The organism is Fischerella muscicola PCC 7414 (assembly GCF_000317205.1).
Taxonomy (GTDB): Bacteria; Cyanobacteriota; Cyanobacteriia; order Cyanobacteriales; family Nostocaceae; genus Fischerella; species Fischerella muscicola.
The window spans coordinates 1-57,671 of record NZ_AJLK01000087.1; the positions used below are offsets into that span (position 1 = coordinate 1).

The 57,671-nt window shown below is 40.4% G+C and carries 50 protein-coding genes and 1 pseudogene (1 of these 51 running past the window's edge); 15 read left to right on the top strand and 36 right to left on the bottom strand.

The genetic code is table 11. The features are described 5' to 3' along the window. Window positions 1-50: 50 nt before the first annotated feature. The 22 genes from UYI_RS0113120 to UYI_RS0113230 form a co-directional block, all read right to left on the bottom strand. Window positions 51-1,019 (bottom strand): glycosyltransferase family 2 protein, encoded by a 969-nt coding sequence (locus UYI_RS0113120; RefSeq protein WP_026085933.1) that lies wholly within the window; start codon window positions 1,017-1,019, stop codon window positions 51-53. After that, window positions 1,016-2,050 carry a glycosyltransferase family 2 protein gene (locus UYI_RS0113125; protein ID WP_016867116.1) on the bottom strand — a complete coding sequence of 345 codons (1,035 nt, stop codon included), beginning with the start codon at window positions 2,048-2,050 and terminating at the stop codon, window positions 1,016-1,018. Before UYI_RS0113125 ends, UYI_RS0113120 begins: the two co-directional genes overlap by 4 nt. A 331-nt stretch (window positions 2,051-2,381) precedes the next feature. Continuing rightward, window positions 2,382-3,536, bottom strand: a complete 1,155-nt coding sequence (locus UYI_RS0113130; RefSeq protein ID WP_016867117.1) for a glycosyltransferase family 4 protein — start codon at window positions 3,534-3,536, stop codon at window positions 2,382-2,384. Window positions 3,537-3,765: 229 nt separating this feature from the next. After that, the gene (locus UYI_RS0113135; RefSeq protein ID WP_016867118.1) at window positions 3,766-4,650 is read right to left on the bottom strand and encodes a glycosyltransferase family 2 protein; all 885 of its coding nucleotides are present in this window, start codon (window positions 4,648-4,650) and stop codon (window positions 3,766-3,768) included. Between the two features lie 76 nt (window positions 4,651-4,726). Then, on the bottom strand, window positions 4,727-5,701 hold the full coding sequence (locus UYI_RS0113140; protein WP_016867119.1) for a glycosyltransferase family 2 protein: 975 nt from the start codon (window positions 5,699-5,701) through the stop codon (window positions 4,727-4,729). 20 nt (window positions 5,702-5,721) lie between these two features. Continuing rightward, window positions 5,722-6,732: a glycosyltransferase gene (locus UYI_RS0113145; RefSeq protein WP_016867120.1), complete on the bottom strand. Its 1,011-nt coding sequence runs from the start codon at window positions 6,730-6,732 to the stop codon at window positions 5,722-5,724. Window positions 6,733-6,871: 139 nt separating this feature from the next. After that, on the bottom strand, window positions 6,872-7,846 hold the full coding sequence (locus UYI_RS0113150) for a glycosyltransferase family 2 protein (RefSeq protein WP_016867121.1): 975 nt from the start codon (window positions 7,844-7,846) through the stop codon (window positions 6,872-6,874). 197 nt (window positions 7,847-8,043) lie between these two features. Beyond that, window positions 8,044-8,871 carry a class I SAM-dependent methyltransferase gene (locus UYI_RS0113155; protein ID WP_016867122.1) on the bottom strand — a complete coding sequence of 276 codons (828 nt, stop codon included), beginning with the start codon at window positions 8,869-8,871 and terminating at the stop codon, window positions 8,044-8,046. A gap of 41 nt (window positions 8,872-8,912) precedes the next feature. Further along, complete coding sequence (gene hepA / locus UYI_RS0113160) at window positions 8,913-10,760, bottom strand: heterocyst formation ABC transporter subunit HepA (protein ID WP_016867123.1); 1,848 nt, start codon at window positions 10,758-10,760, stop codon at window positions 8,913-8,915. Between the two features lie 186 nt (window positions 10,761-10,946). Next, window positions 10,947-11,696 (bottom strand): heterocyst development glycosyltransferase HepC, encoded by a 750-nt coding sequence (hepC, locus tag UYI_RS0113165; protein WP_016867124.1) that lies wholly within the window; start codon window positions 11,694-11,696, stop codon window positions 10,947-10,949. 1,052 nt (window positions 11,697-12,748) lie between these two features. Further along, complete coding sequence (locus UYI_RS0113170; protein ID WP_016867125.1) at window positions 12,749-14,980, bottom strand: GumC family protein; 2,232 nt, start codon at window positions 14,978-14,980, stop codon at window positions 12,749-12,751. 24 nt (window positions 14,981-15,004) lie between these two features. Beyond that, a complete protein-coding gene (locus UYI_RS0113175; RefSeq protein ID WP_016867126.1) occupies window positions 15,005-16,105 on the bottom strand; it encodes a glycosyltransferase in 1,101 nt (366 codons plus the stop codon). 1,106 nt (window positions 16,106-17,211) lie between these two features. Beyond that, on the bottom strand, window positions 17,212-18,525 hold the full coding sequence (locus UYI_RS0113180; RefSeq protein ID WP_016867127.1) for an NAD(P)H-dependent oxidoreductase: 1,314 nt from the start codon (window positions 18,523-18,525) through the stop codon (window positions 17,212-17,214). Window positions 18,526-18,866: 341 nt separating this feature from the next. Further along, a complete protein-coding gene (gene rfbC, locus UYI_RS0113190; protein ID WP_016867129.1) occupies window positions 18,867-19,418 on the bottom strand; it encodes a dTDP-4-dehydrorhamnose 3,5-epimerase in 552 nt (183 codons plus the stop codon). Between the two features lie 104 nt (window positions 19,419-19,522). Continuing rightward, entirely contained in the window at window positions 19,523-19,879 is a 357-nt protein-coding gene (locus UYI_RS40000) for a hypothetical protein (RefSeq protein WP_326930418.1), read from the bottom strand. A 5-nt stretch (window positions 19,880-19,884) separates the two neighbouring features. Continuing rightward, window positions 19,885-20,460, bottom strand: coding sequence for a glycosyltransferase family 2 protein (locus tag UYI_RS40005; protein WP_326930419.1), 576 nt, complete (start codon window positions 20,458-20,460; stop codon window positions 19,885-19,887). A 170-nt stretch (window positions 20,461-20,630) separates the two neighbouring features. Continuing rightward, a complete protein-coding gene (locus UYI_RS0113200; RefSeq protein ID WP_016867130.1) occupies window positions 20,631-21,659 on the bottom strand; it encodes an NAD-dependent epimerase/dehydratase family protein in 1,029 nt (342 codons plus the stop codon). A 291-nt stretch (window positions 21,660-21,950) separates the two neighbouring features. After that, window positions 21,951-23,162: an L-2-hydroxyglutarate oxidase gene (lhgO, locus tag UYI_RS0113205; protein WP_016867131.1), complete on the bottom strand. Its 1,212-nt coding sequence runs from the start codon at window positions 23,160-23,162 to the stop codon at window positions 21,951-21,953. A 73-nt stretch (window positions 23,163-23,235) separates the two neighbouring features. Further along, complete coding sequence (gene rfbF / locus UYI_RS0113210) at window positions 23,236-24,009, bottom strand: glucose-1-phosphate cytidylyltransferase (RefSeq protein ID WP_016867132.1); 774 nt, start codon at window positions 24,007-24,009, stop codon at window positions 23,236-23,238. Window positions 24,010-24,491: 482 nt separating this feature from the next. Further along, window positions 24,492-26,672, bottom strand: a complete 2,181-nt coding sequence (locus tag UYI_RS0113220) for a tetratricopeptide repeat protein (RefSeq protein WP_016867134.1) — start codon at window positions 26,670-26,672, stop codon at window positions 24,492-24,494. A 53-nt stretch (window positions 26,673-26,725) separates the two neighbouring features. Beyond that, window positions 26,726-27,508, bottom strand: coding sequence for a PP2C family serine/threonine-protein phosphatase (locus UYI_RS0113225; RefSeq protein ID WP_026085934.1), 783 nt, complete (start codon window positions 27,506-27,508; stop codon window positions 26,726-26,728). Between the two features lie 48 nt (window positions 27,509-27,556). Further along, window positions 27,557-28,231: a vWA domain-containing protein gene (locus UYI_RS0113230; RefSeq protein ID WP_016867136.1), complete on the bottom strand. Its 675-nt coding sequence runs from the start codon at window positions 28,229-28,231 to the stop codon at window positions 27,557-27,559. A 608-nt stretch (window positions 28,232-28,839) separates the two neighbouring features. On the opposite strand from UYI_RS0113230, the gene UYI_RS0113235 reads away from it, so the two are divergent. Beyond that, a complete protein-coding gene (locus UYI_RS0113235; RefSeq protein WP_016867137.1) occupies window positions 28,840-30,231 on the top strand; it encodes a response regulator in 1,392 nt (463 codons plus the stop codon). Between the two features lie 231 nt (window positions 30,232-30,462). Here UYI_RS0113235 and UYI_RS0113240 read toward each other — a convergent pair whose 3' ends face one another. Further along, window positions 30,463-31,083 (bottom strand): DUF4142 domain-containing protein, encoded by a 621-nt coding sequence (locus UYI_RS0113240; protein WP_016867138.1) that lies wholly within the window; start codon window positions 31,081-31,083, stop codon window positions 30,463-30,465. 289 nt (window positions 31,084-31,372) lie between these two features. Between UYI_RS0113240 and pheT the strand changes: the two genes are divergently transcribed. From pheT to UYI_RS0113260, 4 genes are all read left to right on the top strand, one after another. Then, window positions 31,373-33,808 (top strand): phenylalanine--tRNA ligase subunit beta, encoded by a 2,436-nt coding sequence (pheT, locus tag UYI_RS0113245; RefSeq protein WP_016867139.1) that lies wholly within the window; start codon window positions 31,373-31,375, stop codon window positions 33,806-33,808. Between the two features lie 94 nt (window positions 33,809-33,902). Beyond that, on the top strand, window positions 33,903-34,058 hold the full coding sequence (locus UYI_RS38040) for a hypothetical protein (RefSeq protein ID WP_016867140.1): 156 nt from the start codon (window positions 33,903-33,905) through the stop codon (window positions 34,056-34,058). Next, window positions 34,055-34,324, top strand: coding sequence for a YciI family protein (locus tag UYI_RS0113255; protein ID WP_016867141.1), 270 nt, complete (start codon window positions 34,055-34,057; stop codon window positions 34,322-34,324). Before UYI_RS38040 ends, UYI_RS0113255 begins: the two co-directional genes overlap by 4 nt. A gap of 231 nt (window positions 34,325-34,555) precedes the next feature. After that, window positions 34,556-34,972, top strand: a complete 417-nt coding sequence (locus UYI_RS0113260) for a hypothetical protein (protein WP_016867142.1) — start codon at window positions 34,556-34,558, stop codon at window positions 34,970-34,972. A gap of 113 nt (window positions 34,973-35,085) precedes the next feature. Here UYI_RS0113260 and UYI_RS0113265 read toward each other — a convergent pair whose 3' ends face one another. The 9 genes from UYI_RS0113265 to UYI_RS0113305 form a co-directional block, all read right to left on the bottom strand. Beyond that, window positions 35,086-35,901 (bottom strand): DUF1838 domain-containing protein, encoded by an 816-nt coding sequence (locus UYI_RS0113265; RefSeq protein WP_016867143.1) that lies wholly within the window; start codon window positions 35,899-35,901, stop codon window positions 35,086-35,088. Window positions 35,902-36,168: 267 nt separating this feature from the next. Further along, the gene (locus UYI_RS0113270; protein ID WP_016867144.1) at window positions 36,169-37,032 is read right to left on the bottom strand and encodes a DNA adenine methylase; all 864 of its coding nucleotides are present in this window, start codon (window positions 37,030-37,032) and stop codon (window positions 36,169-36,171) included. Window positions 37,033-37,041: 9 nt separating this feature from the next. Beyond that, window positions 37,042-37,659, bottom strand: coding sequence for a phosphoribosylanthranilate isomerase (locus tag UYI_RS32550; protein ID WP_035138538.1), 618 nt, complete (start codon window positions 37,657-37,659; stop codon window positions 37,042-37,044). Between the two features lie 231 nt (window positions 37,660-37,890). After that, window positions 37,891-39,111 (bottom strand): AbrB family transcriptional regulator, encoded by a 1,221-nt coding sequence (locus tag UYI_RS0113280; RefSeq protein WP_016867146.1) that lies wholly within the window; start codon window positions 39,109-39,111, stop codon window positions 37,891-37,893. 682 nt (window positions 39,112-39,793) lie between these two features. Further along, window positions 39,794-40,672 carry an isocitrate lyase/PEP mutase family protein gene (locus UYI_RS0113285; protein WP_016867147.1) on the bottom strand — a complete coding sequence of 293 codons (879 nt, stop codon included), beginning with the start codon at window positions 40,670-40,672 and terminating at the stop codon, window positions 39,794-39,796. Window positions 40,673-40,765: 93 nt separating this feature from the next. Beyond that, window positions 40,766-42,136: a DICT sensory domain-containing protein gene (locus UYI_RS0113290; protein WP_016867148.1), complete on the bottom strand. Its 1,371-nt coding sequence runs from the start codon at window positions 42,134-42,136 to the stop codon at window positions 40,766-40,768. Between the two features lie 134 nt (window positions 42,137-42,270). Then, complete coding sequence (locus UYI_RS0113295) at window positions 42,271-43,770, bottom strand: UDP-N-acetylmuramoyl-L-alanyl-D-glutamate--2,6-diaminopimelate ligase (RefSeq protein ID WP_016867149.1); 1,500 nt, start codon at window positions 43,768-43,770, stop codon at window positions 42,271-42,273. Between the two features lie 175 nt (window positions 43,771-43,945). Then, window positions 43,946-44,251: a glutaredoxin family protein gene (locus UYI_RS0113300; protein WP_016867150.1), complete on the bottom strand. Its 306-nt coding sequence runs from the start codon at window positions 44,249-44,251 to the stop codon at window positions 43,946-43,948. Between the two features lie 219 nt (window positions 44,252-44,470). Next, window positions 44,471-45,220: a carbonic anhydrase gene (locus UYI_RS0113305; protein ID WP_016867151.1), complete on the bottom strand. Its 750-nt coding sequence runs from the start codon at window positions 45,218-45,220 to the stop codon at window positions 44,471-44,473. A 409-nt stretch (window positions 45,221-45,629) separates the two neighbouring features. Between UYI_RS0113305 and UYI_RS0113310 the strand changes: the two genes are divergently transcribed. Next, window positions 45,630-46,172 carry a CAP domain-containing protein gene (locus UYI_RS0113310; RefSeq protein WP_016867152.1) on the top strand — a complete coding sequence of 181 codons (543 nt, stop codon included), beginning with the start codon at window positions 45,630-45,632 and terminating at the stop codon, window positions 46,170-46,172. 131 nt (window positions 46,173-46,303) lie between these two features. Next, window positions 46,304-46,933, top strand: coding sequence for a ribonuclease H-like domain-containing protein (locus tag UYI_RS0113315; RefSeq protein WP_016867153.1), 630 nt, complete (start codon window positions 46,304-46,306; stop codon window positions 46,931-46,933). A gap of 72 nt (window positions 46,934-47,005) precedes the next feature. On the opposite strand, the gene UYI_RS0113320 is transcribed toward UYI_RS0113315, so the two are convergent. Continuing rightward, complete coding sequence (locus tag UYI_RS0113320) at window positions 47,006-47,461, bottom strand: rhodanese-like domain-containing protein (RefSeq protein WP_016867154.1); 456 nt, start codon at window positions 47,459-47,461, stop codon at window positions 47,006-47,008. A 435-nt stretch (window positions 47,462-47,896) separates the two neighbouring features. Here UYI_RS0113320 and UYI_RS0113325 point away from each other — a divergent pair, with 435 nt between their 5' ends. Then, complete coding sequence (locus tag UYI_RS0113325) at window positions 47,897-49,525, top strand: TAXI family TRAP transporter solute-binding subunit (protein WP_016867155.1); 1,629 nt, start codon at window positions 47,897-47,899, stop codon at window positions 49,523-49,525. Window positions 49,526-49,836: 311 nt separating this feature from the next. Here the strand turns inward: UYI_RS0113325 and UYI_RS0113330 are convergent, their stop codons facing one another. Both UYI_RS0113330 and pdxA read right to left on the bottom strand, forming a co-directional pair. Next, the gene (locus tag UYI_RS0113330; RefSeq protein ID WP_016867156.1) at window positions 49,837-50,349 is read right to left on the bottom strand and encodes a hypothetical protein; all 513 of its coding nucleotides are present in this window, start codon (window positions 50,347-50,349) and stop codon (window positions 49,837-49,839) included. A gap of 140 nt (window positions 50,350-50,489) precedes the next feature. After that, window positions 50,490-51,593, bottom strand: coding sequence for a 4-hydroxythreonine-4-phosphate dehydrogenase PdxA (gene pdxA / locus UYI_RS0113335; protein WP_016867157.1), 1,104 nt, complete (start codon window positions 51,591-51,593; stop codon window positions 50,490-50,492). A gap of 372 nt (window positions 51,594-51,965) precedes the next feature. Here pdxA and petM point away from each other — a divergent pair, with 372 nt between their 5' ends. The 3 genes and pseudogenes from petM (at window position 51,966) to UYI_RS0113350 (ending at window position 54,256) form a co-directional block, all read left to right on the top strand. Beyond that, window positions 51,966-52,073 (top strand): cytochrome b6-f complex subunit PetM, encoded by a 108-nt coding sequence (gene petM / locus UYI_RS0113340; protein WP_016867158.1) that lies wholly within the window; start codon window positions 51,966-51,968, stop codon window positions 52,071-52,073. 148 nt (window positions 52,074-52,221) lie between these two features. Continuing rightward, window positions 52,222-53,201, top strand: a pseudogene (locus UYI_RS32555) (SDR family oxidoreductase). A 137-nt stretch (window positions 53,202-53,338) separates the two neighbouring features. Continuing rightward, window positions 53,339-54,256 carry an NAD(+) kinase gene (locus UYI_RS0113350; RefSeq protein WP_016867159.1) on the top strand — a complete coding sequence of 306 codons (918 nt, stop codon included), beginning with the start codon at window positions 53,339-53,341 and terminating at the stop codon, window positions 54,254-54,256. Here the strand turns inward: UYI_RS0113350 and UYI_RS35775 are convergent. Continuing rightward, window positions 54,234-54,380: a hypothetical protein gene (locus UYI_RS35775; RefSeq protein WP_199332313.1), complete on the bottom strand. Its 147-nt coding sequence runs from the start codon at window positions 54,378-54,380 to the stop codon at window positions 54,234-54,236. The genes UYI_RS0113350 and UYI_RS35775 overlap by 23 nt on opposite strands. 271 nt (window positions 54,381-54,651) lie before the next feature. On the opposite strand from UYI_RS35775, the gene nblR reads away from it, so the two are divergent. From nblR to UYI_RS0113370, 4 genes are all read left to right on the top strand, one after another. After that, complete coding sequence (gene nblR, locus UYI_RS0113355; protein ID WP_016867160.1) at window positions 54,652-55,338, top strand: response regulator transcription factor NblR; 687 nt, start codon at window positions 54,652-54,654, stop codon at window positions 55,336-55,338. Between the two features lie 73 nt (window positions 55,339-55,411). Then, on the top strand, window positions 55,412-55,957 hold the full coding sequence (locus tag UYI_RS0113360) for a DUF192 domain-containing protein (RefSeq protein ID WP_026085936.1): 546 nt from the start codon (window positions 55,412-55,414) through the stop codon (window positions 55,955-55,957). 506 nt (window positions 55,958-56,463) lie between these two features. Continuing rightward, window positions 56,464-56,658 carry a DUF2949 domain-containing protein gene (locus UYI_RS0113365; RefSeq protein WP_016867162.1) on the top strand — a complete coding sequence of 65 codons (195 nt, stop codon included), beginning with the start codon at window positions 56,464-56,466 and terminating at the stop codon, window positions 56,656-56,658. 647 nt (window positions 56,659-57,305) lie between these two features. Next, window positions 57,306-57,671: the beginning of a GAF domain-containing sensor histidine kinase gene (locus UYI_RS0113370; protein WP_016867163.1), read on the top strand. 2,406 nt of this gene lie beyond the right edge of the window; 366 of the gene's 2,772 nt are visible here — the first part of the coding sequence; the start codon lies at window positions 57,306-57,308; its stop codon lies beyond the right edge, outside the window.

Below are 57,671 nucleotides of genomic sequence, written 5' to 3' on the forward strand. Positions count from 1 at the left end.
GGGGGTGAGGTTTTTTCAGGACTGCCTTCTTTGCCTTCTGCCTCCTGCTTTCATGAAGCTTGCTGGGTTTTGGCTGATGATGTGAAGCTGTGATGAGACAGCCAAGTCTGCCAAGCCTGGATGCGTCCTTGCATAGATGCCAGCCATTTCTGCCATGCTAAGGTTTTTTCCTTGGGCAAAAATCGCAATAACTGTAGCAAACCAAAAGCCGTACGTGTACCAACAAGTGTAGCCCAAAGCATAAATACTACTAGCCTCAAAGGTGGTAAGTATTCTAATAGGGCTAGGGTTTCATTGTGGACGGCGTTTTTCCAGGCAAGGTGATTAAAGTTATTGCGCTGGTCTTCATCAAAGCGCTGGGCTGGGTAGTGATCTACGGCTATCAGGGGATCGTAGATGAGTTTCCAGCCTTGACTCCGCAATGCTAGGCTAAATGCCAATTCAAAGTGTACCTGCGCTCCTGTACCAAGCATACGTTCATCAAAACGTAAACCAGCGATCGCATGACGACGATACGCCATATTCACACCTTTGAGTACGTCTACTTCTCGGGCTGCACCTATACCTTTATGATGGTCGCCAATTACACGTCCATACCACTGTAATTTCCCTACTACTTCTGACTCACCTTTGTAGATGAGTTTATCCCCTACGTACACCAAATCCCGGCCACCAACACCACCGATGTGAGTATCAGACAAAAAGTGGGCTTCTATCCGTGCCAACCAATCTGGATGGGGTGCAGCATCGTCATCGGTGATGGCGATCATATCTCCCTTGGCTGCATCTAAACCTACATTCATCGCGGCAACTACACCAGGGACTTTGACCGTTGCTGCTTCTAAGCTGAAGCCTTGGGGATGATAATCTTGGAGAAAAGACCAAGTATCAGTATCTGTGTCGCGCACCACTACCACAACTTGTTCGGGTTTACGAGTTTGTTGCTCTAGTGCTTTAAGACACCGCACCAAATCCTGGGGACGACGGTAGGTAGGAATCATGACGCTGATTGTCATCATGGGCTGACACCTGCGCTAACTTTTGCAGTACTCTTGAGCCAACTTAACCAGCCTTTGACCATACCTTTTAACTTTAACTCCATGTGATGTTGCCAATCAAACATCGGGCCAAGACCAAAGGAGCAAGCCAAAAGACGCAACCGTAATGCTGGCGAATCACCCAATTCTTTTAATAAAGTAATCAGTTCTGCTCGTTCTGCGGTGGTGAAGATCGGAGAAAAACAAGCAGCAGCATGAATCAATGCCATCTTTTGCCGACATTTATCAATAACTTTGGTATCCCAACCTCTTCTTTGAAAGGCAGGTATGAAGCTTTTGTTGTAAATCCAAACATAAGCTTGCAGTTGATCACCTTTGCGCTTGGGACGTATTTTTTGGGTATCTGTCCAGACGCGGTACTCAGCTAAGATATCATCCGAGTAGACATTGCCATAGCCAGCATCGGACATTCTCACCGCTAAATCATAGTCTTCGCTGTACTTGAGGTTGCCATCACCATAAAACCCTACTTCTCGCAAAGCTTGAGCTTTAAATATAAAAATGCTAGAAGCAGTCCGCAGACCCGAAACTGATGCTTGTAGTGCTTCATCCGCACTTTGAAACTCATGCTTTCTTGCTACTCTGCGGATGGCTCGTTTTTGTCCCCGTTCGTCAATTTCCTGAGTGGCGACATGACCCCAGCCAGCCTCTGGATATTTCTGCATCAGAGCTACTAAAGTCTCTACATAACGAGGTGCGATCGCGTCATCTGAATCGAGGCGGATTACATAATCGGTTTTGGGCTGACTCAAAACCCAATTACAGTTCGGGGTCATTCCCAGATTTTCTGAATGACGATGATATCGAATTTGTGGAAATTGCTGACATAGTTGTGCCATCACCTCTGGTGTATTGTCAGTGCTGGCGTTATCAGCAACCCAAACTTCTACATTTGGATAAGTTTGAGCTACAGCAGTTCCTACAGACTCTAGCAAATATTGGGCTTGGTTATAGGTGGGTATACAGATAGCAACTGATGGTAATTCTGGCATAGCAATATATTTTTATAAAGTAGGAATGTAGAAGTAAAAAGTAGAGAGGGTGAAAAAATTAATTACCCCTTTACTAAGTAAGTCGGTGGGAATAAACATAACTATATTACGAAAAATCAAGACACCTAAAACCCTTACCAATGACCAAGGACAAATGACGACCCCAACGAATTAGATTTATTTGTGCCGACCTACTTAGTTCATAATCAACTATTAAATCCTTAGTTTATTTTGTAGCTTTTGTGGTTCATTAATATATCTTTTTTGTTAGAAGGATATTAATGTATTATTCATGTTCATCAGTGCTATTTCCCACTACTTTTTTTGATCTTTAAATTGATTTAACTAACTCTTCAAATAAATCTACGTAACTCTTTGCCATCAACTGCCAACTATGTTGTTCAGCAATAGTCCGGGCTGCCTTACCCATTTGACTCCGCAAGGTGCGATCGCTCGTTAAAGATGACAGTGCCTGTATTAAAGCTTCGGTATTATTGGGGTCTGATAGTACAATGCCCGCTTCTGGCTGTACCAATTCTGCTGCACCTGTAGTCACGGCAGTAATTACAGGTAAACCGCAAGCCATAGCCTCAATCACTACTAGTCCAAAAGGATCATAGCGGGAAGGAAAGACCAGAAAATCTACTGCTCTCATCAACTCCGGGACATCACGGCAAAGTCCCAGAAAATGCACTCGCTCATTTAACCCCAGAGATGCCGCCAGTTGCAAATAGGGGCTGCCTTCAGTAATTCCCGCAACTGCCAAATGCAAATCTGGTACTTTGACCAAGGCATGTAAGACCGTATCCAAATTTTTACGAGGAATTCTAATATCCCCAGCAAACAGGGCTAAAGGTACATCTTGGGGGAGGTTCCATTTTTGGCGATCGCTTACTCCGGGTGAAAACTCTTGCAGATCAACGCCATTGACAATTACTTGCAAGCGTTCTGGTGGTACACCAATTTCCAACAAATCCTTGCCGACTTTATCAGAGACTGCTACAACTACCTGCGCTTGCTGGAAAGCTGATTTTTCCCAACGTGCATTCATCGCTGTGTATAGCCATTGGTAAAAATCGTATACAACTGAACGTGGATTTAATATATTCTTCACAGACTTAGGCATAGTTCCCATACTGGAGAATTTCAGCCAAGAACTATGCACAAAATGCACTGCATTCACATCAGCAGGAACCGTTGTAATCGCACCATTGGCTTTGACTAAATCAAACTCAGACCGATGTTGACGCAGCCAATTACCACTCCGCCAAGAGAAAATCATATTGCGAAGAATTTCTGTCGGCCAGCCTTTGACTGGAACACAAATCCATCTCACTTGGCTATGCTGCTGTAACTCTGAAGCCACTTCACTGGCTACTAGAGTAACATGATAACCCCGACGAATTGCGTCCCAGACAACTTCATAGTTGACCCGACCTTGACCATTACCTTTAACAACATTGTGGGTAACAATGCAAAGTTTCACGATGTTTAACTATCCTCTAAAATTGAGTTAGAAAAATATATCAATGCATCAATTTTTTCTTTATTTGAAACTCAGAAATATATTTAGGATTTTCCTTATGCCTTATGAGTTGAAAGTCACCTCACCCCAGCTACACCATCCCTCTCCTTACTAAGGAGAGGGGCAGGGGGTGAGGTTTTTCATCATGACGGTGAAATTTTGTTCATTGGGACTGCCTTCTTGATAATTTTCAAGTTCCAGATGGTAGTAATAATCTTTGAATATGAGAACGACGCACAATTTCTGGCCAAGCATGAATAGCTTTATGTTCTAACAAGTACTTTGACATTTGTAAAAAGTATATAAATAGAAAAGCTATTAATTTTAAAGGGTTGGGGAACAAATCTTTATAGCGTTTGATGCCAATATAAAGTCGAGCCGCTTCGACATGTAAATCATAATTGTTAATTCCACCAATACCAGCAGCAATCGTACCGCTTGCTAAAACGCTTTCTACTGGATTAATATCGGCCCTTAATTCTGGACAATATAAAATCTTATAACCACGCTTAATTGCTCGCAAAGCAAGTTCAGCATCTTCGTAACCAAAAAAGATATTTTCATCCCACTGTTCTTGGGTAAAAAATTGTCTGGGGAATAAAGTTGCGTGAATAACTACTGTTTGAGGAGCATCATGAGTGGGTAAAAAATGCCCTTGGAATGTGAGTCTAGCTGGAAAAAATTGGACGTATTCGTTTTTGCTAGTACCTGTTAAGATAGCTAGATTTTTCTCTTCTGTTGGCATTTGGGAATATCTTGCGATCGCCAAACTAAAAAAGTCTGGTTGTACCAAAATATCATCATCAACAAAAGCAACAAAGTCAGTTTCCGATTCTGGAATGGCATTCACTGCATTGTTGCGGTTGGCACAAACACCACGACGAGGCCCTTGGATATAAGTTGTACCTGGATATTTCTGCACAACTTGGTAATTTGCCTGTTGTACTTCAGGATCAGTAGAATCGTCAGAAACGACTACCATATGGGGTTTAATTTGAGAATTCCACAGTGCTTGTAGGCAAATATCCAATGATTCTGTGCGATTTCTAGTTGTGACGCAAGCGGAAACTCGCATTTATTTTTACCTCTATATATAATAAATAACTGGATGTTTTAGATATACAAATAGCCGAATATATTTCCGTATTATTTTAAAATTTAGCGGCTATTTTCGGAGGAGTAAAACTCAGCATCAATGCAGCTATAGTCCGTAAATTTAGCTGTTGACGCAAGGAACGCCAAAGATATGGACGTGCTTGTTTAGTTTGTTCAGCTCGCATTAAGCCAATTCCTAAACTTGTGCTGACTTTTACCCACTGCTGTTGAAAATAGGTTTTAAATTCTTGGAGATTTTCATCTTGCATAAATATCTCTAAGCAAAACATGTCTGCCTGAGATTTACGGATTTTTGCTTGGTAATTGAGTCTACCGCTTTGCATTGTTTCTGTTTGATCATGCCTGCGGTATCTGGTTAATTTTTGAGGACAATAATAGGCTCCCATACCTGTACGGCAACACAAATAAGTTAAATAAACATCCCATGAGCCACCAACTTCTGGAGGAATACTATCCCAATCTATAAGATCATTACGAATGACAGCAGCCATTGCTGAAGCTACTGCTTGATCTACTAAACCAAGTTTATAAAAAGGTTGGTAAATACCTTCGGATAGCTCCGCCCGTTTAAATAATTGCGAACAATGTTCTGTCAGTTCATAATCAATGGTGCCATCAGCATTAATCACATAATGGTCGCAAAAAGCTAGGACTAAATTAGGATTTGCTTCTAATGGAGGAACAAGTTTTGCTAAGAAATCTTCTTCCCATAAATCGTCATCAAGCAAAGCCGCGACATACTTTCCCCGTGCCATTTTAAAAGCTTTAATGGTGTTAGGGAGCATACCTAAGTTGGTTTCATTGCGGAAGAAACGGATGCGTGGGTCATTAAATGATTCCACAATTGCTTGGGGATTTTCCGGACTGCAATTATCAGAAACAATAATTTCAATATTTTGATAGGTTTGGCTGATAGCACTTTTGAGAGCTTGTTTTAAGTAATCTGGACGGTTGTAGGTTGGGGTAATAATGCTTACTAGGGGAGTTTGTGATTGAGAATTGATATTCATAGTTTTGACTATGTATGCAATTAAGTATCAGGTGTGGTTTTTCGTAATAATAAAAGTGTGCTATTTAATAAGAATAAGCGAGAAGCCGATCGCACAACACGAAAAGATTGACTATAGGTGAGGGCTGCTTTGATTTGAGCGATCGCTCTTGTTGTATCACCTTTTTTTAGTAAATTTCTGGCGGTTCGTAGAGCAAAGAAAGCACAGTTTTGTTTAGCGTTATCGTAGATTTTCTTTGGTACTCTGTCACCTAAGCATGATTCTATACTTAGAATTGCCTGATATAAAGATTTAGCATAGTGGCCATCTGCAACATTAGTAGAGGTACTAGAACCTAAGTGGATTCGCCATGTTGCTAAAGGTTCAACTTCAAACCAAATAGGGTAATTGACAAAGATTCGTACCCACATTTCCCAGTCAATACACAAACCACAGCGACTATCAAATCCACCCAGTTGTTCGTATACTTCTCGGCGTACTACCATCGCTGGTGGTGAAATGCGACAAATATCGGCCAGCTTCTCTAACCACTCACTTGGCAAAATACCACTTTCAGGCTGTTCTAGGTCTGTAATTTTGATCCATTGACCAAACTCATTCGTAAAAATAGTACGGCAGAAAGCCGCACCAATTTTGGGATGCTCATGGAAAGCGCGTCCAAGTTGTTCGTAAAAACCAGGTCGTACGCAATCATCAGCATGGAGAATGTGAACCAAATGACCGCGAGCTAATTCTATACATTTTTGAAAGTTGTTCACCATGCCTACATTTGTGGGTTGGCGATGAAGTTCTATGCGATCGCCTCCCAGTTCTGCGATTATTTTTGCCGGGTCGTCTTTGGTAGAACAGTTATCAATAACAGTAATCTGCATCACCTCCCCACCAGGATCTTGGGCTAACACGCTAGCCAGTGTTTCCCGCAGATAATTTCCACTATTGTATGTTGGAATCATTACTGACCAGAGGGGGCGTGTGAGATTGGTTGCGAGCGGTAAGATTCTGGGACGATAGGGATTTGGTTCGTTGGACATAGAATGTGAAGATTTGCTGAAGGGTGGTGTGTGAGCAAACTACGAACTACTGATGTCCCTGGTAAATATTACTGAAGTATGTTTCGTGAATAGTCTGATGTTAGTTTTACCTGTGCTGTTTATACAGTATCTTGAACTACTAAGCTGATAAATTTTCTAACTGGGATTGCGGACGCATTAAAAAGCCCATACTTTTGAGTAGAAATCTGAAAAGAAAGTACACTCGCTCTGTGGGAGTGTAGAAAGGATAGCGTATTATTATACCAGAAATTGCCAGCATTTCCTGTGTACTCCATTTGCCTCGCCAGTAATAGAGGCTACGTCGGTAGTCAAGATTCCGCATTAGGTTTACTCTAGCAGGGCAATTTATACGCTCTAAAAAGGCATTTACCCCTTGGTTTGTGGTCTCCATCGCCGCTTGCCAACTAGCTTGTTCTTCACTAGTTAATACCGGATTTTGCTGACTGGCGTGATAGTTTTTACCATGCAAACGGTAACTACCCAATACTTCTTTAAGATATTGAATTTTACCCAAAAAAGCAGTGCAATAAACAAGACAGCCATCAGCCCACAACCGCCAAGTTTTTGTATCGATTGGCATGACTTTTGCTAAAGCACTGCGGCGGTAAGCTAAGGCAGAAGTGGGAGGATAGCACCAAGCATTACCTGTATCCAAAATCAATTTTGCTAATTCTATGTTGGGTACTCGACCTCTTGTATAATTTGTATCTAGTAATCTGTCTTCAGCATCGATACTTTCCAATTGATGCATGACACCAACTGTATTTGAGTCTTGGAATGCTTCGACGATGCGTTGTAATTTGTTGGGCTTCCAAACATCGTCAGCATCTAAAAAGGCAATGATCTCACCTCTTGCTGCTGCAAATCCCGTGTTAAATGCAGCACCTTGTCCTTGGTTTTCCTGAAAAATACCTTTGACTTGATGTGGCGATCGCTGTTCGTATTGGTTGATGACATCACGGCTATTATCTTTAGAACCGTCATCAACGACGATAATTTCAAAGTTTGTGTAACTTTGTGCCAAGACCGATTCTATTGCCGCAGATAGGTAGCGAGCATAGTTGTAGTTAGAAATAATTACGGAAACTAACATTTTAGTTGTATAAATTTAGGGTTTAAAGTTTATAGATGGGTTAATTTGTTAGCAAAATTTTCAGGAGCAGTGAAGCTTTATGTATCAGTAGAGTCAGTATCTAGCCAACTCTACTTACTTGAGCAAATGTCAATATAGACACTGATTTTTTACATTGAACCTCCTGAAATTTACAGGAGGTTTGAGCAAGTCCTGTTTTAGCAGCTTTGGGAAAGCGGTTTTCTCAACACAAAAAGATTGCTGTGTGCTAGCGAGGGATCGCGCTTAAGCAGATGATCAAAGAAGTTAAAAGGCCAGCGCAATAATTTGGGATAGTTGTATCCAGTGATTGATACACACTCATAATTATGCTGTGCGAATAGATACAACCATTCATTATTCACGCTGACGCGTAGATGCTTGCAGTCTACGGCTGGGTCAAGAGAAGTCCGAAAAGAAACTGAAGCAATATTAGCAGGAACTTTACCAAATAACAGACGGATACGATTCCACCACCAAGCGATGTTGGGAGTAGTGATCAGCAAATATCCACCTGGACGAAGTACACGCCGCAATTCTTGTAAAAATACGTCAGTGTCCATTAAGTGTTCAATAATGTCACCAGCAATGATCACATCAAAGAAGTTATCTTCTACAGGACAAGCAGACTCTCCACTCACCCAAACATGGGTAAGGATACCAGCTCTTTTAGCTACCTCTAAGGGTGCTTCGGAAATGTCAAAGCCGTGCATTTCGGTAATCTCACCGACTTGGGCTTTGTAGTAGGCTGCTTGACCGCCAGTACGACACCCAATATCTGCTACCCGTTTGCGGTTGGGTATTTGCTTGAGTGTTTCAATCAGCAAGGAGATTTTTTGACTAGCCCATTCAAATTGTTCGTGTTCTTCCTCATCAGACATCTCCTTGCTGTATTCGATCGCATTTGCTCCCAAATGGCCAGCAGCGATACTGGTTTGCAGGAGAGTTTGTGTTTGGGAGTCAGGATTTTCTAATTGAGAAGTTTGAGTTGTAGATAGTTGCTCCATATATGGATTGATATAAATAGCAGGGATTTACTAAATTCAGACTAAGTTGTAGAGCTACCCTGATTAGACTCGTACTGAGCCTGGTGATATTTCCAGAGTTTACCACGTTGCTCGAGTAAATCTTGATACTTGCCTTGTTCTACAATTCGACCATGTTCTAGCACGACTACTTTATCTGCTTTGGCGATTGTAGAAAGGCGGTGAGCGATCGCAATCACTGTTCGACCCGCAGAAAGTTTTTCCAGAGATTCTTGAATTAACCTCTCTGTTACTGAATCTAAAGCGCTTGTGGCTTCATCTAAAATTAGAATTTGGGGATTGCGTAGTAAAGCTCTAGCAATGGCAATTCGTTGTCTTTGTCCTCCAGATAACCGCACACCGCGATCGCCTAACACTGTATCAAAACCTTCGGGCATTTCTTCGATAAATTCAAGTGCATTGGCTAAGCGTGCGGCTTCTCGAATTTCTGCTTCGGTTGCTCTTGGTGTACCGTAGGCAATATTGTTGCGGATAGAGGTATTAAAAATAAATGTATCTTGACTGACTACGGCCATTTTGCGTCGCCAAGAATCAATTTCAAATTCTCGTAGATCAACTCCATCGACCAAAACCTTTCCTTCTGTGGGATCGTGGAAGCGAGGGATTAAATCAGCTAGGGTTGATTTTCCTGCACCAGTAGATCCAACCAGCGCTGTCATTTTGCCTTTTTCGATAGAAAGTGTGATGTTATGTAAGACTAAATTCTCGCGATCATAGCCAAAATCTACCGAGACTACATCTATTGCTCTTTGCAACTCCCGAAACTCAATTTTGCCATTTTGAAAATAAACTTTATCATCAGGTTTAAGCAAATTTTGAATATTATCTATTGCTCCTCCTTGACTACTGATAAAAGCTGTCGTTCCATTCAAATCTTGAATAATCGGGATAATCCGAAATAGCACAAAGAAGAAAGTTAATAATTCGCCAATTTGCATGAAGCCACTAGTAACAACAAAAATAATCATGCTAACCATGATCATTGTCGATGAAGCTTCTGCTACTGGTTTAGGAATATTAGAAATTAAAAAATTTTTTTTCCACGCTTTGACGACATTTTCACTAGCTTGATAATATCTCTTGCGCTCAAAGTCTTGAGTCGAAGATGCTTGAACTGTACGGATACCATTGATCAATTCTAAAGAAGTTGCAGTAAATTTGCCGTTAGCAATAGAAATACCAAAACTAATTTCTCTAATTCGTTTGTTAAGTGTGGAAATACCAACTCCTATCAAACTAAATAATAGAAATGAAACAACTGTTAATTGCCACGATAAGACAAACAGCGATATAGAATAAATAAGTAGAGTTAAAGCTCTGGTGGTTAGAAAAGCTAGACCTCCAAAAATCTGCCTCACTCTTAAAATTTCAGTAGTCAGAATATCGATTAATTCACCAGATTGTTTTTTGGCAAAGTACACTAAGCTTTGAGCTTGTAACTGCTCAAAAATGCGTTTACATAAGTTATCTGCCAAATGAACTTCACAAAACTGGTTGCAAATCTGGGCAGTATAGCCTAAAGAAATACGTATAAGAGTGGTAAAGATGATTAATGCTGATATTCTATACAGTCGTTCCGTAGCAGATGCATTTACTCCTAAAATAGAGACATCAAACCATTGAACACCTGTTCTTACAGGCTCGGCATCTGGGCTTGTTAAACTTTGCAGAAAAGCAAGTAAAAAACCCAGACCGAAGCCTTCAAAAGTTGCTGCCAAAAACGAGAAAACCAAAGCAGCAATTACAAGCCGTCGGAAATGTTTAAATTCTCGTAAAATGAAGCGATTATTTTTCCAAAAACTAGTAGCTTGCACTAACCTACGGGTTAATAGAGATATTTGTCGGGGCATAATTTTCTATAAAAGTTCTGGGATAGTAGCGCATACACATTACGTTTGTGGCACTCAAGCATGAAGCAACTATCAAGCAGACGAAGAATACAAAGAGGGTCTATGTCATTTTCCACCTAGTTCTAGATGTAGTAATGAGTAGGATGTAATCATCCTACTCTACATAGACCAGCAAGTATATGAACATTACAGTTCAAAGCTATTTACTGAATCCAAAATCAACTGATTGGATTCTGCTTCCTCTACCTGCCATGAACCCACAACTCCTGGTAGTTGATTTAGTTGTGGTTGTTCTTTGGCGCTTAGTTCTAGCGCTTCTGCTAATGTCCAGCAACGGGGACCTGTTAGGCTCATTTCACCCCGCACTACATTTAATATCAATGGCAGATTGTGTAATCCAGTTTTTTTATTTAGTGCTGTGGTGCGAAACTTAAATCCCCGAAATAACCTACCCCGTTCGCCAACGTGCCACTCCCTCTCCAAAATCGGTTCTGAGGAAGACAGTTGCATTAATAATCCTAATCCTAATGCGATCGGACTTATTACTAGCAAAAACAATAAGGCAACAATCCTATCTCCTAACCGCTTAAAGGTTTTCAATAGAGGACTTTCTGATATATGGTAATTTTTGCCAGAGTTTATACGTAAGTATATAGGCTTAGATGCTTGCTCACAGGCATTAGCCCAAAGGTTCAGCTTCGCTTCGCCTAGTTTTGGATCTATACGAACTAACTTAACTGAAGAACGTTTTAAGCACTCTACTAATAATTGCTCGTCATCTAGTACAGGCAGATATGGTTGCTTTAATTTTCCTAGAGGCTTTACTAACAACTGATCCCGTCGCCACACAAGTGTGCAGTATGGGTGGCGATCGCCTTTTTGTGTTTGAGTTTCACTATAGCAAGCGTCTAAAGCTGAAATTATTGAGGTAGTCATATGTTTTAAGTTATACTTATGGTAGATTACTGACCTGATATCAAAGGCTTTTGCGCCAAAGAATCTGATCTTTTCTCAGTCTTTTACTTAGAATCAAACCTGGGAATTTATTTAAGTAAGCAACAAAATGAGCTGTCATATAGACATCTACACATCTTGTTTATTAAATTCCTGTTTGATAAGCTAGATATTTATAAGAAGTTAAAGATATTGTTTATCTTTTGGATTTATCTAAAAAAATTATGTTTTTAAACTTGAATTTTTTTTCATTTTGTACTTTCAATTTTGGAATCAATGTGCTTCAATATCTAGGATATAAGACTCAGTAAGAATCGCGGTCGTAAAAATAAATTCTTTATTCACTCTTTAAAGAGCTTGCGTGTTTTACAAAAAAATATTAAGTTACTATGAATTTCTTCTGTGATGAAACTACGTAAATAATTTTTTATTTAAAAAGATTTGGCAATTAACAAAATTTTAATTATTACGAACAAATATAATTTCAGGCAGAGAAAGCAGTACTTCTTTGGAGGTTTCAGTTCACGTATTACATACCATAAAAGCCTAAAGTCACTACTTGCTTACCGAGGACAGTAGGCTTCAGAGCAATACGGTTAGTGACTTTTAAGAAGGCAGAGGGCAGGAGGCAGAAGGGAAGAAGATTTGGCTTGTTTGTTCCATTTAGGCGATCGCTGTAAGTGTGCCTGTTCTTAAAAAGGGGGTATGAGGGTCTAAGAGTGTAGGAGAAAAATTGTGTTTCTTGCAGCTGTTCTTGCCCCTACGCAATATCCCACCGTCAAATAAATTTGGGGCTAAAAGCTAACTATGTCCAATAGTAATTATACTTATAACGAGGAAATAAAAATTTAACTCCTCCTACACCCCTATACTCCTAAATCCATTTTCAAAACAGATGTACAATTACCAGCCTTGGTGAAAGTATGAGTATTCAAACGGACAAGCTATAATTCATTTCTGGAGATATCTAATAAAAACTTTGCGCTACCCGCAAGGGTAGCGCTAGCTGTCAACCGTTCGTTAATCTAGATTGTCTATTCTTCTATCGCTCTTTGCAATGCGAGTGAGTGTTGTTTTGCATAAGGTACGTAGGTGCTGCCAGCATCTGAAACTCCATTTGCCACAACACCAATCAGATTTAATCTACTGAGCATAGCTGTAGCTTGGGCGAGTTGAGTTCTTGTGACTCTACCAATGCTGGCTACCATAACAACACTACGACAAGCTGAGGCTGTGAGTAGGGCATCTACTAAACCGAGAACCGGAGGAGCATCTACAATTACCAAATCATAGTTCTCTTCAAAGGCAGCCATCAATTCTTCCATACGAGGAGAACTCAACAAATTAGCTGGGTCGGCTGGTGCAGGGCCGGCGGTCAAAATATCTATGTATGATGAGCCAGCAGAAGGAATACTAATTTGATTGGGTAGAGTAGACTCACTCACCAGTAAAGTGGAAAGTCCTTGTTCGTTGGGAAGATTAAGTTGTTTGTGCAGGTTGGGAGCGCGTAGGTTCGCATCGATGAGTAATACTCGTTTATGTAAACGAGCAGCACTCATTGCTAAACCCAATGCTAAACCTGACTTACCTTCATCGGGTAATGCTGAAGTTACCATCAAAGATTTGAAGGTGGAAACTGAATTTAAAAGTTCAATATTTTTATAAATTAAATCCAGTGATTCCCAGCGTGGAGGAGATTGCAGAACTTGAATTGTCCAAGGTGCAAGCACCTCTGGCTTACCAAAGGGTAACTTGAAGACTGATTCTCTAGTTTTAGCAAGTGGCAGTTTAGGAGTAGTTCCCAATACCGGCAAAGCAGTCTGCCTTTCTAATTCAGCGGTAGTATGAACAGAATCATCAGATGCATCACGAATAAAGGCAGCAACACCTCCTAACATCAGACCAACAACTGCACCCAACATCAAATTTTGCTGGAGGTTGGGGCCCATAAAGGCACCCTTGCGGGGTGGTTCTACAACTTCCCAGTTAAATCCTCCTTTATCAAGTTCCTGCTGTAACTGTTGTTGTGCTTTTAACAGTTCTTGCAGTCTTTCACGACCAAGTTGAATTTGGGGTTGTAGGCGACTGTACTCAGCTAATTTGGCCGGGAAGCCTTTGAGTTCATCACGTACCTGCTGTTCTTTTTGGGCTAAACTTTGGTCACGAGCAGCCAAGGCAAGTAAATTAGTTTGTGTCTCTACTAACTGACCAGCAAGAGTCAGGTCAATTTGACTCTTCTGTCCTTGGTTGAGGAGATTACCTCCTGAGGCGTTGACGTTACTCTGTTGCGCTCCTAGAGTATTTCCTGCTTCTTGTTGCAACAATTGTTTCTGTTGTTGCAGTTGTTCTACTAGCTTGATCACACTGGGAGCTTGATCAGTAAAGCGCAAGCGTTCCTGTGCTAAAGCCAATTGCGTTTTTTGGATTTCGTTGAGTAATGCTTGGTAGCGGGTAGACTGACTCAAACGAGCCTCTACAAGGGCATTCTGTGGAGTACTTTGCAATTGTTGTTGCAAAGATGCATAACGAGCCTTTGCTTCTTCATATTGAGCGCGAGTTGTGCGTCGATCCTGAAGAATAGAGTTTAAATTATCTTCTAGAGATTTTGCCTGTGATTCTGGGTCAATTAAATTTTGATTTCTACGGAAGCGCTGTAAGTTTGCTTCTGCTCTATTGACTTCTTCTACGGTGTCTCTTAACTGTTGTTGGACAACTCTTAGACCTTTTCTCAAACGCTCAGCTTGTTGTTGTTGGTTGTATTCCAAATATACTTGTCTAATTGCATTTAGAACTCTTTGTGTTTTATCTGGATCTGTATCGGTATAATCCGCTTGAAAAATATTGGTAGCAAGATTGTCTTCTTTTGTTCTTAATTGATTTAATACCAAAGCGCCCTGAATCTGGTCTGCTGTTATATCTGGGTACTCGGGCTTGAGTTTATCAACTGCTCTTTGAATAAGCACCGAGCTTTGCATGATATTGAGCTGAGTAGCAGTATCAATTACAACGTTAGAATCAGTAAAACTACTTCCTGTGGATTGTGTTCCTTGGGTATTACCTTCATAGTTGGGTTTTACCAACAGTTGCATTGAGCTTTTGTATGTTGGTGGTGTTCTTTTAGTGAGCAAAGCAGCACCAGCAATACAGGTAACAAATACTACTAAAAACCAAGGAAGTCTGCGGATGAGTACCGCAAATATTTGCCCATAACCCGGTTCTGTTTCATTAACTGGATTTACATGGGGACTCAGACTGGATTGAATCACGTTTACTATCCCTCAGCTAACAAGTCAAACTAGTGAAATGTTTAAATTACAAGCTTGATCAACAACTTGGTCAACTTTACTAAAGAAAGCTTCCTCTGAAAAGTTTGCCACTGCATGATTACGAATGTCTTCGTAATCCCAATCAATTTCCCTGGCTTCTAGTAGAGCGGCTTGAAGAGATTCAGGTGTTTGCCTCTTAAAAAATACCCCTGTTTTACCAGGTATTTGAGTATCTAATACTCCACCTGCCCCATAGGCAATTACTGGTGTACCACTAGCATTTGCCTCGACTGGAACTAATCCATAATCTTCTAGAGCTGCTACTATGATGGATCTAGCTTTAGCGAACAATTGTGTACGTTGGGCATCCGGGACATGTCCTAAAAACTCTACGTTGCTAAGAGCTTTCGATTGTAAGCGTTCTCGCTCTGGACCATCTCCTGATATTAATAATCGCCATCCAAGCCAATTAAAAGCTTCGACTATTATATCAAGACGTTTGTAGCTGATCATCCGAGCCGAGGCTAGATAATAATCTTCTTTGGACTTTGCAAAAACAAATTTACTAGTATCAATAGGATAATTAATAACAATAGCTTTTTTGCCGTAAGTAGTTTGGATACGGCGAGCTACAACACTGGAATTTGCTATGTAGAGGTCTGGTTCTTGTGCATATGCAAGATCCACCCTTCTCATCACTTGAAAAACTTGCTCGATTAAAGGAGCAAAGTATCTATAATCTCCGTACTCCCGTAAATATGTTTCTGTATCCCATAAAAAACGAGTAATGTTATGACAAAAGCAAATATGCTTTGCTGAAGGGTTTTTTCGTACTGCTTTAGCGAAACTGGTGCTACTGCTAATAATCAAATCATATTCCTGCAAGTCTAAAGCACGAAAGGCTGGAAAATAAAAAGGAGCCATGAGGCGAAAATATTTAGCAGCACCAGGAATATTTTGTAAAAAAGTTGTATTGACAATCCGTTCACCCAAGTCGATTGTTTGTTGGGGGTCATACAAAGAGGTGTAGATGTCTGCTTGGGGGTAGCGTTTACAAAGTAATTCAAAGACTCTTTCTGCGCCCCCTCGCTGGGTTAAGTAATCATGGACTAAAGCTACTTTCATATTCTTTGTAAGTTGACTCTATACAACAGCATTAACTGAAAAATTAATTATTAACACCATACTCATGCTTAGTTATTCGTTAATACATCTTTAAATACAATCTATGCATAGGAAAATCCCGATATGACTTTCAAGTTTTAAAGAAGTTCCCAGTAAATTCCAGTTTTTATAAATTTTTGATGAAGTTCCCTAGTCTCTATAAACAAGAAGCGATCGCTTTGGTAAGGTTTTCTAGAACTTCACCTCCAAGTCAGACAGACTATGCATTGTGCTTATCTAGGGGATAAGGATATATGATGTTTTTTAAATGTATTGTTACCGATTGAGCAATTAGAGGAATTTTGCGATAAGTCTATTGCTATTTTGTCAAGTAGCTTTAGTGGTAATTTATTGAAAATTGGCATCAGTGATTGTTTGATTTGTGTTTTTAAAGTGTTCATATCGAGATTTTCCTTGAAATCGGAGAAAAAGTTTAGTATTATATGATCTGGTTTACAAAAACTTTAATTTTTTCGGGATTTACTAATTGAGATACCCCAATTTACCCTATTTGGAGGGAATATTAACTAAGAATACATGCGTTTATTATAAATTTTTATTCTTTTTGCAGATATTTCATTAATAGACCTGTCTTGAAAATAAGGCAGAAGGCAGAAGGTGTAAGAATTTTCATACTTAGTTGTAGGATATTCTCATGCATAGCTGTCTTGAAAATAGGGATCGGAGATTGTCTTAACGGCAAACCTGTAATACATCAGTGTTCGTTTTTTCCTCCAGTTGACTCCATCGGCAAACGCTATATTTTTTAGTAGTCGTAGACGCGCAAGCGTCTTCCCGCAGGGTACACCGATACACACCGATGTGCACAGATAGATTATGCGTGAGTGATGAATCGGTGTACATCAGTGTTCATCTGTATTCTAAAAAATAGGGAACGAGGAACCCTAGTCAAGCACTAGCTCATCGCTAGCGCGTCTACGTTTGTTTTGATCTCCTCATTGTGAGCATATTGGAGGGCAGGATTTTGGTTCAATTCATCTGTACAGCAAAGACGCGAAGTTTCGCGTCTTTACGATAAACAATATTTTGATTTTGCGTCGCTCTAATTACCCAACCGCTGTCAAGGTTTTAGACGAGGCGAAATAAGCATTTTGCTCAGCTCTGAGTTTGTCGCAAAGTCTACCTTCTGGCAGTTCCACATCATCGTAGGTCAGGACTTGGTCTTTAGGAATATCTCGTTTGAGACGACATCCTTCAGCTAAACCCATTGGTAAGAGATTTTGCTCTTGAACTACATGAGAGTTTTCACACTGCCCATAAGTCATGTAATAACCAATACCATCTAAGGTTTCACCTGCTTTCAAATCTATTTTGGCAGTGGTGACAACATCAACAATGGGAGCGCCTAAGGGACTTAAGACATAATCTTGAAACAGAACAGCCCGAGCAACAGACAACGGCACTTCAAAATGGCAGAGATGGTAAGGAGTATAAAAACTATATAAAGGTCCTTCACCTAATTTGTATAAGTTGAGGTAATGACGTTGCTTAGGATCATCATGAGTAGCAAATACAAATACTCCTGGTCCTGGTTTAGCACCAACTACATAATCAACGATACCGCCGAGTTCCTTGAGTTGGTCAACGTCATACATTTTGGTCATTTCATCGACGTGGCCATCAAAGTTATAGCCCAGCATTCCCCGCTTGGCAACCTTCATGCCTGTGCCATTGGCAACGATCGCCTGCTCGAAGGAAATTTTTGTGCCGTCGGCGAAGCTAGTGACCATGTGGGGTTTTTGCCCCCAACGCTTGGCAAATGCTTCTTGGGTGGTGGGGTTACGATATGGATCTTGTAGGCCCTTAATGTTACCACACAATAGAGGAGTCAGACCAATACTTTTTACAAAGCGGTAGAGATTCATTTGTACCCCTGGCTGGTCGCCATCGCAGGCGGTGAGAATCACACCTGCTTTGTCAGCGTACACTTTCAAAATAGCGCCCACCGTACCATCAAGTTCAGCATTCATCATGATCACGTGTTTACGATGGGCGATCGCTTCCATGATTACATGAGCGCCAAACTCCACAGCGCCAGTAACTTCAATTAAGGCATCAATACCTTCAGCGCGGCAAAGTAACATCGGATCTTCGGTGACTGTATAGCCTCCATTTGCGATCGCATCTTCTAATTCCGTCACAGTATTAGCGACTTGCAAATTTTCAATCCCTGCTTCTGAATAAGCCCGCTTCGCTGCATCAATACTGCGGTTGGAGATAGCAACCAACTCCATACCGGGAACAGAGTTAGCAATTTGATTAGCAATTCCCCGACCCATAAAGCCTGCACCAATCATACCTACTTTTACGGGGTTGCCTGCTTCTGCACGAGCAGCTAAAGCGCGATCGACAATAATCATTAACTAAACTCCTGTTTTTTCTAAATAAACTAAATAAGCTAAAAAATTGCATTAACTAAAATGCAATTTTTTATTTGGATGGCGACAAAAGATATAGATATAAATTTTGCTAATTCTTTTGTATTACTTTCGCCAGATAAAAATTTAACAAAATATATGTCTAATGTAACTGAAAAACCAAACAACCCAATTCTATTTAAAAAAGCAATCACCAACAAATCACATTAAATGCAAACAGAAAATCTATCTGTGTCTATCAGTGTGCATCGGTGTTTATCGGTGGTCGATTTCTAACCAATAATTGTTTTCCCAGTTCCAATTCCCATCAGACATAAATTTTGTTACTTGGAACCCCCAACACTCATCATTGACATTAAAGGCCAATTCAAATCTTTTTCAGAAATTTCTGTTACTTCCAAAGGCCATTTAATGTTAAAGAAAGGATCGTCATAGCGTAGACCTCTTTCATATCCCGGAGTATAGAACTCTCCAACTTGATATGTGACTTCTGCTCCATCGGTAAGTGCTTGATAGCCGTGAGCAAACATCTCCGGTACATATAAAGCACGATGATTTTCTGCGGTTAGTTCTACACCAAAATGTTGTAAAAATGTGGGAGATTCTGGACGCATATCAATAATTACGTCATAGATAGCGCCTTTAGTACAACGAATCAACTTTGTTTCTGCTGCTGGGGGAACTTGATAATGCATTCCCCGCAAAGTTCCTTTTTTGTAGTTGAAAGAAAGATTGCATTGGGCAACTGTTGGCTTTAAACCATGTGCTTCAAATTCTTTAGCGCAGAAAGTACGTGCAAAAAAACCACGATGATCGTGTTTTTCTTCTAAATCAATAATGTATGCGTCTTTGAGTTCAGTTTTGGTAAAAATCATCAGTAACCTCGTAGAGTGAATAAAGTAGATTAGTGGATAATGATTAGTAATTCACTACTAACTACCAACTAATTATGATATGTTTAGTAACTTTTTATTGCTAATTATATTTCTCTGGAAGGTATCACAAACTCCAAAGCAGAGACACTGACCAAACCTAAGTAAGGAACTATTGTACTGACAGCCAGAACAGGCCATCTTCTCAAAGCTCCAAAGAAAACTCGCCAGTTATTTCTGATAAAATGCTTTAAAATCAACTTTCGACAAAATTGACTAGAGTAGCCTGCTTCCATTAATTTCACATAAAGTAGTGGCAAATCAATATATTGCATTCTCAACAGTGTTTTTGGTTCGCGCATCCAATAGCTACTACCAAAGGCACTTTCGACATAGGTTTCTTTTGTAATTTTTACACTTCCATGAGCGGCACAATATGCAGTCCAGAAAACTTGTGCCTCCATATTCTTTACACCTGTTGACCATTTTTAACAGCTTGCTTTACCAGATCTGCTCTATACACCTGAGCAGTCATAAACCCGACACCAGAATGATTTTCTTGGATACACCGCTCAAATACAGCCTTACCATCATCACGCACTTCTTCAGTTTCTATTTGATAGCAACGTGGATAAATCAAATTACCTGTAGGTTCATGGCGGCAAGAAAAATTGAGAATTAACAATGATATTTCTGGATGCTCTTTGAGATTTTTGAGTACGTAACCCAGTGTTCTTTTCTGTATGGGATCGTCATCGCCTATTGTCCAGATATATTTACTTGTTGCTGTATTTATACAATAGGCAATATTTTTCATCACACCGAGATTTTCACTATTTCTATTGGCATGAAATTTAGCCTTTTGAAAACTCGGCAACCATTTCTGAATGACTTCTTGAGTGTTGTCTGTTGAGCAGTTATCAGAAACAATAATTTCACATTCAGACTCCAAACCATTAATTGCTTTGAGTAACCAAGCTAGCTGCTTATCAAGTAAGTGGGCACGATTATAAGTAGGGAGTGCAATTGTGAGTATAGTATCCATATTTAATTTATTTTTTGCTCAATGAGGTTTAGCCTTTACCATAGAATTCTTTAGAGATACACCAAATCTAAAATTTATTACAAAAAATGATTGGTAAAATTTGCAGACCCAAGAAAAGCTGTTTGATTCAGAATCTGCAAGCATTTTATCTTACCAATCAAATTATTTAGTTAATATTTAGCCCAGAAGAAATCTTGATCAATTTGTTGTGTACGAATCAGATACTCTAGTTGCTTCAAGCGAGTAAAGCCTCTAGATAAGAAAACATCTTCTGTCATGTCAATTTGGGAAAATAAATCAAATAATTGTTTAGCACCCTGCTGGGCGTTCCAATCACACTTAAAGCCAGGTAAGACGCTATTGATTTTCTCAAAAGAAACTCGATAACTGCGATTGTCTGCTCCTTGTTCACCAAAACTTAATTTACATCCAGGGAAGGTATTCGCGATAATTTCCGCAATTTCTCTAACTCGATAGTTATTAGCGGTGTCCCCAACGTTGAAAATTTGGTTGTGTATAATATCGCGGGGGGCTTCCAGAGTGCAGACAATAGCCTTACAAATATCTAGGGCGTGAACTAGCGGACGCCACGGTGTACCATCGCTAGTCATTTTGATTTCCTTAGTAGTCCATGCTAAACCTGCCAAGTTATTTAAAACAATATCAAAGCGCATTCTGGGGGAAGCACCAAAGGCGGTAGCATTTCGCATAAAGGTAGGAGAGAAGTCATCATCAGCAAGTAGTTTGACATCTCGCTCTACCAGGGTTTTACATTCTGCGTAGGCTGTTTGAGGATTAACAGGAGATTCTTCGGTGACGTCTCCTTCTGTCGCTACACCATAAACACTACAAGAAGACATGTAAACAAACCGACGTACACCTGCTTCTTTTGCTAGGTTGGCAAGACGAACTGAACCTTTGTGATTAATATCATAGGTAATATTAGGTGCTAGCTGTCCAGTTGGATCATTAGAGAGTTCCGCCATGTGGACTACTGCTTCGACACCTTGCAAGTCTTCTAAGGTGATGTGACGGATGTCTTTGTTGAGGGTTTTAGCTGTTAGTTCAGTTCCGTTATATAACCAACCTACTTTATAAAAACCAGTATCTACACCGATAACTTCATGCCCTTTTTGAATTAACAAAGGAGGTAATAATGAGCCGAGATAACCTTCTGTTCCTGTGACGAGAATCTTCATTGTGAAAAGTCCTTATGTGTTGATTAATGAATTGATTACGATTAGAAATAAGTTGGGCGGGTACAGCAAAATGAATGAGAATTCTGACGTTGCTGAATCATATGATGATTGCGGCTGATACGGGGACACCCAGACACAGTGATGAGTGTTGGCGCAAATTCCAACTCGCATTCCGCAATTATGCAATGCCAAAATTCTTTGTGTCTTAGAGTCTGAGTGGTTGGCGATTTTTCACCAACCTACTCTACCTTGAAGCTGCTGTTGCATCTATTGGTAAGCACTGTGATGTTGTCAGGCTACTGTGGTTTGAAGATGCTGTGGTTGGGGAATTTGAGCAACTATGGCTTTACCAATTTCAATTGAAGAAGTGGCTGCTGGGGAAGGTGCATTGCATACATGAGCGGTGTTTTGTCCGTGAATAATTAAAAAGTCATCGACTAACTTACCGTCATTCATTAATGCTTGGGCGCGAACTCCAGCGTGGGTGGGAATTAAATCTTCTGATTTAACTTCGGGAATTAGTTTTTGCAAACTTCTGGTAAAGGCTGCTTTACTAAAGGAACGAATAATTTCTTTGATGCCTTCGTCAGCGTGTTTAGCTGCTAGTTTCCAAAAACCAGGATAGGTCATGACTTCAGCAAAGTCACGCAAGTCAAAGTCAGTCTTTTTATAACCTTCCCGTTTGAGACTCAAAACGGCGTTGGGCCCGGCGTGGACAGTCCCATCAATCATCCGGGTAAAATGAACGCCTAAGAAAGGAAAGTCGGGGTTAGGAACTGGATATATTAAACCTTTGACAAGATAGCGTTTTTCTGGTATTAGTTCGTAATATTCACCCCGGAAAGGTACTATTTTTGCTTGTGGGTCTACTTTACCTAGTTTGGCAATGCGATCGCTGTGCAAACCAGCACAGTTAATTACAAACCGAGTTTCAAAAGTACCGTTATTTGTCTCTAGTACTTGATTGTTGCCACTGGGAACTATTTTTTCAACTTTTGTGTTGAGTCGTAATTCCCCTCCTTGTTGGGAAATGATTTCCGCGTACTTGAGACAAACTTGCTTGTAGTTAGCAATACCTGTAGAATATACGTAAATTCCACCTACACTGGTAACGTGGGGTTCAAATTCTTTGACTTCCTCTGGGCTAATTCTCTTAACTTTGATGCCGTTTTCTAAACCACGCTTATATAAATTTTCTAAGCCTGGTAGTTCGCTTTCATCGGTAGCAACTATTACTTTGCCACAAACTTCATAATCAATCCCATGCTCTTGACAAAATTCCACCATTGATTGGCAACCATCACGGCAGAATTTCGCTTTAAAACTCCCTGGTTTATAGTAAATACCAGAGTGAATTACACCGCTATTGTTACCAGTTTGATGAAAAGCCCATTGGTTTTCTTTTTCCAATACAAGAATCTTGGCATTGGGATAGGTTTTACCTAAGGCCATTCCGGTGGAAAGACCAACAATGCCCCCACCTATAATTGCAAAATCGTACATCGGTATTCTCGCCCCTGTCACCACGAAATAATTATGGATTGATTTTTACTCATAACTCATAAGTTGAGATCATCTACCATACTTTCCAAGGCGCTTTGCCCTTATTCCATAAATCTTCTAAATAATTTTTATCTCTGAGGGTATCCATTGGCTGCCAAAAACCATCATGTTTAAAAGCAGACAACTGTTCCATCCCAGCTAGCTTTTCTAATGGTTCTTTTTCCCAAACCGTAGAATCATCAGCAATAAAGTTGATGACTTCTGGTTCTAATACAAAAAAGCCGCCATTAATCCAAGCACCATCTCCTTCTGGTTTTTCATGGAAACTACTAATTTTGGTTTGTTCGCTTCCCAAAATAATTGCACCAAACCGCCCGGGTGGTTGTACAGCAGTGAGTGTTCCTAAAGTTTTTTGTTCTTTATGGAATTTAATTAATTCTGTGATATTTACATTGCTGACGCCGTCACCGTAGGTAAAGCAAAAAGTTTCATTGCCTATGTGTTCTCTGACTCGCTTTAATCTACCACCTGTCATGGTGTTATCACCTGTATTTACCAAAGTGACACGCCAAGGTTCAGCATTACCTAAATGTACATTCATTTGATTGAACCGCATGTCAAATGTCACATCTGACATGTGTAAAAAGTAATTAGCAAAATATTCTTTAATTACGTATCCTTTATAACCACAGCAAATAATGAAATCATTAATACCATGAGCGGAGTAAATTTTCATGATATGCCACAATATTGGCTTACCACCAATTTCCACCATAGGTTTAGGTTTGACACTCGTTTCTTCGCTAATGCGGGTACCAAGTCCTCCAGCCAAAATTACTGCTTTCATGCAATAGCCTCTAAAGTTTTAGGTAGATGAATTTAGATATTCAAACGTTTAACAGTGAAGACAAAGCATTATTTATTGCTGTTTTTCTCAGTATACAATCTAACCGTATTTTGCTAGATAATTATGAAGAGCAGGTAAATTAACTGCTTATATGTGTAAAAAAATGGAAAAGTTCGTAGCTATCAGAACAAATTATATTTTGACTAAAATCACTATTAAAAAATACAATACCTAGCATAATATGGCTAGATAAATTTAGATTTGAAGAGTCTATATAGGCTAATATAAAAATATTTTGTTTCTGTATTGTTGATTTTTATTAGTATTAAAGTAGTTGTAATAATTATCTAATACAAATTAGCTAAAAAGACTATATTTTGAACTTAATAGCTTAATAATATAGCTGCCGTTTTTCTAGAAAAAGTTGCACTCTCTCTAAATCAAAAGCGGCTGCTATATTTATATTATTTTTGAAGTCGTTATTAACGAGCTTTTTGGGAAAAAGTTGCGTTTTGGAACATAGTGTCACATTTATTTTCAACAACTATGCAAATGCTGCTTAGTGCTTGTTGATAACTTTCTTCATCATCTTGCTCAAGAGAAATTTTTGCAGCCATTTGTAAATCTTCTACAGCTTTGCTTTGCTGGGAGCGAGATTCGTTACCACCATACTGAGCGAGTTCATGATAGACAATTCCTCGCTTCAGATAAACTTTTGACAATCGCGGATTGATGTTTAATGCTCTGCCAAAATCAGAAATTGCTTTGGTGTATTCTTGTTCAAAGTTGCTGCTATATTGGGCAATTTGATAGCGGACAAGACCTAACTGATAGTGAGCTTCGGCTCTGGATGGATTAATATTGATTGCTTGGTTAAAATCAGCGATCGCTTTTTGATAATCTAGCTGTGAGTCGCCGCTATATTTGGCCATTTGAGCGCGAACAATACCCCTTCTGATATAAGCTTCTACTTCGTTAGGATTTAAACGCAGGGCAGTATTAAAATCAGCAAGGGCTAAATGATAGTTTTTATCTTGGTCAGTGCTATATTCAGCTTGCATGTAATAGACATTGCCACGATTGACGTAAGCTTTTACTTCTTTGGGGTTAATTTTAATTGCTTGATTGTAATCAGCGATCGCGGCGTCGTAATCTTTGAGATTGTAATGAGAATTACCCCGGTTAACAAAGGCTTTGGCGTGTTGAGGTTGCTTTTTAATTGCTAGGGTAAAGTTTTCAATTGCTTGCTCATAATTTTTGACTTTGTAAGCAGCATGACCCTGTTTGTAGTAATCTGCAAAACTCAGATGCAGATGATTGTCACCTGACTCAATCAAGCTTTGTTGAGCTAAAGAATCTTTACGTAGATAATTACTAGTCAGATCATTGGTTAAGTCCAAATAGAAGAACGTACCAATGCCAAGCAAGGCAAAAATCACAGAATACAACCCAGCCTTATTAGAAGGTTTATAAACACGAAGCTTACGCGGAGGTATGGGATTGTAATAGCTATGTTGCTGGAATGAAACAGCTGCTGTTTGGGGAAAACGACGAGTGTCGGAAGTACGCCTTCTCGCGGTGACGCGGGGTTTGAGGTGTTCTCTTGTAGCAATTACCTGTGGAGATGGGAAGGGGTCGCGTCCACCTAAGCGCAGGGTACGTTCGCACCAGGGACAAGTTTCTAGGTGGTTGCTGTAGCGGTGTTGGGGGTTAGTGCTACAGCTAACCAAAGCATCTTCAGCTTCCGCTAAGGCTAATACCCAACTTTGAGCGCTGGGACGTAACAGAGGGTTGCTATGACCATCTTCAAAACAACGCAGGAATAGTTCTTGCAAGCTGGGGTGGAGAATTTTCCAAGGAGGTGCAATTGGGGTAGGAACGTAGGGTACGCTGCGGTTTTGACTGTAGGTAAAATGACCCGCTGCGATGCGTGCTTCGTAGGGTGGTGGTTCACCTGCGCCTTGGTAAATCCCAGAAAAGGGATGAGTACCTTCCATCAATAGTTGGAAGATCAGCACTGCTAAACCGAATAAGTCATGGGGGACAGCGCGATCACACTTGGCAAAGGTTTTATTTTGTAGTTCTGGAGGGGTAAATTCTGGTTTACCAACGGGACAACGATGCACGAAATCGTTGTCAGGGTCGTAAACTTGGAATGAGTCTGTGTCTACAACTGTAACTAAAGCTGTGTCACTGACGAGGATATTTGACTCATTCACATCACCCACACAATAGCCACTGGCATGTAAAGCGGCAAAGGCTGCTGCTAAGTTACGAGCAGTGCGGAGCAGGTATTGATAGCTAAATAAGGGACAATGTTGGCGACGGGTTCTAGGGTTGTAAAAGTCGATGATCGGACGCATACTCCGAATTCGGGGCATTAAAAAGCCGACGATGCGATCGCTACCATCTGCTGCTCGTAAAAGTTCTGTTGGCCAAGCGATGGAGATGTGTCCGAGACTAGCCGTGGGGTTTTCTGGTGGGTGATTGAGCATCACCTCCAGTTTCCGTGCTTGCATCTCAGATGGCTTGTGATAAACCTTCGCCACTGTATTGGCATCCGTTGGCACTGTATAAATACATGCTTCTCCGCCACGTCCTAAACTGACGGTGAGATTAAGATGAACAATTTTTTGGTTGGGAAGATAACGTAGTACCTGCATGATATATTTAATGATAGGGAAGGTGTATGTAATTTTAGATAGCAATAATATTGCTAATCGGTTAACGCCGCAATCACCAGAGTTAGGTCATCGTCTGTGCGTTGGGTAATTCGGTCTGAACGCAGAAATTTCACAAGTTGCTCTTTGGCGATAATTTTGTCCTCCGCACTGGCAACAAAGTCGAACAAGGGAAGAAAGAAGGGTTTGTGAGGCGCGCTTACAGCCATATTCATCGCCAGCAATTGCAATCCATCTGTGAGGACGCCGATGTTGACAACTGACTGACGCGACAGCTTGACCTGCACTTTTTCCATTGCGCCAGGGGAAACCAAAAAAGTGGTTTCATTCATGTATTCGCCGTTGTCAGGCATAGTTAAGGCAATCAAGTTGCCGATGCGATCCTTTGCTACTGCCACTCCATCACCGATCTGCGCCACTGCCACAGTTTCTGGTGTGGCGACTAGAACAATTAAGGTGCTGGCTAAATCCTGGGGTTGTTTATTACAAGCAACAGCTTCTGCTTCTACAGCTTTTCTGGCGGCTAGTATGGCATCAGTTAAGAGCGATCGCACAAAAGCATCATCAACCAAAGTACGTCGGGAAACTTCTTGATGAGCGCAGATGGTTGCCACTGCCGTTTCTGCTGCAACCATTGCTCCGACTTTCCCTAAAATCGCTGAACCCGCGCCATCAGCTGCTGACACCACCAAAACATTCTCAGGCAATATTACAAAGTGGTGAGCGTCCTGACACAGCTGCTTGTTTTTCATATGGCTTGTACCACATACTGATGCGGCAACTACCCGCCATTGAGGTGTCCTTGTTGAAGTTTTCATAAACTAATCTTCTAACAGCTGTGTAAGTACAAAAGATGCAATCTTACATCAAACAGAACCCCAACCAATCGGAGGTAGTGCCACCTGCTCATCTACTTTAGAATGAGAAACCGCTGACATACTGGCAGATAACCAGACAAACAGCTCAACAAAGTTTAATCCCGTTAGCTTTAAGGGGGTACGCACCGCAATTTGACTTAAGCGTGCCATATTAGCATTTTCCACACCTACCGTAAAAAAAGCAACACGTTTATTAACTTCGTCGGCTTGCAGTCTTTTTGCTGCTTGGTCTACTAAGTTATCTGCTTCACCTTGTGGTTCTCCATCAGTAATCATGAATACCCAAGGACGATAGTAAGCAATACCATTGGTACGGTACTGGGCTTTGCGTTCTTGAATCAAGTCCAAAGCTTTGTGGATACCAGCACCCATGTTCGTCAATCCCTGTGCTGTTAGTATAGGCGGATTAAACTGGTCGGCGGTCACGAAGTCTTGTACAACATTGACATGACTATCAAAAGTAACTATTGCTACCTCTACTCTTCGGGAAGCTAAGGAATTTTTAATTAACTCATCCCTAAAACTCAGTAATCCCTCATTTAGGGCATTGATTGCCATACCTTGCATTGAGCCAGAGGTATCCAGTAGTAATACGCAAGGACAACGGGGTTCTGGGTTCTCAGCAAACTCAACGACTTCATCAAGTCTTAATGTATCGGTCATAACTTTTTGTGTTATATTTAACTTCAAACTACTATTTTCCTGGATCTCAAAGTATATAGTTTCTAGCGTTGGTAAGACTACCTAGATGTCTTTGAATTTTAGATAGTTTACTAGTTATAAAACAATTCGCAACTGCCAAATTACGTAAAATTTTTCAAAAATACTCCCTTGGAGTTAGTAATGAAAAAGAGAAGTTACTAAGGTCTGGCATTGTCTGTAGAAGCTTATTTAAAATAACTTATACGTATAATTTACAGAATACAATAACTGCGTAACTGAGCTAACGGGATATTTTAAAGATTTCATGTAGAAGATTCATATTTTAGATAAAAATAATTAAGCATTATTAGCGTTCTCATCAATATTCAGGAAATTTGTATAAAAATACGGAACTAAGTCAAAGCAAAAATATAAAACAGTTGCTGTTACTCAAGTACTTATACAAAATTTAACAACTCTCCTGAGAGTAGCTTTTCTAGCTTGTAAGATATACATGACAAGTAAAAAAAATATTTTTGCAAAGAAATTAGAAATAACAAAATGCAACAATTGCCGAAGAATGCGAATGTACAAGAAAACTGCTATTTTCTCGTAAATTCTCCAAGGAAATGAATAATTACGGCACATTCACAAATCTACATCCTTTAAGTTTGTTAAGACAATTATCCAACTGTTCTGACAGTACTTGTTTACAAGCATTGAGTAACTCAGTTACCTGGTCTATTTTTATCGACCAAGGTAAAATTACATTTGCTACCCATTCCATCGAACCCTTCGATAGACTAGAACGACATTTGCGTCGCCTCAGTCACCGCATTCCTAGCCTGAGTAGTGAAATTCGTGTCCAATTACGTCTGCTATTTGAACCTGATTCTTATAATCAGTCAATAGAATTTCATAGTTCAACTTCTGAAGAATCTATCAGCTATCAACGTCCTTCTGAATATCAAGCTATTTGCTGGTTAGTTAGCCAAAAACATCTCAACCCTACGCAAGCGGCTGTACTGATTCAAGAATTGGCAAAAGAAGTAATTGAATCTTTTTTATTAATCAAGCAAGGTAGTTATGAATTAAAAGAAAATCCAGAGCGAATGCCAATAATTTGTAGACTGGATGTTGGAAAACTGATAGAACGTTGTCAAGGAAAGTTGCAAGATTGGCAGTCTTTTGCACCGCATATTTCATCACCTTATCAGCGTCCATATCTGCGGGTGAAAACCCTAAGTTCACAAACAAATTTACCAGAAATACAGCAAAATATCAGTGAATGGATAAAAGGTTTTAGCCTACGTCATCTGGCAGTAATTATCAACCAAGATGAAATACATGTGCTGAAAACTCTGTATCCTTACATCTTAAATGGCTCAATTTTATTGCATGAACCAGACCCACCTTTTGATAAATTACCGAAAACATTTGAGCAAGAAACAGAAACTAATCATATAAATTTATTAAAAAATCAAGAATTAATAGACATATCATCTATAGAAAATAGTAATACAAAAACTCAAACCAATTCTCAACAATTAGCACAAATCACTCAGGCGAGAAGAAAAAAGTTACAGGAACTCACAAGTCCAATTAACATCAACCCTACTCTACAACAAGCTAATCCTGCTCCTGCAAATATTCGCAAAAAATATAAAATTGTTTCTATAGATGATAGTCCAACATTTCTGAAAGAAATTAGTCGTTTTTTAGAAGAAGAAAATTTCTCTGTAGTTACAATCAGTGATCCGCTCAAAGCAGTCATGGCAGTAATTAGACATAAGCCAGACTTGATTTTATTGGATCTCAACATGGAAGGAATTGATGGTTATGAATTATGTCGCATCATCCGTAATAACTCGATGTTTAAAGAGACTCCGATTGTGATGGTTACAGGTAGTAAGGGAATTATAGATAAAGTTAGAGCTAGATTTGTAGGTGCATCGGGATATTTAACAAAACCATTTACGCGTGCAGATTTACTCAAAATGGTGTTTATGCATTTAACATAAAATGCTTGTCAACAGTTAACAATAAATTATTAATAGCTAATAATTAATAAGTTTGGTTATCAGTGCGTGTCCTAGACAAATTGCTAAAGTTTTATTGATAATTTCGCCTTTGCTGCTCCTCAAGCAGAGTGAGGCATGACTGTCGTCTCGCTTGAGGACTAACAGCGTATCACTATCTGTTAAATTAACGTACCACTCACTTAATTGTGCTATTACTCAAGTATTGACATACTACGGGTTAGTAGGTGTAGTGTTGCTCCGGGATGTACCAGAGTTACCATTAAACCGCTGTGCAACTTGTGCAAATCTATAATCTGTCAATGTACTAGCAGTTTTGAAATGTCTCTCAATGATTGGTAGGCCTTTATTAACAAGAGCTAAGAGAGCCGGATTTTGTCCAAACTGAGCTTCGCGCTGAAATGTCGCTGCATTTTCAAGGTGAGCATTGACTCCTCCCTCGTCCATATACGCTCTGTTAAACTGCTCGTCAGAGAGCTGCTTTAATTGCGTCATGATGGCTTGATATTTAGCACCGGGAACTGTTGGAAGAGTAACCTTCACTTGGGGAGCGATTCGCGTTAATTCACTTTTTACCTGCTGTTGCTCGTCAATCTCTGCCTGCGCGAACTGCTTCACTTCTGGGTTAGTTGCTCTCTGTAATGCCAATTCGCCAAGCATGATGTTTGCTATGCCTGCTTCGGCAGCATTAATCATGTATTGCCTGTCTATAGCATTAATCTGATTGCTGGGTACAGATGTAGGTTGGCTCTTTTGAGCAAAGGCTGAATACCCTAATGATGTAAATAATCCGACTGCAACCAGGACGATCGCTACTACGATTTTTTTCAGCATCTTGTTTTTTTGCAATTATTTCACTTGTAATTTGAAAAATCTGGGCGTCGATACGCTTACTTTCAATGGTGGTTGCATTCTTAGAGAATTCCTCTCTTGAGGTATGTTCAATCGCTCTATTCATATTTAGGTAAAGTAAAGCAAGATGAATGTATCGCCAGTCCGAGCAGTTGAAAACAAGAGTGGATGAAATTGCTTTTTCTAAATCCATGAGGAATCCTGTCGATTAATTCTAAAATAGTCTTTGCATTCTGAATTTCAGATCTGATTTCGCACAAGCACACATTCCATGCGTATTTCTCTTAAATGGCTGCGGGAACTAGTTGAGGTAAAACTAGCAAGCGAAGAATTAGCAGAAACCCTGACAATGGCAGGGTTTGAGGTAGAAGATATTGAAGATCGCCGCACTTGGGCTAATGGTGTTGTGATTGGGAGAGTGCTTGAGCGCCAACCCCATCCCAATGCTGATAAATTAAGTGTTTGTCAAGTTGATATCGGTACAGGAGAAACTCTAAATATTGTCTGTGGCGCCCCCAATGTCCGGGCAGATATTTATGTACCAGTTGCTACAGTAGGTACTTATCTACCAAATATTGATTTAAAAATTAAACCTGCAAAACTGCGTGGTGTCCCATCTAATGGCATGATTTGTTCCTTAAAAGAACTGGGTTTGCCAAGCGATGTAGACGGCATTCATATTTTTACCCAAGAGAATCTGCAATTGGGTAGTGATGTGCGTCCCTTGTTGGGGTTGGATGACGTCATTTTGGATGTGACTGCTACTGCTAACCGTGCTGATGCTCTAAGTATGGTGGGTATAGCCCGGGAAGTTGCAGCGCTGACGGGTGCAAAATTGACGATTCCTGAGCCTGGTGAAGTTTTAGTTCCCCAAGGTGCAGGAAATTTAGCTATTAAAGTAGCTGATACGCAAGCTTGCCCTACCTATATCGGTACAGTAATTGAACAGGTAAAAATTGCCCCTTCTCCTGATTGGTTACAACAGCGTTTGCGGGCTGCGGGAGTCAGGCCAATTAATAATGTAGTGGACATTAGTAACTATGTATTGTTAGAATGGGGACAGCCACTACACGCATTTGATCACGATCGCCTCGTTTCTATAGCTGGCAGTGAAAAACTAGCCATTGGTGTCCGCTTTGCTAACGCCGGAGAAACCCTCAAAACCCTAGACGGGCAAACTCGCACCCTCTCCACCCAGAACTTGCTGATTACCGCTAACGATCAACCTGTTGCTTTAGCTGGTGTGATGGGTGGTGAAGAAAGCGAAGTCCATGAAGGTACGCAAAATCTGGTATTAGAAGCAGCTTTATTTGATTCCGTAGTCATTCGCCGTTCTTCCCGGAGTGTGGGGTTAAGAAGTGAATCTTCGGCTCGATACGAACGGGGTATAAATAGTGCTGGCTTGGAAATAGCAACACGCCGCGCCTTGACTCTAATTACCGAACTTGCCCAAGGAAGTCTGGTGACTCAGGAAATTTCGGACAGCCGCCCTGATCCATCAACGTGGACGCGTTCGATTGAACTACGTTTAGAGCGGGTGAATCAGGTGTTGGGGCCTGTTGATTTAGGTGAACAACCCGGAGAAATACAAGCTGAAGATGTAGAGCGTACTCTCACGGCATTGGGGTGTCAACTCAAGAGTGCAGGCGATCGCAAATGGACAGTGACAGTACCACCCTACCGTTACCGTGACTTAGAACGGGAAATTGATTTAATCGAAGAAATTGCCCGTCTCTACGGCTATAATCGTTTCTGCGACACTCTGCCAGAAAAGTCAGCAGCAGGTTATCTGCCTTTTGATGTAGACATAGTGCGTCAGTTACGCGCATGTTTCCGGGCAGAAGGTTTGACAGAATTAATGCACTACTCCCTAGTCAAGCCAGGAGAAGATAGACAAATAGAGCTAGCAAATCCCTTATTTGTAGAGTATTCAGCCCTACGTACAGATTTGCTTTCTGGGTTGATTGATGCTTTTGTGTATAACTTAGAACAAGGCAATGGGGCGCTGAACGGATTTGAAATTGGGCGAATTTTCTGGCAAGAAGAAAACGGCTTGCAAGAAGCAGACGCCCTAGCGGGGATTTTGGGGGGCGATCGCAGATCTAGCAAGTGGACAAGTAGTGGGCGTGAGCAACCCATGACTTGGTACGAAGCCAAAGGCATCTTGGATAGTGTTTTTCAGCGCCTGGGTTTGGAGGTGGAGTATCAACCAGATTGCCGTGACGGGCGTTTGCATCCAGGTAGAACCGCCTCTTTGTGGATTCGGGGTAATAGATTGGGTATCTTTGGGCAGTTACATCCCCAACTACGACACGAAAGAAGTTTGCCAGAAGCAGTTTACGTATTTCAACTAGATTTAGATGTGCTGTTAGATGCACTAGATCAAGATGAAATCATCGTACCCACTTTCAAACCTTATTCTACCTATCCAGCTACAGATAGAGATATTGCCTTCTTTGCATCAATTAAGGTGACAGTTGCCGAAATTGAAAAAGCAATTACTAAAGCAGGTAAAGATTTACTCGAATCTGTAGAACTGTTTGATGAATACCGTGGCGAACATGTACCGCAAGGACAACGGAGTTTAGCATTCCGCCTCATTTATCGAGCCAGCGATCGCACTCTCACTGATGCAGAAGTTGAACCCGTGCATCAAAAAGTCCGTGATACATTGGTCGAAAAATTTGGTGTTGCTTTGAGAAGTTAATTATTAGTTGTTAGTTGTTAGATGTTAGTTGTTTGGATCATCTCAGTCAAATCCAAACAACAACCAACAACCAACAATCAACATCAGTCGTTAGATGTTAGTTGTTTGGATCATCTCAGTCAAATCCAAACAACAACCAACAATCAACAATCAACATCAGTCGTTAGATGTTAGTTGTTTGGATCATCTCAGTCAAATCCAAACAACAACCAACAATCAACAATCAACAACCAACAATCAACAAATATGACTAAATACATCATGTGGGGGACTTACTGTGAAGATGTCCTCGAGAAACGTGCCCCTTATCGTCAAGCTCATCTGGATGGATTAGCAAAACAAAAAGAATCTGGCGTGCTAATTACTATTGGCCCCACCAAAGATTTAACTAAAGTTTTTGGTATTTACGAAGCTGACAACGAAGATACTGTCCGTCAATTAGTAGAAAATGACCCCTATTGGCAAAACGGAATTTGGACTGAATACTCTATCAAAGAGTGGATTCAGGCATTTTAAATATTATGGCAAAAGGTAGTAGACAGGGGTGTATTGTTGAGAATGCAGAAGCTTGAAGGAACAAATTATCTCTAAAATTCTTCTACTACCTCACTTTTTTGTACGGTTATCATGAAAGATTTCTCATGCAAAAAAACTTGCTATTGCCTAGACTAAAAATATGGTCAAACAAAACTGTCTCAACTTTGACTGTTTGTAAATCACTAAATATTGAGTTGAGAAGGTAGGTCTATGAACAAGATTTTGAAACGCACATTTTTACCCGGCTTATTGGCTACAAGTTTAGTAGGTGCTAGCTTTGTTCCCGCTAAACCTGCTGCCGCTGATGAGTACATACTACAAGATATCGGTATTGGAGCCGGTGCTGGTGTAGTCTCTGGCGCTATTAGAGGACGCGGTTCTGTTGTCAACAATGCTATCAAGGGTGCGGCGTCTGGTGCTGCTGTCAACGCCGTTCATGGTACTAGACGTCAGTACAAAAACCGTCAAAACCGTAACGTGGTTCAAGATGTTGGAGTCGGCGCAGCTGCGGGTGCAGTAACTGGTACAATCCTTCGTGGTAACACCAGACATGTTGTTGGTGATGCCATTGATGGTGCAGCCGCAGGTGGAGCAATTAATGTCCTCACCAATGGCAAAAGGCAATAATTCATTGGTAAAAGGGTAATGCAAAAGGAGTAAAGGTGTGAATTTACTCTTTTCCTTCACCCTTAAGCGAACCCTGTTGGGGCTGCACTCTATATTTTTTGTGCAAATTGGTGTTAGTTTTCTTCTGCTGCTGGTAGAGGGAATCTTTCACCAGCTAAATAGGCATCTAAATTTTGTTGGAAGTAAAGCCAAGAAGTCATGTCTTCGACATCCAAAAAGGATTTCGGAGCATTTTTGTATAGAGGTACACGAGTATTGATTTCGTCTTTGAGTAGTTGCGGTAATTCCTCGAAGTCTTTTACCTTGCTACCATAAGCACTGTAGATGAGATAACCTGAGCGATCGCCCATTTTCATCCAAGGCAACCATTGACCAATCCTATCCCAACTTAGTCTCAGTTGAGAAACTGAAGGTAATTCCAAATTGAATAAATCTGTGTTGGGAACAGTAATTTTAAATAACTCTGCGGCTTGATAAGTAGGTTGGGGACTAAATTGGGCTAATTTCGCATCTTCTACTAAGGGGTTGGGATAGGTAGGAAAGATATCAAATACAAAAGTTGTACTCTCATCATCTACCTGGGCTGGAAACTTGCCTTTAAAATGACCTTGTACTGGGTTATTCGCAACGTGCATTACTGGAACTGTTTCCCCCGTCCAGGGATTATCCCATGTATGCAAAATCTCTTCTGTTTCAGGGTTGAGGTAATAAGTCAATTCTCTAGAGGTAAAGTCCCAGCTACCCGCCTCAGTGGGAATACATCTGCTCACACTCATGCCAACCATTTTAAATAAGAGTGTGCGTTTTTCACCTGGAACAAAAGCATATATTTTACCTGTCCAGCTTAAAAAGCTTGATTCAGCAGGATCAAGTGAACAGCGAGTTTTCACCCAGTATGAGGCTTCTAATTCTTGATTTTGGGCAACCATTTTGTGGCTCCTTACTACTTATTAAACAATACCTTTTTAGGTGAAGGTTTTGTTCCAGTACACTTTATGGGTAAAACTTGAGTGTTTTTAAACGCAGAGAGAAGTTTGAGCGGAGGTTTCCTCCGTTCGCGTAGACGCGCTAGCGGCTTCTCGTAAGAGTAGCGTCCCGGAGGGAACTTCAAAGCTTCGGTGGGGACGCAAAGGAACGCGCAGAGGGTCGCAGAGTTTTCGGAAGTTAACTAAGTTTTTGTGTAATATTTTACTCAGTTAGTTCGAGATACTCAAGTTAAACTGTTGAGGGTGATTTGATATTTTTTCTTGGAGTTGATAATTAGTGATGATTAATTCTTTTCCTTTGGCTGCTTCACTTTGTTTATAGTTATTCATCCCATACTGTAATTCCCATGCATAGATATTCATTGATTTAAAATTATCTCTGATTTGGGGAGAATCATCATAGGTTATCAGCCAATTATGATGGCATTTTTGCACTGTTTCAGCAAATTTTTGATGGTCAAAAGAAGTGTGTAAGTTACCAGCTTTACCATAAAGTTTTGATTTAGTAGCAACAAAATAAGGAGGATCTAAAAACAGAAATACTTGTTCACCTTCTGGAATTAAAAGCTCAGTGTAATCTAAGTTAGTAATTTTGATGTCATCTGTTAGAATATTTTCTAATTTTTCTAAACGTTCAATTGATGAGTAAGTAAATCTTTTATGAAAAGCTTCTTGTGAAAATCCACCTGATTCAACAGTGCCAGAAAAAGTAATTCTATTGAGGACGAAAAAACGCACTGCCCTGTCAAGTTCAGTTAAATCGCTTGTAGATTCTATGCTAGTCAATTTTTGAAATAATAATCTACCGTCTGTATAGTTATCTTTTATAAAACGGACTTGTTTAACTAGCTGAGATAAATTTGTTTGAGCAACTTTCCAAAAACAGTATAGTTCAGGGTTTAAATCGTTAATCCAATATTTTCGGTTTGGAAACTTTTGTTTTAGGTATATAAATACAGAACCACCACCTACAAAAGGTTCTCGAAATTCAGCAAAATTATCTGGTAAGTATTTAACTATTGTATTTAATGCTTTGGATTTGCCACCAGGATAACGGAGCGGGCTTTTCAACATAAAATATTATCAATAAATTTTTAACTCTTGAAAAAACCACTTGAGTTTATTCGCATGCAATTTACCATCACTGCGAACCCCACTACACACATCTAATCCAAATGGGCCTACTTGTTGAACAGCCAAAGCTACATTTTCGGGTTTTAGTCCTCCTGCTAAGAAGATTGGTATGTTTAGTTTTTTACGAATTACGGCGCTTAAATTCCAGTTGTGGATGCGTCCTGTACCTCCCAATTCTTTTACCAATAGTGATTGGTTGCCAGAGTCTAGAAGAATCGCATCTACATGGGGTGCGACAGCGATCGCTTCTCGGATAGATTCTTCTGTACTCACATGAATAACTTGCACTATCGAGATTCCAGGCAAAGACCGGCGGATGTTTTGGTAAGTTCCAGATGCTAAGCGATCGCATATTTGCACAGTATTTGTACCGCAGTATCTTAATTGTTCTATAATTTCCTGGGCATCTTGGCTAGAAGTTAACAAAAAGGTAGCGATTGGTGGCGGAACTGAAGCGGCAATTTCTGCTATTTTCTCAAAACTGAGAATACCAGGACCACTAGGCATTGTTGAAACTAAACCAAGAGCAGATGCACCGCAATTAATAGCAGTCCATGCTTCCTCAATTTGGTATTTTTGTTATTTCCATTGTTCCAATTTATGTTTGATGTAAATTTCAACTGTGGCGAAATCATGTTTTAAAAAATCGACCACCGATACACACAGATGCACACAGATAAATTTGCTAATTGGTGATTGCTACTTGGAAATGAGTTAGTTATCTTCTCCAATTACCTATTTATTACCCTTGGAGGTAAGTTCTAATCAGATTCTTCTAAGTTGTTAAGAGCCTGGGTATTATTTGATTGATAATGTTTCTCTCCTACCTTCTTGATTGTCAAAATGACGAAACAGAAAAATCCAAATTGGTAGAAAACTATTAATAGCGATTAGCCGCACAACATGGCCTGCTGTAACGATTTCTACATTATGATCTAATGTCAAAGCAACTAAGATAATTTCCGCAGATCCTCCAGGTGCTGTCACCAACAGACAAGTTAGCCAATCCCAAGACGTTAATTGCATGGCAAGTAAAGTAGCGGCTACCCCAGCAGCAAGAGTCATCGCAACTGAAATGATGGCGTATCCTATAGTTCGTTTTGGGAAAGTAGGTTTTTCACCCCAATACTCACCGATAGTAATTCCCAGCAACATTTGACCTAGTAACTTAATTACAAGTGGTGGGGTAAAAGAGATATCATCTACAAAAGGTAGCCAATTGACAATTGGATTAAATGCCATTCCTACTAGTAATGAAGCAAAGAAAGGGGCAGCAGGAACTTTCAGTAATTTCGCTATATAAACTGCTAATGTGCTGATTACCAACACCAATAAGAGTAACTCAAAAGAGTATGACTCGACAGTAGAGGATATCGGTGGTTGAACTGAGGTATGATTTGTAGCTCTAGCTATTAAGGGTATGAGAAAAACTACGCTTGTTACCCGGAGTGCTTGTACTAATGCCACCAAAGTGACATTTTTATTGTAATCTGCGGCAATAGCTGACATTACCCCCACACCGCCAGGAACTGTAGCTAGCATTGCTGTCAAAAGATTGGTTTTGCTCAAACGGGAATAAATGTAGCCAATGCAACCTCCACAAACTAGTAAAAACAAGGTGAGGCAAACAAAAACTGGAACACCGGCACTAATATTGGCTAAATTAGCATGGGCATTAGAAGTGCCGATAGTTATGCCCACTAACATCATTCCAATCTCTCTAGCAGTCCGGTTAGGTTTGGGCAAATAGTTATAAACAACTCGGGATGTCTGAAATACCGCCGCACCAGAAATAATTCCGCCAAAGATCCAAGCAATGCCACCAAAATTGAAGTGAAACAGAGCAAAACCAAAGGGTATAGCCAAAACTAGCTCTGCACTTAGGATCTGGAGTTGCTTGATAAATTGCTGTTGTTGGCTAACACTAGGATTCGTTGTCGTACTATCCTCCTGATGAGGAACAACAAGTGAAGTACCCACCACTGTATGCGAAGCATACGTGGGGGCTTCGCCTCTCATTCGCCGTCGCTCTGTTGGGCGTATCTATTGCTAGATACCCGGAACTAAATCCGTTCTGAGTCTTATACAGCGTCTCTCGGTTTGCACCGTTTATCTCCGAGTGTGGGAGAACCCGCGCAGCCACCCTGCTTCCCAAGGCAGTGATTTGTTTTCAAGAATTCACATGGAGTGTGCTATGCATCCCAGCGGCAAATTCTTTTCCCTGATCTACCGATTTATCTGCGGCAAGAGGAGGCAGTGCGTTAGGCGGGTTCCCCGACAGTCCCGCACCTGCCGTTCATACCTCTACTTTGAAGTTAGCCTGTCTGTTCAATACGGTCAGGTGGGTCGTTGACCATTTATATACTAGCATTTGACGACTCCTCACCCACCCCACTCCAAGAGTCAGCCTAACGGTTGATATCATGCGGAGGTGCATTCGTCGTCCGCCAGAGCAATCTCACCACTGAACGGAGTACCGTTACAGTGGGGGACTTACGGCGAATTAGTTAACAAGTGTTTCTTAAATCGACTAGTAATCAAACTAGCGCGATCGCACAACACATGCATCTGTGAAAATTGTTATTTGTTGGTTGTTTGTTGTAGAGACGTGCCATGGCACGTCTGTACAGTAGTTAGTGGTTGGTTGTCTCCCCATCACCCCACCACCCCATCACCCCACCACCCCATCTCCCCACTCCCCCTACTCTCCCTCACTCCCCACACCAAACTGCTGCTCAAGTTGCAAATACTTAGGAACACCCATGAGTTCTTGAAAATCTCGGAAGCTAACCAACTCATGTAAATTAGCTGTGGTTCCCTGTTCCTTCAACTGACTTAGACAAGCAGTCATTACCTTTGCGACTGCTAGTAAGGTTGTAAGTGGGAAAAATACTATCTTAAAGCCTAGTTTTTCTAACTCGGCGGCAGAAAGTGAGGGGGTTTTGCCGCCTTCAACAATATTGGCTACCAAAGGCACATCACCAAAATTAGAAGCTATAGTTTGCAGTTCCTCCACAGATTGAGGTGCTTCTACGAATAACACATCTGCCCCAGCCTCAACATAAGCACGACCACGCCGCATAGCTTCTTCTAATCCTAAAGGAGCGCGAGCATCAGTGCGAGCAATGATCACCAAACTGCTATCACCCCGTGCTTGGACTGCTGCTTGAATTTTGCCGACATGTTCTTTCATCGGAATCACTCGCTTACCCTCAAAGTGACCGCACTTTTTTGGCCACTCTTGGTCTTCTAAAATTATCCCCGCCAGTCCCAACTGCACCGCATCTTGAACTGTGCGAATTACATTCAAGACATTACCATAGCCAGTATCCATATCTGCGATTAGAGGAATACTTATACTTCTAGCAATTCGCCCCACACTATAGAGCATTTCAGTTGCAGTTAGAAAACCGTAGTCAGGCAATCCAAGAGTAGATGCAGCAATACCAAAACCACTAGTTGCTACAACATTAAAGCCTAGTTTTTCTACTAACTTAGCTCCTAAACAGTCATAAACGCCAGGAATGATAATAATACCTGGACTCTCTAGCAAATCTCGCAGTTTTGTTGCAGAAGACATTACTTTCAGCCTTTTTCTACAGTAGTATAATTGTTAACTTTTCTACTAAGACTCCGCGTTCCTCTGCGTTTAAATCATAGCCAAAAGTAATTTTCAAGGAGATTTTTTTTCAAAGACAGCCGCTAACTGAACTGTAAAAGTGGAACCTTCGGAAGGTTTGCTTTTTACAGAAATAGAGCCACCACAGCCTCGTAGTAGTTGCTGTACAATTGTTAAGCCCAAGCCTGCACCACCAGGATCTTCTGATGGTAGGGGGCGCACACGATAAAAGCGGTCAAAAATTTTGGGAATTTCGCTTTCGCTAATACCGATACCACTATCACGAAATTCTAATTGAACATAATCGCCCTGAGGCCTTCCCCACACCCAAACTTGGCCTCCATTGGGAGTGTATTTGATACTATTGGAAAGTAGATGAATGACAATTTGCCTCAGTCCTCCACTGACACACCAAACAGCAGGGAGTTCTGTAGGTACGGTGTAGGCTAGCATAATGCCTTTTTCTTGTGCTAAAGGCTGGTAGGTACTAACTACTCCAGGTACAATGTCTGCTAAGTATACTGCTTCTAAGTTCATTGCTTCCAAATTGCGCTCGATTTGTACCAGTTCCAATACACCATGAATGAGGGAATTTTGGCGATCGCATTGGGTGTTGAGCATTTGGGAATAGCGCTGGCGCTGTGGATTTTTCAGACTAGGCGAATTTAATAGACTTAAGGCAGTCTTCATGTGCGTCAGAGGTGTACGCAGTTCATGACAGACGTTGCTTAAGAATTCGTCTTTGAGTTGCAAACTATTGTGTAGTGCTTGTTTTTGCTGTTCTATTTTGGCAATCCGTTTAGAAACAATTTCGCGGCTAATTTCATCTTGGCGTTGGAGTTGCTTTGTCAACAATTGACTCATTAGTGCTGGTTCAGACACACCTGCACAAATCAAATGATTTGGTGCGATCGCCGAGCCTTCTGGCACTATTGCCTGTTTGATGCCGTCTAATACCTGCTGAATTATCTTTGGTTCAAAAGTAGATATAGTCAATAAAGTTTTATGATTTTTAATGGCTCGTTCAGCCACTATTAAGCTGCAAAAGTTGGCTGATAACACTATCAAAAAATATTCTCGCCGTCTCTGATTTGGCAACAATTGCAGACCTTTTTGAGATGGGGAAAATGGTTTGATTTTTTCTCTATCCATTCCCCCTATTCCTACCTCCCCAACATGGCAATGATAAACAACCCCAGAATTCTCTATCTGCTGTTGGTAATGCTGAATTTCTGAATGCCAAATTTTTCCTGGTGGCAGCTTTACCCATAAAGTCGCTGGAATTTGCTGTTCTATTAGTAAGTCAATTTGTGACTTCAATAGTGATAGCAAAATAGCAGGAGTAGCAGACATAATTGGAGGAGGCGTTTGTACATCCAAAGCCAGCTGATATATTGATAGTTCCCGAACCAGAGAAACATTCATTTGTCATTTGTCATTTGTCATTTGTCATTTGTCATTTGTCATTTGTCATTGGGCATGGGGCATTGGGAAGAGACTTGTTAAATAATTCTCCCTTGTCCTCCTTGTCCCCGATCCCAATCCCCGATCCCTTATTTCTAAGCTTTAGCCCTTAGCCTTTCGTCTAATGCGTCGCGTGCGTGTTCTCTGTCATCAAAGTGGATTTTTTCGGTTCCGAGAATTTGGTAATCTTCGTGACCTTTACCAGCTAGCAAAACACCGTCTCCGGGTTGTGCTTCTAAAATAGCACTACGAATGGCAGTAGCGCGATCGCAGATTACTATTGGCTGAACTGTTTCCGGTATTCCTGCTAAGATGTCTTGTAAAATCCGCTCGGGATCTTCAGTACGGGGATTATCGGATGTTACGACTGATACATCAGCTAGTTCAGCGGCTATTTTACCCATTTTTGGACGCTTAGTCCTATCTCTATCTCCTCCGCAACCAAACACACAAATCATCTTACCAGGAATAAATGGACGCGAAGCTTTGAGCAAGTTCTCTAAGCTATCAGGAGTGTGAGCATAATCTACGATGACGCTGATGTCCTGTTGTGGATTTACCTGTACTCTTTCCATGCGCCCGGGAACTCCCGGAAACTCCGGTATTGTAGATACCACCAATTCTAAATCTAAACCTAAGTGTAAAACTGCTCCTACTGCTGCCAAAAGATTTTCGAGATTATATTGACCGACTAGGGGTGAACGAAAAGTAGCATCACCTTTTGGTGTATGCAGTTTCCCGCTAACACCATTTGGTTCGTAACTTAAATCACTCATCCATAAGTCAGCAGTGGAATTGCTAACACTATAACTCCAAACTTTATCTGCATCTAAAGATGCAATTAATCGCTGCCCGTAGGCGTCATCGGCGTTAATTATTGCCCGCCCTTTGAGATAATCAGAATTAAATAGTAAAGCTTTTGCCGCGAAATAATCTTCCATGTCGCGGTGGAAGTCAAGATGGTCTTGGGTAAGGTTACTAAATACCCCAACTTCAAATTGGCAACCCATGACTCGTCCTTGGGCCAAGGCGTGGGAACTAACCTCCATCACACCATACTCATTACCAGCGGCTATTGCTGCTGCTAGCTGGTGTTGCAGTTCGACTGCAAATGGTGTGGTGTGAACAGCAGTTTGGGTAAACCCCGGCCAACGAGTATAGAGAGTACCCATTAAAGCTGTAGGTTTATTTGCTTGATTCAGAAAATATTCAATCAAATGGGTAGTTGTGGTTTTGCCGTTTGTACCTGTGACGCCCACCAGTTTAAGTTTTTGCCCTGGATAGTCATAAAAAACTTTGGCTATTTGGGCACAGGCTTTTGTCATATCTGTGGCGGTAATCACACAAGCCTCTGGTGTGGGAGGGTGTTTTTGTGCTGCATGAGGAGATATAATTGCCGCTAAAGCGCCCGATGCGATCGCGCTTTGCCAAAAGTCACCACCGTCAACCCGGGTTCCGGGCATACCAATAAACAAATCTCCTGGACTGGTAGCATGGGAATTTGTTGTTAATCCTGTTACCTCACTATCCATTGCTGGATGTTCAGGTAAATGCAAAATCCCTTCTACAGTAGCTAATAACTCCCGCAGTTTCATGTTGTGAACCTCTTCAAAAAAGGGACTACAGACTAGGGAAAGAAATTTTAGATTTTGGATTTGGGATTTTGGATTTATGCAAAATCCCAAATTGCTAGTTTCTAGTCTCTAGCTTCAAGTTCCTAACCCATAGCTTGCGCTTTATTCTGCACTATTTTCCTTTTTATACAAAGAGTTATAGATACTTCCGGAGTAAATTTTCCAACTGCTGCACTGATGCACGGGGAGAAGGACGGGGTATGAGTTGCATACTCTCTTCTGTGTTGGTGGGATGAGCATCCTGTGCGCTATTTGCTCGATGGGCTAAAAACAAGACAGGAATCTCATATTGGTAAGCCTCAAACCAATCGTCACGGGTAGTAATATCTCGAACTTCTAGCTGTAAAGACGGGAAATTTCCCATCTCTACAATTTGTTCTAATTTTTCCTGCAAACCTTCACACAAATGGCATCCTGGTTTACTATATAAGATTAGTCGCATTTGTTTATACCAATTTTGACTTTCCCAAGCAACAAACTTTTATTATTGTGCTTGCTAGAAGTAATTTTGCAAAATTCAAAAATCTTGATATTTCAGTTGCAACTAAAACGCAGAGGGGCGCAGAGTATTTTTTCGCTACGAATCAATGAAACGCTGTAATTAGTTGGTAAGACTTTGATTTCTGGCTGGAGCTATTTTTATTTAAAGTCTGAGAAGGGATCAAGAATAAACAATGGATACTTTCCTAGTATCCAGGTCATAACGAGCGCCAACAATTTTGAGCTTATTTTGACGAACAAGTCTAGATAAAGTTGTTGAATTCTCTTGTAATTTGTTTGCTTGGTATTTAATGTTGGCTATAACTGCATGATCTTGTAAATTTTTTGTAGTCAGTTTTGTTGTTTCTACAGCTGGTTTGATACGTTCAACTATTAAGCCCATTCTGCCAGAAACGGGTTTATCTTGAAGTGCTTTTGTGACTGCACCGCATCTTTTGTGACCCAAAACTACTATTAGTTGGGAACCCAAGACTGCGGTAGCGTACTCTAGGCTACCTATAACGGTGTCACAGACAACGTTACCAGCTACTCGCACTACAAATAAATCTCCCAATCCTTGATCGAAGATAATTTCTGCTGGGACTCGAGAATCTGCACAGCCCAATATAGCAGCAAAGGGATACTGGGCTTGGGCAACCTGTCGTATATGTTCTAGAGATTGATCGGGGTATTGACGCTTTTGCTGTACAAAGCGTTGATTTCCATCGAGTAGACGTTTTAAAGCTTGTTCAGGATTAACCGGGTTGCGATTGGCTGCTATGGCATCAGCCAAAGTTGTTTTGGGGGCGATCGCTTGCTTGACATTGGCAGAAATGTCACAACCAGCAACAGTGGCCATCATCCCAACGCTTCCCACGCCTGCCAGTTTCAGGAAATGACGACGTCCAACAAATCCATTAATTCGACTCATTCATTTAGCTCAATAATGGAATCTACCTGCTTAAAGCTTGATTTGCTCAGGAAGATAACAATTTTTCTAGCTTTCAAGAGTAGGCATTGCAACGATTTAAGAGTTATTTAATTTTCATTAAAAAAGGTGTAAAGGTATAAGGATGTAAGGATGTAGAAAAATCAGTAGATTTAATTAAGTGCAATTACTGGAATAAAATTATGTATTTATTGAACTTCTTGAATTTTTCATTTTTTATTCGGAATTACTTCACAGTTATAGGATTGTAATTAACTGTAATTAAAGCCAAAATCGGGATAGGCAAACATGTGGAAAATTCTTGAATACTGGAAACTATGCGAGTATATCAAGAAACAAAAATCCAGGGTGCGTGTCTCATAACTCTATTACACTACTTAAGTAATCGTTCATGATCCGACAATCTGCTTTTGGCACTGCTTTAAGTATGCTTGTCCTTGCTGGTGGGTTAACAACCACTTCACTAGGTCACACTTCAACAAAAAAATTGCTGGCACGTCAAGCGTTACTGAGTCCATCATCTCAGGTTGCATCTACTGTGACTTTCAAAACCACTGATTTGGAAAAATCAGTTTTTGATCGAATTAATCGATATCGGATTTCTCTGGGTCTAAAAAAACTAACTCTAAATGCGAATATCTCTAAACAAGCAAGAATTCATAGTCAAAATATGGCTAGAGGTAAAGTCCCATTTAGCCATCAAGGATTTGAAAAACGAGTGAATGCAATTCCTATTCGCTACACAAGTGCAGCCGAAAATGTTGCTTACAACCAAGGATATAGCGATCCAGCAGCAGAAGCTGTTAGTGGCTGGATCAAAAGTCCTGACCATTTGATCAACATTAAAGGCAATTATAATCTGACTGGAATTGGTGTTGCGACTAATAGTAAAGGTGAAGTCTATTTGACACAAATTTTCATTCGGAATCGATAGATGGTTGGTTGTTGATTGTTGATTGTTGGTTGTTAATTGATTCCTACTAACTACTAACTAACAACTACAATAATGTAGTGTCTAACGGGATTTTTCTCCCACAGACACTGCATTTATGGTTGTAACAATTCATGGAATTACAAGATTTTCAAGTTTGCGATCGCGATCTGAGCGATACTACCCTATCCCATTATTTACAAGCTGAGGCGATCGCTGTTGATACAGAAACAATGGGATTAATACCGCAGCGCGATCGCTTATGCTTGGTACAACTGTGCAATAGCCAAGGACAAGTTACTGCCCTCCGGATTGCTAAAGGACAAACCACAGCCCCTAACCTGAAAAAATTGCTAGAAGCAGCGAATATCGTTAAGGTGTTTCACTTTGCCCGTTTCGATATTGCTACTTTACGTTACAATCTCGGCATTCACGCCAATCCAGTTTTTTGTACCAAAATAGCTAGTAAATTAGCCCGTACTTACACGCCACGTCATGGGTTGAAAGATGTGGTACTAGAACTAGAACAAGTAGAATTAGATAAAAGCTCCCAAAGTTCTGATTGGGGAAACCCTACTCAACTTACGGAAGCTCAACTTAGTTATGCTGCTAACGATGTGCGCTACTTACTCAAAGTTCAGCAGAAATTAATCGTGATGCTGGAACGAGAAGAACGTTTGCAGTTAGCTCAAGAATGCTTTCAATGCTTACCGACTATTGTCTCCCTGGATTTGTTGCAATTCAAGGATATATTTGAACATTAATCAAATAGTCAATTGTCAATTGTCCATTGTTTACCGACCATTGACGATTGACTATTGACCATTGACTAATATCTATACTTCTTTTTCTGCTTGTTCAGTGTGTTCTTTCATCCGATCCACAACATTGTATGCACCAGCACTGGGAAGAACTTGTGCTTCTACAACACCTTCAGTTGCACCACCAATTGCTTTCCATGCAGGTAAACCGCCTCTAAGTTCAGATACATGTTCAAAGCCAGCGTTTCTCAACAGCTGTGCGGCTTGGGCTGTTTCTTCATCATTGCTACCGTAAACGTAGATATCACGGCTTTTTGCGATGGTTGCTGTAGCCCGATCTACCAATTCATTTAATGGCATTGGCATTGCGCCTGTAATGTGCCCTTGGTTGTGAACTTGGCGATCGCGCACATCTAGAATTGTTAAAGCAGGTTCTCCCCACTCTAAACGAGACTTCAATACATGCGCGTCAGACTGTGATTCAATTGGGGGTTGGGAAGGAATAATATTTTCTACAATTTTGTTATCCATAATTTTTCCTCGTTCATTAGATTAAGCACTTACCAAAGCCTGAGAATACCAAGACGTGAATAGACGAGGCATCCTCCGGATTTGAGTCTCCCAGTACTTATGCAGAATTTGATTGACTGACCAAAATGTACCTAAAAAACCTACTAAAATTTCTCTTTCTTGGGAATGAAGCTGATAAATTTATGCCTATCTATCTAAAGGTATATTGCTTTTTTTAAAATATCTTCGTACTGATTTGCATTAATTTCGTAGTGTTTTTAAACGCAGAGGAACGCGGAATTTGGCTATAGTGATTTCACTATGAATTTATGCAATTTTTTACTGAGTGAGTTTGTAGATAAATTTTAATATTTAACCTAGTCTTAATCTTTGGCAACATATAATACATTAACATCTTTTATACTCAAATGCTTTACTAAATAAACTTTTTCATGTATGGCAATTTCTAAAAATCCTAATCATTTGGGTTTGATCAGTTTTTTTGAAAAACTTGATCCCCAATCAAAATTAGTATTTCTTAGCCTTGGTTTTGCCAGCGTTGGTTTGGTCTTATTTATTATCTGGAATATAATTGTCCGCCTCAATGCTCCCCAACTTACTCTAGCTGCGGGAGATCCAGAAGGAGAAAGCTATATTATTAGCGAAGCTATTCAAAAGGTCGTACAAAAAAACTCTAACATTAACATTAAATTAGTTGCAACAGGCGGTACAACACAAAACTTAGAAATGCTACAGGAAGGAAAAGCTAATTTAGTAACGGCTCAAGCAGATGTGATTGGGCAAGAAATGGATCTGATTGAAAGCCGTCAATCTCAGTCAGCAACTTCTCAAATTAAATCTTCTCCACGGGCTGTGGCAGTCTTGTATCAAGATTTGTTTCAATTAGTTGTTAGGGATCCTAATATTAAGAAATTTGAACAACTCCGGGGTAAAACTATTGCTTTACCTGCTAAAGGTGGACAATATAAATCTTTTTTGAAAATTGCTGAACATTATGGTTTGGTCAAAAAAGATAAACCAGATGTGATTATTTTAGGTTCACGAAGTAATTATTACGATGATAGGCAAGCAGAAGAAGACTTTAAATCAAAAAGAGCAGATGCACTATTTCGTGTCCGCGCTTTAGGTAATCTTGGTATTGCCAAGCTTGTCCAAGATCAAGATGGGCGCTTGCTACCAATTGCCCAAGCACAAGCAATGAAAATCAAGTATCCTGCCTTTGAAAGTGCGAAAATTCCCCAAGGGGCATACAGAGGTAATCCGCCTATGCCGTTGGCTGAATTAGATACAGTCGCAGTGGATCGGCTATTGGTGGCTAGCGAAAAAATCGACAATAATGTAATTCGAGAAATTACACGCATTATATTTGAAAATCGTCAAGAAATAGCAGATGCGATCGCTGAAAATCATGTCGAAGTCAAACCTTTAGTTGCTAGCATTAGACGTCCCAGAGATAACGACGGTACAGGTATTCCCATTCATTCAGGAGCAATTGCTTTTTATGAAAGAGACAAACCATCTTTTGTCCAGGAATATGCAGATTTTTTAGCCTTGATTTTAACAATTTTTCTCTTAGTAGTTTCTTGGTTAAGACAACTGAAATTATGGGTGGAACATAGTAAAAAAGATAAAGCTGATGATTATATTAATACGGCAATCAAACTGATGGATAAAGGCATAGGTAAGCTGGAAGATAGACAAAAACAACTTGATAATACTTTTAAAAATGCTGCCCAAGCTTTAATTGCTGAAAGAATTTCCCAAGAATCATTTCGTACTTTTAATGAAGCTTATAAAACTACTAGAGAAGCAATAGAAAGAGAAAAAGAAATCTCCTATCAAGAAATTGAGCAAAAACAAAGAGAAATTTCTGCTGAGTATATTAAAGCAGTTGTGGCATTATTACAAGATAAAACAATCAGCAAAGATTTACTGCAAAAAGAATTAGACCAAATTCTCGAACAAGTAGCCAGTGACTTAATCGCTGAAAATATTTCTCAAGAATCCTATCGAACTTTTGTGGAAGCGTATAAAACCACAAGAGATGTGATTGAGCGAAAATAAAAAGACTTTGCGAACCTGTACTTTGAAAAATGCTACAGCCTGATGTAAAGGTGTAGTTAATGTTTGCGATCGCTACTCTTCAAACAGAGTTAATGTTACAGTTTCTCTTGGCAACCTGAGAGAATACCAGGGAACACACGGAATGTATTAAGGCGATCCTGTTGCTGAGGTACGGGCAGAACGAGAAAAACAAATTGATAGAGTCATAAGAGGGGAAGCATGAAGATAGTGCCAGACTCAAATTTAGTCATAAAAAATAAAAAAGGTGGCTTTTCAACCACCTTAACCAAAAAAATTCAATTCAAAAAATCTTAAGCCAACACAAAATCAACATCATTCGTTCCACCAGTTTCTGACTGACCAGAACGCAATTGTTGACCATTCACTTCTACAGCAAAAGGTGTGCTATCTAAATTGAGATTGTAGTCAGTTTTCTGATTAGTATACCCAACACTGGCGATCATCTTCCGACCTTGATCAGTGTAGAGAAAAGCCAACATTTGATTTTTTTGCTGTTTATTGTCGTATGCCCAAATGACCATATATTGATTACCTTGATAATCAAATATCTTGGGTGGACGATTGGGGATATAACGTCCTGGTTCACCAAAACTTTTATCTAGAAAATCTTGCACAGAGTTAGTTTCTACAGTTGCATAAGCAACTTCTTGGGGAGATGTAGTAACAGCGTCACCCTGACTTTCATCAACAACTTCTTCCTTACCACGGTTGCGAAAATAATCTACTGCGGCTTTAGTTCCAATAGCACCAATAGCGGCAATTCCAGTACCGATGAGTATGTTACGAAGTTTGTTATTATTCATCGTTGATTGTGATTGCTAAAAACATCACAGTTAATAGTCAATTGTCAATGGTCAATTGTCAATGGTCATTGGTTTGGTTATTGGTTGGTTGTTAGTAGTTAGTAGTTGTTCACTACTCCCCACACTCCCCACACTCCCCATCACCCCATCTCCCCACCTCTTCTTTGCACTCTCACCCTCGCCAGTTCGCCTGCTAACTTAATTGCTGCTTTCATACTGGTTGCATCGGCAATTCCCTGACCAGCAATATTAAATGCTGTACCGTGATCTGGGGAGGTACGAATAAAAGGTAGACCTATAGATGTATTGACGGCGCGGTCAAATGCCATTAATTTGACCGGAATTAAACCTTGATCATGGTACAGTGCCAGGTAAGCTTCTGCGGCTTTGGTTGAATCAACGCCACTGTACCAGGCTTTACCTGGATCAACCCACATGGTGTCGGGTGGAATTGGGCCATCTAGATGCCATTGCGGACGTTTTTGACGTTCTTGCTCTAACCAAGGAATAATAGTATTTTGTTCTTCACGCCCGAGTTGTCCCTGTTCACCGCTGTGGGGATTCAAACCTGCGATCGCAATTTTGCCACTATCAAGACCAAAGTCTTTCTCTAAACACTCCACCAGCAAATCAAGTTTTTTTGTCAGTAATTCTGGTGTCAATACTTCTGGTACTTGACATAAAGGTATATGTGTAGTGACAAGTAAACATCGTAGCGTCCAATCAGTGTGGGGTGATCGCGCTACAAACAACATGCCATATCTGTCTGTACCTGATTTTTCAGCTAGGAGTTCTGTTTGCCCTGGATAATCGTATCCTGCTGCTTTCCAAGCTGATTTGGCAATCGGGGCAGTAACTATCGCATCAAATTCACCTTTTTGAGTGTAGGCGATCGCACGTTCCAAATAGGCAAAACTGGCTGCACCACTAGCCGCATTACCTATCCCAATCAAAATTTCGCTTTTAATTTGTTCCTCTAACGCTACATCTAGAATTGACAAGTTTTCTGGATTAGCTAAAGGTACTAAATTCCCACTAACGAGAACTTTGGTGTAATTTTCCAAAAGTAAATCTTGGCTACCTACAACCGTCACATCAAAATTCTTACTTATTTCTGGGTCTGCCAAAGCTTTTAAAATTACTTCTGGTCCAATTCCGGCTGGATCTCCTAAAGTAAGCGCTAGGCGTGGACGATCCTGCGGTAGTGATATGAGGTTGTTTTGATGGGATTGAGACTGAGACATATGAGCGATTTTCTCAACACAGCTTGTAACTTTCCTTAATTAAAAGTGCCTGGATGCGATAATCTTAAGTGTCCACTACTGTTGCGGGAAAGGGGATCAGGGATAGGGGATCGGGAAAAGAATAAATTCAAACCTTACAATCAATTACTCTGCTTAATCTTTAATAGGTTAATCTGAAACCGATTTTAAAGAAGAATCTGACAGATGGATTGACCAAACTCAGACGCACCAAACCCATTTCCAATCCAAAATCTAAAATGATGTGAGAATCTGTGTCACAATACTTCATATTAGTTTAATCCTAACAGCAGTTCTAAAAGGCTCTGGTAGACTTAACTTAATTCAACAATTCGTAAAGGAGAACTACAACAAATGGGCGGCGAAATGTTTAATGCAGCTCTACTATCCTTTGGCTTAATTTTTGTAGGTTGGGCTTTAGGTACTTTGTTACTAAAAGTTCAGGGCGCAGAAGAAGAGTAATTTTTGCTCTGAAAAGCTTTGAGACCGAGAGGCTTTGCTGTAGTCTCTCGCTCGTGTCACCATGTTAAAAAGAATGTAAACTTTTGTTTGTTAGTGCGATTCTGTTAAGATTTTATTCATAAAAGTTTAAGTTTCGCAAATAACCCTCATGACGTTATTAATAGTCGGTGCCACTGGCACCTTGGGAAGACAAGTGGCCCGTCGTGCCATTGATGAGGGGTATAAAGTACGTTGTCTTGTCCGGAGTGCTAAGAAAGCCGCATTTCTCAAAGAATGGGGTGCGGAACTTGTACCGGGAGACCTGTGCTACCCCCAGACATTAACAACTGCATTAGAAGGTGTTACCGCAGTCATAGATGCGGCTACATCTCGTCCTACCGATTCCTTAAGTATTAAACAAGTGGACTGGGAGGGCAAGGTATCCTTAATTCAAGCGTGTTTAGCAGCAGGTATAGAGCGTTTTATATTCTTTTCCATACTGGATGCCGATAAATACCCAGAAGTACCACTGATGGAAATTAAGCGGTGTACAGAAATTTATTTGGCAGAATCGGGCTTAAACTACACCATCTTGCAACTAGCTGGTTTCATGCAAGGCTTGATTGGTCAATATGGCATCCCTATTTTAGAAAATCAGCCAGTTTGGGTAACGGGTGAATCTTCGCCCATTGCCTACATGGATACTCAAGACATAGCTAAATTTGCAATTCGGGCATTGAGTGTACCAGAAACCGAAAAGCGGACTTTCCCGGTTGTAGGTACTCGTGCTTGGAGTGCAGAAGAAATAATTAGCTTATGCGAACGCCTATCAGGCAGAGAAGCTAGAGTAACACGGATGCCAATTAATTTACTACGTACAGTCCGCAAAATGCTGCGGTTCTTCCAGTGGGGATGGAATGTAGCAGATAGGCTGGCATTTACAGAAGTACTGGCGAGTGGCAAACCTCTCAATGCTCCGATGGAGGAAGTATACCAAGTCTTTGACTTTGATGCCAAAGACACCACAACCCTCGAAAGCTACTTGCAAGAGTACTTCAATCGCATTCTCAAGAAGCTGAAAGAGCTAGACTACGAAAAAAATAAAAGAAAAAAGAGAAAAAGACTCCTTTTAAAAAAGTTAATAGTTAGTGGTTGGTGGTTGGTGGTTAGTGGTTGGTTGCAACAAACCACAAACAACAAACAACTAATGACTAATGACTAAATTGACTAAAATGTGTCACGATTAACATAATAAAGAGCAGCGCCTAAAGATTGGATATTTGAGTGTGCCGAAAGTAGGCATTATCTACAACGACGTTAAACCGATAGCAGGTCGCGTTGCTATCGAACTTAAAGAAAAGTTCACCGCCCACGGTTGGGATGTCTGCATCACAACTGGTATCGGTGGTATGTTGGGTTACTCTACCCCTGAGAGTCCTATATGCCACACACCTATTGAGGGTTTAACACCTCCTGGTTTTGACTCGGAAACAAAATTTGCGATCGTGCTAGGGGGAGATGGCACAGTTTTGGCAGCATCTCGTTTAGTTGCTCATTGTGGTATCCCCATGCTGACTGTAAATACAGGTCACATGGGATTTTTGACCGAAACTTACCTCAATCAACTGCCCCAAGCAGTAGAGCAACTAATGGCGGATAAGTACGAAGTTGAAGAGCGAGCAATGCTCACTGTTAAAGTGTTTCGGGGAGACTCAATACAGTGGGAAGCCCTCTGCTTGAATGAAATGGTGCTACATCGAGAACCACTAACCTCGATGTGCCATTTTGAAATTGCAGTGGGTCGTCACGCGCCAGTTGATATTGCCGCTGATGGTGTAATTATTTCTACACCGACAGGTTCTACTGCTTATTCGTTGAGCGCGGGTGGCCCGGTTGTAACTCCAGGTGTGCCAGCATTACAGTTAGTGCCTATTTGTCCCCATTCCTTGGCATCAAGAGCATTGGTGTTTCCCGATACAGAACCAGTCAATATTTACCCAGTCAATACTCCTCGATTGGTGATGGTAGTTGATGGCAATGGCGGGTGTTATGTTTTGCCGGACGATCGCGTCAATGTAGAGCGATCGCAATATTGTGCTAAATTTATTCGCCTGCAACCGCCAGAATTCTTCCGGGTTTTAAGAGAAAAACTCGGTTGGGGTTTGCCACATATTGCTAAACCTACATCAGTGGAGTTGCCATAATTAGGGGATCGGGGACAAGGGAGATGAGGTGATGGGGTGATGGGGTGATGGGGTGATGGGGTGATGGGGAGTATGGGAATAACAACCAACAACCAACAACCAACAACCAACAACCAACCACCAACCACTAACTACTAACTACTAACCATTGACCCTTGACCAACAACCAATTACCCATCACCCAAATCTTAAATAAGAGATTAAATTTTCTGCATGTAGAGTATTTTATTGCTAAACCTATAGTTTGACGTGCTAAAACATTTGAGATAGCGTGTCAACTTTAGGATATTATTTATCACTAAAAAATTGTAAATTACGCTTATATCTGAATGTACAAGCGTTCGTTAGAACATTTGTACAAATCTAAAGTCTAAAATCTAAAGTCTAAAATTCATATGACGCTTGCTCACAACCCCTGTGTTTTGGTGATTGAAAGCGATGAGAGTCTGGCTAATCAGATCGCTTTTGATTTAAAAGAATCTGGTTATGATTCTGTTGTGGCTCATGATGGGGTAAACGGTTTGCAACAAAGCCGCGATCGCCAACCAGCTTTGGTTGTGATCGACCGGATGCTAGCAGGAGAATCTGGACTCTCTTTGTGTAAAAATCTGAGAACTACCGGAGTGCGATCGCCTGTGTTGGTCTTAATGGCACGAGATACAGTCGATGATCGCGTAGCTTGCTTAGAAGCAGGAGCAGATGATTACTTTCTTAAACCCTACCGTTCCGAGGATTTTTTAAATTTAATCCGCCTCTACTTAAAACCTGATGTAGACACCACAGAACAATTACGTTTTGCCGATTTAGTTTTAGACATCGCCACCCGCCGCGCTATCTATAATGGACGGGCGATCGACCTAACGATGAAAGAATTTGAATTACTTAAATATCTCATGGAACATCCCCGCGAAGTACTAACTCGTGAACAGATTTTGGAAAATGTTTGGGGTTACGACTTCATGGGTGAATCAAATGTGATAGAAGTATATATTCGTTACCTACGCTTGAAAATAGAAGACGAAGGACAAAAGCGCCTGATTCAAACAGTGCGTGGTGTTGGTTATGTGTTGAGAGAATCTTAGATTCAGTTATCAGTTATCAGTTATCAGATTCCATAACTGATTGTTGACTTAATGCCCAATGCCCAAATCCCCAATGACTAAAACAATCCTTTCTATCGTATTAGGTGTGCTGCTAATAGGCTGTTCAATTCCCACACCAGCAAAATCTTCTACTGATACACCTAGTTCTCAAATTCAACCAGTAAAAACTGAACAATTATCACTTGATACAAATAAGGGTCAGCAGTTACCTATTTCTGCTCGGGCTGTTGTTCCCAATGGCACTATAATCGATCTGGAAGTGGCACAAACTCCAGAACAACAGGCTATGGGGTTAATGTATCGACCTGCTTTAAGCCCAAATCGAGGGATGTTGTTTCAATTTCCTAGACCAATGGCAGTCGGCTTTTGGATGAAAAACGTGCCTGTACCTTTAGATATGGTTTTTCTGCGAAAAGGCGTTGTGCAGATGGTCACTACTGCTCCACCTTGCAAAGCTGACCCCTGTCCTACCTATGGCCCTAAAACCCAAGTCGATCAGGTCATTGAACTGCGTTCTGGACAAGCCGAGGAACTGGGGATAAAGGAAGGAAGTCGCGTCAAAATTGATTTCTTGCAGACCGGGAATTTGCGTAGATAAAAAATTAATCGTGATGTTAAAAACCTTATAAAATAAGACTTGAAAAATTTTTGATAAAAAAATAGTTAATTACCTGGTAAAAAATTTAATATTGACGTTAAGATTTACTACAGTCTCAAATAGATAGACCCCGACGTCTTCAAGCTGGGGCCTATGTTTTAGCATTCTGTAACTAAAATCTATCTTTTGGCGTACGTGTAAAGATTCGCCAATAAGGGATTATTTAGCTAAGGAATCCTTCTCACTACAGGTGTATTTAGCTAAGCAACTGAGGTAAAAAGGATAAATCCGATTTAGCTAAGTCAGCTACTGGATATTTAAAGGTGAAAGTAGCGCTACAATTAGTAACTTCAACGGTGCTTTGATTCAAAAACACTATATACACAAACAGTACTTATGCTGTTGATTGTGTAAACTTAGTGATTTACCAAAAACTTTATATAACCTACTGAACAGCAGTAGTCTCAGGGGCAAGCATACACAATATGTAAGGGGGTGAACTAAAAATGCTACCATCTAACTACACACAACTAATTCGTTTTTTACAAGAGGATTTGGCAATTTCTGCTGCCTCTATCAATGTTGCGCTTCGTCACAGTAAGCAAGATCCTGGTCCTTTGCCAATGATTCTTTGGCAGTATGGGTTGATAACTCTCGAACAGTTGGAACAAATCTACGACTGGCTTGAGACTGCGGCATAGATTAGGAGTAGCTCATTCAGGAGAATAAAATATGTGGCATGAAATTTGCCTTTTACGAAGGCTCGCCAAAAGGAAAACTAGCCTGAGTAATTTATACTGTTTCACTTATAACAAGTTACAAGAGCGGGTTGAGAATTCAGCCCGCTCTTTAAATTACTTAATAATTTTGTTGTGGGTTGGTTGTTGGTTGTTCTTGGTGAAAATCCCCGTGACTGAAAGAATGTACTTATGCAAGGGTAAAAACTGTTGAAAAGCTTTGCTCTTTTCACAGAAGAAAATATAAAAATTTTGATACTAATTTGTTTGTAAGATAAAATACCGACCGTCTGATAATTGCTTTGCTTCAATATATTTACAATTTTATATTTTTTGATTTTAATGTTATCGATCACCGTATTTTTTCGGTTATTCCTTTGTCATAAAGAATGTATTATTAAAATAAAAATACTTAATATAGTCTTTTTCTTCGTAAAACTGTACAAATATGCATATTTTTGTATTTTTCTATCTATCCTTAATTCAAAGGATCTAGGAACAAAAGTACAATTAAAATCCCTATTAATGCCTACGTGTCTTGACGTCTGTTGATTCCTGTGTCTTTATCATTAAATCCTTCTTCTTTAGTCCAGCAAATACCAGTTGGCTTCATGTTACTGGGTGCAAATGCAGAAATTCTCTTTTGCAATGCGCTAGGTTGTAAGTTGCTGCATCGCACAGAACAAGAACTCTTGGGAATAACTGCCTTTGGTGATCATTGGCAAGTTGTGCAAGCAGGGGAAACAGCATTTACTAATCCAAAACTACTGCTTTCGCAACAAGATAATTTAGTGTTAGGTATTGCTCATCCCCAAAATGGTAGTTACATTTGGTTGCTGGTAAATACTCAACCTCAAGCTCATACAGAGCAAACAATTTGTACTTTTAGTCTTCTCCCTGAACAACAAAGCAGTCAACTGAGTTTACGTCATACTCATACTCGCTTGGAGCAACAAAATCAAGTTTTGTTAGCACTG

What these genes read in the sequence shown, in the direction of transcription:
- UYI_RS0113290 (WP_016867148.1), bottom strand. Translation starts at nt 42,136, where the DNA reads ATGAATGTTTCTCTGGTTCGGGAACTATCAATATATCAGCTGGCTTTG.
- nblR (WP_016867160.1), top strand. Translation starts at nt 54,652, where the DNA reads ATGACGCTTGCTCACAACCCCTGTGTTTTGGTGATTGAAAGCGATGAG.
- UYI_RS0113310 (WP_016867152.1), top strand. Translation starts at nt 45,630, where the DNA reads ATGATCCGACAATCTGCTTTTGGCACTGCTTTAAGTATGCTTGTCCTT.
- pdxA (WP_016867157.1), bottom strand. Translation starts at nt 51,593, where the DNA reads ATGTCTCAGTCTCAATCCCATCAAAACAACCTCATATCACTACCGCAG.
- lhgO (WP_016867131.1), bottom strand. Translation starts at nt 23,162, where the DNA reads ATGTACGATTTTGCAATTATAGGTGGGGGCATTGTTGGTCTTTCCACC.
- UYI_RS0113140 (WP_016867119.1), bottom strand. Translation starts at nt 5,701, where the DNA reads ATGAATATCAATTCTCAATCACAAACTCCCCTAGTAAGCATTATTACC.
- UYI_RS0113260 (WP_016867142.1), top strand. Translation starts at nt 34,556, where the DNA reads ATGAACAAGATTTTGAAACGCACATTTTTACCCGGCTTATTGGCTACA.
- UYI_RS0113270 (WP_016867144.1), bottom strand. Translation starts at nt 37,032, where the DNA reads ATGTTGAAAAGCCCGCTCCGTTATCCTGGTGGCAAATCCAAAGCATTA.
- UYI_RS38040 (WP_016867140.1), top strand. Translation starts at nt 33,903, where the DNA reads ATGTTAGTTGTTTGGATCATCTCAGTCAAATCCAAACAACAACCAACA.
- UYI_RS40005 (WP_326930419.1), bottom strand. Translation starts at nt 20,460, where the DNA reads ATGGATACTATACTCACAATTGCACTCCCTACTTATAATCGTGCCCAC.
- petM (WP_016867158.1), top strand. Translation starts at nt 51,966, where the DNA reads ATGGGCGGCGAAATGTTTAATGCAGCTCTACTATCCTTTGGCTTAATT.
- UYI_RS0113120 (WP_026085933.1), bottom strand. Translation starts at nt 1,019, where the DNA reads ATGATGACAATCAGCGTCATGATTCCTACCTACCGTCGTCCCCAGGAT.
- UYI_RS0113295 (WP_016867149.1), bottom strand. Translation starts at nt 43,770, where the DNA reads ATGAAACTGCGGGAGTTATTAGCTACTGTAGAAGGGATTTTGCATTTA.
- UYI_RS0113230 (WP_016867136.1), bottom strand. Translation starts at nt 28,231, where the DNA reads ATGACCGATACATTAAGACTTGATGAAGTCGTTGAGTTTGCTGAGAAC.
- pheT (WP_016867139.1), top strand. Translation starts at nt 31,373, where the DNA reads ATGCGTATTTCTCTTAAATGGCTGCGGGAACTAGTTGAGGTAAAACTA.
- UYI_RS0113145 (WP_016867120.1), bottom strand. Translation starts at nt 6,732, where the DNA reads ATGTCCAACGAACCAAATCCCTATCGTCCCAGAATCTTACCGCTCGCA.
- UYI_RS0113320 (WP_016867154.1), bottom strand. Translation starts at nt 47,461, where the DNA reads ATGGATAACAAAATTGTAGAAAATATTATTCCTTCCCAACCCCCAATT.
- UYI_RS0113315 (WP_016867153.1), top strand. Translation starts at nt 46,304, where the DNA reads ATGGAATTACAAGATTTTCAAGTTTGCGATCGCGATCTGAGCGATACT.
- UYI_RS0113135 (WP_016867118.1), bottom strand. Translation starts at nt 4,650, where the DNA reads ATGCGAGTTTCCGCTTGCGTCACAACTAGAAATCGCACAGAATCATTG.
- UYI_RS0113150 (WP_016867121.1), bottom strand. Translation starts at nt 7,846, where the DNA reads ATGTTAGTTTCCGTAATTATTTCTAACTACAACTATGCTCGCTACCTA.
- hepA (WP_016867123.1), bottom strand. Translation starts at nt 10,760, where the DNA reads ATGCCCCGACAAATATCTCTATTAACCCGTAGGTTAGTGCAAGCTACT.
- UYI_RS0113365 (WP_016867162.1), top strand. Translation starts at nt 56,464, where the DNA reads ATGCTACCATCTAACTACACACAACTAATTCGTTTTTTACAAGAGGAT.
- UYI_RS0113225 (WP_026085934.1), bottom strand. Translation starts at nt 27,508, where the DNA reads ATGAAAACTTCAACAAGGACACCTCAATGGCGGGTAGTTGCCGCATCA.
- UYI_RS0113285 (WP_016867147.1), bottom strand. Translation starts at nt 40,672, where the DNA reads ATGTCTTCTGCAACAAAACTGCGAGATTTGCTAGAGAGTCCAGGTATT.
- rfbC (WP_016867129.1), bottom strand. Translation starts at nt 19,418, where the DNA reads ATGATTTTTACCAAAACTGAACTCAAAGACGCATACATTATTGATTTA.
- hepC (WP_016867124.1), bottom strand. Translation starts at nt 11,696, where the DNA reads ATGACTACCTCAATAATTTCAGCTTTAGACGCTTGCTATAGTGAAACT.
- UYI_RS0113255 (WP_016867141.1), top strand. Translation starts at nt 34,055, where the DNA reads ATGACTAAATACATCATGTGGGGGACTTACTGTGAAGATGTCCTCGAG.
- UYI_RS0113235 (WP_016867137.1), top strand. Translation starts at nt 28,840, where the DNA reads ATGAATAATTACGGCACATTCACAAATCTACATCCTTTAAGTTTGTTA.
- UYI_RS0113180 (WP_016867127.1), bottom strand. Translation starts at nt 18,525, where the DNA reads ATGATTATTGTCGATCGCGCTTTAGCTGCTCGTGCAGAAGCAGGCAAC.
- UYI_RS0113175 (WP_016867126.1), bottom strand. Translation starts at nt 16,105, where the DNA reads ATGAAAGTAGCTTTAGTCCATGATTACTTAACCCAGCGAGGGGGCGCA.
- UYI_RS0113220 (WP_016867134.1), bottom strand. Translation starts at nt 26,672, where the DNA reads ATGCAGGTACTACGTTATCTTCCCAACCAAAAAATTGTTCATCTTAAT.
- UYI_RS0113325 (WP_016867155.1), top strand. Translation starts at nt 47,897, where the DNA reads ATGGCAATTTCTAAAAATCCTAATCATTTGGGTTTGATCAGTTTTTTT.
- UYI_RS0113330 (WP_016867156.1), bottom strand. Translation starts at nt 50,349, where the DNA reads ATGAATAATAACAAACTTCGTAACATACTCATCGGTACTGGAATTGCC.
- UYI_RS0113240 (WP_016867138.1), bottom strand. Translation starts at nt 31,083, where the DNA reads ATGCTGAAAAAAATCGTAGTAGCGATCGTCCTGGTTGCAGTCGGATTA.
- UYI_RS0113125 (WP_016867116.1), bottom strand. Translation starts at nt 2,050, where the DNA reads ATGCCAGAATTACCATCAGTTGCTATCTGTATACCCACCTATAACCAA.
- UYI_RS0113265 (WP_016867143.1), bottom strand. Translation starts at nt 35,901, where the DNA reads ATGGTTGCCCAAAATCAAGAATTAGAAGCCTCATACTGGGTGAAAACT.
- UYI_RS40000 (WP_326930418.1), bottom strand. Translation starts at nt 19,879, where the DNA reads ATGGAGGCACAAGTTTTCTGGACTGCATATTGTGCCGCTCATGGAAGT.
- UYI_RS0113200 (WP_016867130.1), bottom strand. Translation starts at nt 21,659, where the DNA reads ATGAAGATTCTCGTCACAGGAACAGAAGGTTATCTCGGCTCATTATTA.
- rfbF (WP_016867132.1), bottom strand. Translation starts at nt 24,009, where the DNA reads ATGAAAGCAGTAATTTTGGCTGGAGGACTTGGTACCCGCATTAGCGAA.
- UYI_RS0113300 (WP_016867150.1), bottom strand. Translation starts at nt 44,251, where the DNA reads ATGCGACTAATCTTATATAGTAAACCAGGATGCCATTTGTGTGAAGGT.
- UYI_RS0113305 (WP_016867151.1), bottom strand. Translation starts at nt 45,220, where the DNA reads ATGAGTCGAATTAATGGATTTGTTGGACGTCGTCATTTCCTGAAACTG.
- UYI_RS0113280 (WP_016867146.1), bottom strand. Translation starts at nt 39,111, where the DNA reads ATGAGAGGCGAAGCCCCCACGTATGCTTCGCATACAGTGGTGGGTACT.
- UYI_RS0113360 (WP_026085936.1), top strand. Translation starts at nt 55,412, where the DNA reads ATGACTAAAACAATCCTTTCTATCGTATTAGGTGTGCTGCTAATAGGC.
- UYI_RS0113155 (WP_016867122.1), bottom strand. Translation starts at nt 8,871, where the DNA reads ATGGAGCAACTATCTACAACTCAAACTTCTCAATTAGAAAATCCTGAC.